The 50,224-nt window shown below is 66.4% G+C and carries 56 protein-coding genes and 1 pseudogene; 36 read left to right on the forward strand and 21 right to left on the reverse strand.

Going from position 1 to position 50,224, the window contains the following annotated elements; translation table 11 throughout:
* Positions 1 to 254: 254 nt before the first annotated feature.
* The 3 genes and pseudogenes from ACFU4Z_RS09895 to ACFU4Z_RS09905 form a co-directional block, all read left to right on the forward strand.
* Complete coding sequence (locus ACFU4Z_RS09895; protein WP_379061072.1) at positions 255 to 491, forward strand: hypothetical protein; 237 nt, start codon at positions 255 to 257, stop codon at positions 489 to 491.
* A gap of 6 nt (positions 492 to 497) precedes the next feature.
* On the forward strand, positions 498 to 998 hold the full coding sequence (locus ACFU4Z_RS09900; RefSeq protein WP_379061073.1) for a hypothetical protein: 501 nt from the start codon (positions 498 to 500) through the stop codon (positions 996 to 998).
* A 46-nt stretch (positions 999 to 1,044) separates the two neighbouring features.
* Positions 1,045 to 2,151: pseudogene (locus tag ACFU4Z_RS09905) on the forward strand (IS3 family transposase); the annotation flags it as partial.
* Positions 2,152 to 2,215: 64 nt separating this feature from the next.
* On the opposite strand, the gene ACFU4Z_RS09910 reads toward ACFU4Z_RS09905, so the two are convergent.
* Positions 2,216 to 3,403 (reverse strand): phage tail tip lysozyme, encoded by a 1,188-nt coding sequence (locus tag ACFU4Z_RS09910; RefSeq protein WP_379061074.1) that lies wholly within the window; start codon positions 3,401 to 3,403, stop codon positions 2,216 to 2,218.
* A 775-nt stretch (positions 3,404 to 4,178) separates the two neighbouring features.
* Between ACFU4Z_RS09910 and ACFU4Z_RS09915 the strand changes: the two genes are divergently transcribed.
* Positions 4,179 to 4,547 carry a hypothetical protein gene (locus ACFU4Z_RS09915; RefSeq protein WP_379061075.1) on the forward strand — a complete coding sequence of 123 codons (369 nt, stop codon included), beginning with the start codon at positions 4,179 to 4,181 and terminating at the stop codon, positions 4,545 to 4,547.
* Between the two features lie 12 nt (positions 4,548 to 4,559).
* Here the strand turns inward: ACFU4Z_RS09915 and ACFU4Z_RS09920 are convergent, their stop codons facing one another.
* Positions 4,560 to 4,685 (reverse strand): hypothetical protein, encoded by a 126-nt coding sequence (locus tag ACFU4Z_RS09920; protein WP_379061076.1) that lies wholly within the window; start codon positions 4,683 to 4,685, stop codon positions 4,560 to 4,562.
* A gap of 386 nt (positions 4,686 to 5,071) precedes the next feature.
* Here ACFU4Z_RS09920 and ACFU4Z_RS09925 point away from each other — a divergent pair, with 386 nt between their 5' ends.
* Together ACFU4Z_RS09925 and ACFU4Z_RS09930 are read left to right on the forward strand one after the other, a co-directional pair.
* The gene (locus tag ACFU4Z_RS09925) at positions 5,072 to 5,926 is read left to right on the forward strand and encodes an NAD(P)H-binding protein (RefSeq protein ID WP_379061077.1); all 855 of its coding nucleotides are present in this window, start codon (positions 5,072 to 5,074) and stop codon (positions 5,924 to 5,926) included.
* A 193-nt stretch (positions 5,927 to 6,119) separates the two neighbouring features.
* The gene (locus ACFU4Z_RS09930; RefSeq protein WP_379061078.1) at positions 6,120 to 6,707 is read left to right on the forward strand and encodes a YdeI family protein; all 588 of its coding nucleotides are present in this window, start codon (positions 6,120 to 6,122) and stop codon (positions 6,705 to 6,707) included.
* A 182-nt stretch (positions 6,708 to 6,889) separates the two neighbouring features.
* On the opposite strand, the gene ACFU4Z_RS09935 is transcribed toward ACFU4Z_RS09930, so the two are convergent.
* Positions 6,890 to 7,750 (reverse strand): SDR family oxidoreductase, encoded by an 861-nt coding sequence (locus ACFU4Z_RS09935; protein ID WP_379061079.1) that lies wholly within the window; start codon positions 7,748 to 7,750, stop codon positions 6,890 to 6,892.
* A gap of 140 nt (positions 7,751 to 7,890) precedes the next feature.
* Here ACFU4Z_RS09935 and ACFU4Z_RS09940 point away from each other — a divergent pair, with 140 nt between their 5' ends.
* Positions 7,891 to 8,838 carry an AraC family transcriptional regulator gene (locus tag ACFU4Z_RS09940; protein ID WP_379061080.1) on the forward strand — a complete coding sequence of 316 codons (948 nt, stop codon included), beginning with the start codon at positions 7,891 to 7,893 and terminating at the stop codon, positions 8,836 to 8,838.
* Positions 8,839 to 8,868: 30 nt separating this feature from the next.
* On the opposite strand, the gene ACFU4Z_RS09945 is transcribed toward ACFU4Z_RS09940, so the two are convergent.
* The 5 genes from ACFU4Z_RS09945 to ACFU4Z_RS09965 all read right to left on the reverse strand — a co-directional run bounded on the left by ACFU4Z_RS09945 (position 8,869) and on the right by ACFU4Z_RS09965 (position 13,022).
* Positions 8,869 to 9,672 (reverse strand): AMP-binding protein, encoded by an 804-nt coding sequence (locus tag ACFU4Z_RS09945; protein WP_379061081.1) that lies wholly within the window; start codon positions 9,670 to 9,672, stop codon positions 8,869 to 8,871.
* A gap of 377 nt (positions 9,673 to 10,049) precedes the next feature.
* Positions 10,050 to 10,238 carry a hypothetical protein gene (locus ACFU4Z_RS09950; RefSeq protein WP_379061082.1) on the reverse strand — a complete coding sequence of 63 codons (189 nt, stop codon included), beginning with the start codon at positions 10,236 to 10,238 and terminating at the stop codon, positions 10,050 to 10,052.
* Positions 10,239 to 10,438: 200 nt separating this feature from the next.
* Positions 10,439 to 11,572 carry an AI-2E family transporter gene (locus ACFU4Z_RS09955; protein ID WP_379061083.1) on the reverse strand — a complete coding sequence of 378 codons (1,134 nt, stop codon included), beginning with the start codon at positions 11,570 to 11,572 and terminating at the stop codon, positions 10,439 to 10,441.
* 73 nt (positions 11,573 to 11,645) lie between these two features.
* Positions 11,646 to 12,431 (reverse strand): alpha/beta fold hydrolase, encoded by a 786-nt coding sequence (locus ACFU4Z_RS09960; protein ID WP_379061084.1) that lies wholly within the window; start codon positions 12,429 to 12,431, stop codon positions 11,646 to 11,648.
* Positions 12,432 to 12,452: 21 nt separating this feature from the next.
* Positions 12,453 to 13,022 carry a TetR/AcrR family transcriptional regulator gene (locus tag ACFU4Z_RS09965; RefSeq protein WP_379061085.1) on the reverse strand — a complete coding sequence of 190 codons (570 nt, stop codon included), beginning with the start codon at positions 13,020 to 13,022 and terminating at the stop codon, positions 12,453 to 12,455.
* An 84-nt stretch (positions 13,023 to 13,106) separates the two neighbouring features.
* Here ACFU4Z_RS09965 and ACFU4Z_RS09970 point away from each other — a divergent pair, with 84 nt between their 5' ends.
* Positions 13,107 to 13,823 carry an SDR family NAD(P)-dependent oxidoreductase gene (locus tag ACFU4Z_RS09970; protein ID WP_379061086.1) on the forward strand — a complete coding sequence of 239 codons (717 nt, stop codon included), beginning with the start codon at positions 13,107 to 13,109 and terminating at the stop codon, positions 13,821 to 13,823.
* A gap of 51 nt (positions 13,824 to 13,874) precedes the next feature.
* Here the strand turns inward: ACFU4Z_RS09970 and ACFU4Z_RS09975 are convergent, their stop codons facing one another.
* Positions 13,875 to 14,156 (reverse strand): hypothetical protein, encoded by a 282-nt coding sequence (locus ACFU4Z_RS09975; RefSeq protein ID WP_379061087.1) that lies wholly within the window; start codon positions 14,154 to 14,156, stop codon positions 13,875 to 13,877.
* A gap of 259 nt (positions 14,157 to 14,415) precedes the next feature.
* Positions 14,416 to 15,306 carry an oxidoreductase gene (locus tag ACFU4Z_RS09980; RefSeq protein ID WP_379061088.1) on the reverse strand — a complete coding sequence of 297 codons (891 nt, stop codon included), beginning with the start codon at positions 15,304 to 15,306 and terminating at the stop codon, positions 14,416 to 14,418.
* An 86-nt stretch (positions 15,307 to 15,392) separates the two neighbouring features.
* On the opposite strand from ACFU4Z_RS09980, the gene ACFU4Z_RS09985 reads away from it, so the two are divergent.
* Entirely contained in the window at positions 15,393 to 15,992 is a 600-nt protein-coding gene (locus tag ACFU4Z_RS09985; RefSeq protein ID WP_379061089.1) for a TetR/AcrR family transcriptional regulator, read from the forward strand.
* Positions 15,993 to 16,037: 45 nt separating this feature from the next.
* On the opposite strand, the gene ACFU4Z_RS09990 is transcribed toward ACFU4Z_RS09985, so the two are convergent.
* Complete coding sequence (locus ACFU4Z_RS09990; RefSeq protein WP_379061091.1) at positions 16,038 to 17,519, reverse strand: PucR family transcriptional regulator; 1,482 nt, start codon at positions 17,517 to 17,519, stop codon at positions 16,038 to 16,040.
* Positions 17,520 to 17,691: 172 nt separating this feature from the next.
* Between ACFU4Z_RS09990 and uraD the strand changes: the two genes are divergently transcribed.
* From uraD to alc, 16 genes are all read left to right on the forward strand, one after another.
* Positions 17,692 to 18,237, forward strand: a complete 546-nt coding sequence (gene uraD / locus ACFU4Z_RS09995; RefSeq protein WP_379061093.1) for a 2-oxo-4-hydroxy-4-carboxy-5-ureidoimidazoline decarboxylase — start codon at positions 17,692 to 17,694, stop codon at positions 18,235 to 18,237.
* Positions 18,234 to 18,533 carry a hydroxyisourate hydrolase gene (gene uraH, locus ACFU4Z_RS10000; RefSeq protein ID WP_379061094.1) on the forward strand — a complete coding sequence of 100 codons (300 nt, stop codon included), beginning with the start codon at positions 18,234 to 18,236 and terminating at the stop codon, positions 18,531 to 18,533. Before uraD ends, uraH begins: the two co-directional genes overlap by 4 nt.
* 3 nt (positions 18,534 to 18,536) lie before the next feature.
* Positions 18,537 to 19,412, forward strand: coding sequence for a factor-independent urate hydroxylase (gene pucL, locus ACFU4Z_RS10005; protein WP_379061095.1), 876 nt, complete (start codon positions 18,537 to 18,539; stop codon positions 19,410 to 19,412).
* A gap of 13 nt (positions 19,413 to 19,425) precedes the next feature.
* Positions 19,426 to 20,295 (forward strand): FAD binding domain-containing protein, encoded by an 870-nt coding sequence (locus tag ACFU4Z_RS10010; RefSeq protein WP_379061096.1) that lies wholly within the window; start codon positions 19,426 to 19,428, stop codon positions 20,293 to 20,295.
* On the forward strand, positions 20,295 to 20,765 hold the full coding sequence (locus ACFU4Z_RS10015; RefSeq protein ID WP_379061097.1) for a (2Fe-2S)-binding protein: 471 nt from the start codon (positions 20,295 to 20,297) through the stop codon (positions 20,763 to 20,765). Before ACFU4Z_RS10010 ends, ACFU4Z_RS10015 begins: the two co-directional genes overlap by 1 nt.
* Positions 20,762 to 22,111 (forward strand): 8-oxoguanine deaminase, encoded by a 1,350-nt coding sequence (locus ACFU4Z_RS10020; RefSeq protein WP_379061098.1) that lies wholly within the window; start codon positions 20,762 to 20,764, stop codon positions 22,109 to 22,111. The genes ACFU4Z_RS10015 and ACFU4Z_RS10020 overlap by 4 nt, the downstream gene beginning before the upstream one ends.
* On the forward strand, positions 22,108 to 24,438 hold the full coding sequence (locus ACFU4Z_RS10025; protein WP_379061099.1) for a xanthine dehydrogenase family protein molybdopterin-binding subunit: 2,331 nt from the start codon (positions 22,108 to 22,110) through the stop codon (positions 24,436 to 24,438). The genes ACFU4Z_RS10020 and ACFU4Z_RS10025 overlap by 4 nt, the downstream gene beginning before the upstream one ends.
* Positions 24,439 to 24,559: 121 nt before the next feature.
* Positions 24,560 to 26,002: an NCS2 family permease gene (locus ACFU4Z_RS10030; protein ID WP_379061100.1), complete on the forward strand. Its 1,443-nt coding sequence runs from the start codon at positions 24,560 to 24,562 to the stop codon at positions 26,000 to 26,002.
* Positions 26,003 to 26,006: 4 nt separating this feature from the next.
* Entirely contained in the window at positions 26,007 to 27,074 is a 1,068-nt protein-coding gene (locus tag ACFU4Z_RS10035) for an XdhC family protein (protein WP_379061101.1), read from the forward strand.
* A 214-nt stretch (positions 27,075 to 27,288) separates the two neighbouring features.
* Positions 27,289 to 27,666, forward strand: a complete 378-nt coding sequence (locus ACFU4Z_RS10040; RefSeq protein ID WP_379061102.1) for a gamma-glutamylcyclotransferase — start codon at positions 27,289 to 27,291, stop codon at positions 27,664 to 27,666.
* Positions 27,667 to 28,467, forward strand: coding sequence for a hydroxypyruvate isomerase family protein (locus ACFU4Z_RS10045; RefSeq protein ID WP_379061103.1), 801 nt, complete (start codon positions 27,667 to 27,669; stop codon positions 28,465 to 28,467).
* 53 nt (positions 28,468 to 28,520) lie between these two features.
* Positions 28,521 to 29,408: an NAD(P)-dependent oxidoreductase gene (locus tag ACFU4Z_RS10050; protein WP_379061104.1), complete on the forward strand. Its 888-nt coding sequence runs from the start codon at positions 28,521 to 28,523 to the stop codon at positions 29,406 to 29,408.
* A 2-nt stretch (positions 29,409 to 29,410) separates the two neighbouring features.
* On the forward strand, positions 29,411 to 31,213 hold the full coding sequence (gene gcl / locus ACFU4Z_RS10055; protein WP_379061105.1) for a glyoxylate carboligase: 1,803 nt from the start codon (positions 29,411 to 29,413) through the stop codon (positions 31,211 to 31,213).
* Positions 31,210 to 32,397 carry a glycerate kinase gene (locus ACFU4Z_RS10060; protein WP_379061106.1) on the forward strand — a complete coding sequence of 396 codons (1,188 nt, stop codon included), beginning with the start codon at positions 31,210 to 31,212 and terminating at the stop codon, positions 32,395 to 32,397. The genes gcl and ACFU4Z_RS10060 overlap by 4 nt, the downstream gene beginning before the upstream one ends.
* Entirely contained in the window at positions 32,390 to 33,697 is a 1,308-nt protein-coding gene (gene allB / locus ACFU4Z_RS10065) for an allantoinase AllB (protein ID WP_379061107.1), read from the forward strand. Before ACFU4Z_RS10060 ends, allB begins: the two co-directional genes overlap by 8 nt.
* A gap of 10 nt (positions 33,698 to 33,707) precedes the next feature.
* Positions 33,708 to 34,739 (forward strand): allantoicase, encoded by a 1,032-nt coding sequence (gene alc / locus ACFU4Z_RS10070; RefSeq protein WP_379061108.1) that lies wholly within the window; start codon positions 33,708 to 33,710, stop codon positions 34,737 to 34,739.
* A gap of 57 nt (positions 34,740 to 34,796) precedes the next feature.
* Here the strand turns inward: alc and trxA are convergent, their stop codons facing one another.
* The gene (gene trxA, locus ACFU4Z_RS10075) at positions 34,797 to 35,141 is read right to left on the reverse strand and encodes a thioredoxin (RefSeq protein WP_379061665.1); all 345 of its coding nucleotides are present in this window, start codon (positions 35,139 to 35,141) and stop codon (positions 34,797 to 34,799) included.
* Complete coding sequence (locus ACFU4Z_RS10080; RefSeq protein WP_379061109.1) at positions 35,141 to 35,551, reverse strand: MerR family transcriptional regulator; 411 nt, start codon at positions 35,549 to 35,551, stop codon at positions 35,141 to 35,143. The genes trxA and ACFU4Z_RS10080 overlap by 1 nt, the downstream gene beginning before the upstream one ends.
* A gap of 124 nt (positions 35,552 to 35,675) precedes the next feature.
* On the opposite strand from ACFU4Z_RS10080, the gene ACFU4Z_RS10085 reads away from it, so the two are divergent.
* The 3 genes from ACFU4Z_RS10085 to ACFU4Z_RS10095 all read left to right on the forward strand — a co-directional run bounded on the left by ACFU4Z_RS10085 (position 35,676) and on the right by ACFU4Z_RS10095 (position 38,942).
* Positions 35,676 to 36,281, forward strand: coding sequence for an SRPBCC family protein (locus tag ACFU4Z_RS10085; RefSeq protein WP_379061111.1), 606 nt, complete (start codon positions 35,676 to 35,678; stop codon positions 36,279 to 36,281).
* Positions 36,282 to 36,520: 239 nt separating this feature from the next.
* Positions 36,521 to 37,828: a glycosyltransferase 87 family protein gene (locus tag ACFU4Z_RS10090; protein WP_379061112.1), complete on the forward strand. Its 1,308-nt coding sequence runs from the start codon at positions 36,521 to 36,523 to the stop codon at positions 37,826 to 37,828.
* 205 nt (positions 37,829 to 38,033) lie between these two features.
* The gene (locus ACFU4Z_RS10095) at positions 38,034 to 38,942 is read left to right on the forward strand and encodes a DMT family transporter (RefSeq protein WP_379061113.1); all 909 of its coding nucleotides are present in this window, start codon (positions 38,034 to 38,036) and stop codon (positions 38,940 to 38,942) included.
* Here ACFU4Z_RS10095 and ACFU4Z_RS10100 read toward each other — a convergent pair.
* Positions 38,939 to 39,136, reverse strand: a complete 198-nt coding sequence (locus ACFU4Z_RS10100; RefSeq protein ID WP_379061114.1) for a hypothetical protein — start codon at positions 39,134 to 39,136, stop codon at positions 38,939 to 38,941. The two genes, ACFU4Z_RS10095 and ACFU4Z_RS10100, sit on opposite strands and share 4 nt — an antisense overlap.
* A gap of 263 nt (positions 39,137 to 39,399) precedes the next feature.
* Here ACFU4Z_RS10100 and ACFU4Z_RS10105 point away from each other — a divergent pair, with 263 nt between their 5' ends.
* Positions 39,400 to 39,726, forward strand: a complete 327-nt coding sequence (locus ACFU4Z_RS10105) for a plasmid stabilization protein (protein WP_379061115.1) — start codon at positions 39,400 to 39,402, stop codon at positions 39,724 to 39,726.
* Here the strand turns inward: ACFU4Z_RS10105 and ACFU4Z_RS10110 are convergent.
* A complete protein-coding gene (locus tag ACFU4Z_RS10110; RefSeq protein ID WP_379061116.1) occupies positions 39,699 to 40,523 on the reverse strand; it encodes a phosphatase PAP2 family protein in 825 nt (274 codons plus the stop codon). The genes ACFU4Z_RS10105 and ACFU4Z_RS10110 overlap by 28 nt on opposite strands.
* 145 nt (positions 40,524 to 40,668) lie before the next feature.
* On the opposite strand from ACFU4Z_RS10110, the gene ACFU4Z_RS10115 reads away from it, so the two are divergent.
* From ACFU4Z_RS10115 to ACFU4Z_RS10130, 4 genes are all read left to right on the forward strand, one after another.
* Positions 40,669 to 41,286: a dihydrofolate reductase family protein gene (locus ACFU4Z_RS10115; protein ID WP_379061117.1), complete on the forward strand. Its 618-nt coding sequence runs from the start codon at positions 40,669 to 40,671 to the stop codon at positions 41,284 to 41,286.
* Between the two features lie 183 nt (positions 41,287 to 41,469).
* Positions 41,470 to 42,381, forward strand: a complete 912-nt coding sequence (locus ACFU4Z_RS10120) for an NADP-dependent oxidoreductase (RefSeq protein WP_379061118.1) — start codon at positions 41,470 to 41,472, stop codon at positions 42,379 to 42,381.
* Positions 42,382 to 42,592: 211 nt separating this feature from the next.
* Positions 42,593 to 43,303, forward strand: coding sequence for an IclR family transcriptional regulator (locus ACFU4Z_RS10125; protein ID WP_379061119.1), 711 nt, complete (start codon positions 42,593 to 42,595; stop codon positions 43,301 to 43,303).
* A gap of 95 nt (positions 43,304 to 43,398) precedes the next feature.
* Complete coding sequence (locus tag ACFU4Z_RS10130) at positions 43,399 to 43,764, forward strand: META domain-containing protein (RefSeq protein ID WP_379061120.1); 366 nt, start codon at positions 43,399 to 43,401, stop codon at positions 43,762 to 43,764.
* Here the strand turns inward: ACFU4Z_RS10130 and ACFU4Z_RS10135 are convergent.
* Both ACFU4Z_RS10135 and ACFU4Z_RS10140 read right to left on the reverse strand, forming a co-directional pair.
* Entirely contained in the window at positions 43,755 to 44,363 is a 609-nt protein-coding gene (locus ACFU4Z_RS10135) for a TetR/AcrR family transcriptional regulator (protein WP_379061121.1), read from the reverse strand. The two genes, ACFU4Z_RS10130 and ACFU4Z_RS10135, sit on opposite strands and share 10 nt — an antisense overlap.
* Entirely contained in the window at positions 44,360 to 45,043 is a 684-nt protein-coding gene (locus ACFU4Z_RS10140; RefSeq protein WP_379061122.1) for an SGNH/GDSL hydrolase family protein, read from the reverse strand. The genes ACFU4Z_RS10135 and ACFU4Z_RS10140 overlap by 4 nt, the downstream gene beginning before the upstream one ends.
* A gap of 197 nt (positions 45,044 to 45,240) precedes the next feature.
* On the opposite strand from ACFU4Z_RS10140, the gene ACFU4Z_RS10145 reads away from it, so the two are divergent.
* Complete coding sequence (locus tag ACFU4Z_RS10145) at positions 45,241 to 45,531, forward strand: hypothetical protein (protein WP_379061123.1); 291 nt, start codon at positions 45,241 to 45,243, stop codon at positions 45,529 to 45,531.
* A 10-nt stretch (positions 45,532 to 45,541) separates the two neighbouring features.
* Here the strand turns inward: ACFU4Z_RS10145 and ACFU4Z_RS10150 are convergent, their stop codons facing one another.
* Entirely contained in the window at positions 45,542 to 46,504 is a 963-nt protein-coding gene (locus tag ACFU4Z_RS10150; RefSeq protein ID WP_379061124.1) for a threonine/serine dehydratase, read from the reverse strand.
* Between the two features lie 70 nt (positions 46,505 to 46,574).
* Positions 46,575 to 47,351, reverse strand: a complete 777-nt coding sequence (locus tag ACFU4Z_RS10155) for a dienelactone hydrolase family protein (protein ID WP_379061125.1) — start codon at positions 47,349 to 47,351, stop codon at positions 46,575 to 46,577.
* A 306-nt stretch (positions 47,352 to 47,657) separates the two neighbouring features.
* Here ACFU4Z_RS10155 and ACFU4Z_RS10160 point away from each other — a divergent pair, with 306 nt between their 5' ends.
* Entirely contained in the window at positions 47,658 to 48,146 is a 489-nt protein-coding gene (locus ACFU4Z_RS10160; RefSeq protein WP_379061126.1) for a hypothetical protein, read from the forward strand.
* 118 nt (positions 48,147 to 48,264) lie between these two features.
* Entirely contained in the window at positions 48,265 to 48,978 is a 714-nt protein-coding gene (locus ACFU4Z_RS10165) for a helix-turn-helix domain-containing protein (protein WP_379061127.1), read from the forward strand.
* Here the strand turns inward: ACFU4Z_RS10165 and ACFU4Z_RS10170 are convergent.
* Both ACFU4Z_RS10170 and ACFU4Z_RS10175 read right to left on the reverse strand, forming a co-directional pair.
* Entirely contained in the window at positions 48,968 to 49,369 is a 402-nt protein-coding gene (locus ACFU4Z_RS10170) for a VOC family protein (protein WP_379061128.1), read from the reverse strand. The genes ACFU4Z_RS10165 and ACFU4Z_RS10170 overlap by 11 nt on opposite strands.
* A 70-nt stretch (positions 49,370 to 49,439) precedes the next feature.
* On the reverse strand, positions 49,440 to 49,853 hold the full coding sequence (locus tag ACFU4Z_RS10175) for an arsenate reductase ArsC (RefSeq protein WP_379061129.1): 414 nt from the start codon (positions 49,851 to 49,853) through the stop codon (positions 49,440 to 49,442).
* Positions 49,854 to 50,224: the final 371 nt, after the last annotated feature.

Here is a 50,224-nt window from a genome sequence, read left to right on the forward strand (position 1 = left end):
TCCATCAAAAATCGCACACACCCCCGCCCCACCCGCCACGGCGCGGCCGCCGCGCGCGTTAAAACGCCCCCCGAACCCCAAACACCATAACACCCCCCCCCCCCCCCCCCCCATTTCTCGTATCTGCTGCACGTAGCCTCGCTGAACAGGTCTTTTCCGAATGTCTTAGGTTCGATTCACGCGACGTGTCCTACTTGCTTTGCCTGTTCGAAAGTCTTTCGCACAGTGGTGTTTTGGCCACTACTCTCCATCGTGTGACAGTCAACGATTCCCAGGCTTGGCAGCCATTCAGCAGCCGCAATGCAGGTCAGCCTATCGACCTGAGCTGGCATGAAGATGTTCCGAAATCGTTGGAGCACCCGCTTCGAGAGTGGCTCGACCGCCAGTATTTGCTCAACCCCGGAATCCGGCAGCAGGTTGCCGCGCGACTCCGGTACGTGCCGACCGAGAAGTACTGGGATCACGACAACATGCGTGGGGTGCCGACGTAGGAGTTGTTGGATTGGATCGACGTAACTTTGCACGTCAGGACTGACGGCCAGCACTTTGACTTCGGAGATTTGCTTGGGGATCAGGTGAAGCTGGTTGATGCTGTCTTGCGCGATGGGCGCTCGGTCTGGAAGGTCAGCGAAGCCGGCAACTCGTTGGAACGCCGCCAAGACCCGGTAGTCACGGGAGCAGTACGCGAGGCATACCAGATCGCCGCGGCTGCCAATCGCAATGCCGCCGCCGCTCACCTGCAGGTTGCGTGGGATGCCGCGTACAGGTTCCATCCTGATCCGTCTACGGCATACCGGGAAGCGATTCTTGCCGTCGAGGCGGCGGCGATCCCTGTTGTTGTACCTACCCAGGCTGGCGCGACCTTGGGACATGTGCTGGGGCAACTCAGTAAGCAGGGTCATTTGTACGCGCATGCCATCCGCGACAAATCCGGTGTCTCAATCCCCGTGACGGCAGTGGCGCTGATGATCGGGCGGGACTGCCCCCAGTTTGGTTGACTCCTGACCTGTGAGGATGCGTCCTCACGGTGGAAGGATCGTCACCATGCCCAAGCCTTATCCCGAGGAGTTCCGTCGCGACGTGGTCGCGGTCGCCCGCAAGGGCGAGATCCCGCTGACCCAGATCGCGAAGGACTTCGGGATCTCGCAGAGTTGCGTGAAGAACTGGGTGAAACAGGCCGATATCTCCGACGGTCATCGCCCCGGCGCCACCGGTGATGAGTCAGCCGAGTTGCGCGAGGCCCGCAAGCGAATCCGGCAGCTGGAACAAGAAGCCGAGGTCATGCGCCGTGCGGTCGCCTACTTCTCGCGCGATGTAAACCCAAAATGATGTACTGTACCCGCTGGTCCTGGACCTGGCCGCTGACAAGATTCCTGTCGCGGTGACCTGCCGGGTGCTCGGATTCTCCCCGCAAGCAGTCTTTAAATGGAAGAAGAACCCTGTCTCGCAACGGGATTGGGACGACGCACATTTGATCAACGCCGCTTACAACATCCACGCCGACGACCCGGCATTCGGCTACCGGTTCATCGCCGATGAGCTGCCCGCCCGCGGCATCCGCGCGGGCGAGAACCGAGTCGCCAGATTGTGTTCCCAGCAGCGGATCTGGAGCGTGTTCGCCAAGAAGCGTGGGTTGAACCGCAAGGCCGGCCCACCGGTCCACGACGACCTCGTGGCCCGCAATTTCACCGCTGCGTCCCGAATGCTGTGTGGCTGACCGATATCACAGAGCATGCCACACGCGAGGGCAAGCTCTATCTGTGTGCGATCAAGGATGTTTTCTCCAACCGGATCGTCGGCTACTCGATCGATTCCCGGATGAAGGCGTCGCTGGCGACCTCGGCGCTGTATCACGCGGTCGCGTTCCGCTCACCGGTCGAGACGGTCGTGCACTCGGACAGAGGTAGTCAGTTCCGGTCTCGGAAGTTCGTGAATGCGTTGTCGGCCAACGGTTTACGAGGTTCGATGGGCCGTGTCGGGGCATGTGGTGACAATGCGGCGATGGAGTCGTTCTTCGCGCTGCTGCAGAAGAATGTTCTCGACCGCAAGCGCTGGGCGACTCGAGCGGAACTGCGGCTGGCGATTGTGCTCTGGATCGAGAAGACCTACCACCGCACCCGCCGGCAACGCCGACTCGGAAGACTCACTCCCTTCGTCGTGGACGGGATCATGGGTGGCTTGCTGGAGCCTGCCCCATACGTCACATACCTCGGCTTCAGACGGCGACATTCCGGTGGGCGTTGTTCCAATCATTCAGGAGATTAACTGCCATGCTTTGCCGTTGGCCGGTCGACTTTCTGTCGCTTTTCTCGTAGTACCAGTCGAAGTCATGAGCCACTTGGCTCGCGTCATTGGGGTTCGCGTCGATACCTCTTCTGGCATCCTCGTATCCCCCGGAACGCAACTCCTGAGCCATGTAATCGATGTGGGTCTTCCAGTCGCCGCGATCCCTGGGCTTGCCCTGCTCGTCCAGCTGGCTCGCGAACCTCCAAAACCCGTCTTGTCGATCGAAACGCCACTGGAACAGGCCTCTGGCCGTTCCATCGTCACCCTCAGCCTTGAGGTCGAAGCCTGCTGACTCGACGTAAGCGTTGGCGACGATTCCCGCTGCTTGCGCCGGAGTGAAGTGGTGTTTATCGATGAGGTATTCCATCATTGCCGTCGCGGTAGGCTTAGCTCCGGTGGGAATGATCTCGGTGCCAATCGAACCCGGGGTGGGGGTCCACGGGGTGTCTCCGCTGTACCCCGAGCTGGGGGATGACACCGGCTGAGTGACGCCACCGTTGGTGCGGGGTGCGGGGTCGGAGCCCGGTTCGTCGCCGACGATTCTCAGCGCCTCGGCGGCTGCTTGATCCGAGACCCCGTTGACCTGTTCGAATGTCGTGTTCAACGTATCCCAGACGCCCTTGAACAGGCCGTTGATGATTTCTGGCGGCAGTTTATCTACTTTGACGACGTTGCCGTTGTCATCGTGCACCGGCTTGCCGTTCTCATACACGGTCTCTTTCCGCACCGCTTTGTGGGAGGCATCGATCTTTGTGTTGAGTTCATCCACCGCGGTGTCGATGGCACCGTAGGCCTTCGTCACAACCTCGCCGATACCGTCGGTTCGCACGACGATGCCATCGTCCTTTCCGTGGTAGCCCGAGGTGACCTTGTCCATCTTGTCTTTGTTCTTGCCGTAGTCGGTGAGCATCGCCGACTGGTCTTCGGGTTTGGCGATTCCCTCTTCGGCCAGCAGCTTCCGTAGATCCGGAGCCTTGGACGGCTTGCCCGATCCGAGCAGCTCGATCTGCCTTTGAATAACGCCCTCGGCCGCCTTGAACAGGGCTATCAGCCCCGCCGGTGCGCAGGCAGGAAGGTCGTGCAGATCGCCAAGCTTCTTGGTGTCGCTGGGGCTCATCAGCGCCTCGCTCTCACCTGGGCAGACAACCTCGACACACGTCGATTATCCGATGTTCCCGAACCTGGGAACGCACGCGCCGCGTACCGAAAGTCTGCGTTGGCCAAATCAATACCGCTCGGTAGCGCAGACGGCGCTTGCGTCGGTACTGCTACAACGTGAAACAGCTGAACCGGAAGGCCGCCTCCCTCTTTCGAGGGAGGCGGCCTTGTTTGCGGTTCCCCGCCCGGGGCTTCATCCGACAGCGCCGCAGGGCCGACGTCGCACCGAACTGATCTTGCTGGTTGCCGCTGGCTTCGGGTGTACCGTCGGTCGTCCCCAGGTCTTGTCCGGCCTGGGTGAGTCCGAGTTCGGTCCGGCGGTCGTAGAACAGCCGGATTTCGCGGCGCGCATCGCTGACATCGCCGTCCGTAGCTCCCTGGAAGTTGGCGTTCCCGCAGGGTGGGGTGTCGGCGAAGTGCTGGTTCCGAGGCCATGAGCCTCGGTCACACAGCGGTCGGCCCGGAGAGCCGTAGGCCATCGCATAATGTGCCATCGTTAGATGGCCCGTTAGATAGACAGCATGACAAATATCGCGTTTGAAGAGGAAGTGTGCTGGTAGATGGCGTTGAAGCGGCCGCGCCGCGGTGTCCACAGAAATGACCCATTGAACGTGCCGTTGTATAGCGGTACATTGAATGGCATGGGCCCGGCTCCGTACCGCGGAGGATATCGACTTCGAGCCCGCCTGGATCGTCGATTGCTTATCAATTCGTACCGAAACGAGGAAGTTCCCATGGGTCGAGAAAACCGCACTGGGCGTACCTGGCCAGTAGTCGCCCGCATCGCAGTGGTGTCCGCGATAGCGCTGATGCCGATTACTGTTGCCGTCGCTCCCGCTGTCGCCGATTCGGCCGTCGCCGATTCGGTGGTGCTCGAGTCCGAGCACGTCGATCTGGTCCACGGCGGTTATGGTCGCGGCGGTTATGGCCACGGCGGTTATGGTCGCGGCGGTTATGGTCACGGTCAATGGAACCAGCCGCGCTACCCCAGCTACCCGCTGTTCCCGAGCTACCCCAGTTACCCGAGCTACCCGAGCTACCCCGGGTATGGCGGCTGGCGTCTGCCCGGCACCGGAAGTGGGTCCGGCAGCGCCTCGTGGTGACGACGACACTGTCTAGTCGTCGTGGTCCTGGCGTGTGGCGGACCCGAGCCAGGTGAGTCGTTGGTGCGGGTCCAGGCCGGGTAGGTCGTCGAAGTCGACCATCTCGTCGGCCTGCACCACCAGAGAATAGAGCGGCACGCTGGGGAATCCGGGTTGATCCGCATGTGGAGGGATTAGCCTTCCACATCAGCCCGGAGCCGGCCGTCGCGAGTCGAGTTCACCTCCCAGTGCGGCGGGATGGTCATCAGGGCGGTGGCAGCGATCCGGCGCAACGGAGGCCGCACCGTTCCCCTTGCGCTTTCGGACCGGCTCCGAGGCGCATAGGGTTTCGGCGCTGGCGTCGGGCCCCGATCGTGGGTACCGCATGGCACGTCCCGTACTACGCCCAGCGGCGAGATGAGCTGTGGGACAAGCTCATTCCGCTGGGACGTTGAGGCACGGGGCTGAAGTCTTTCCTCAATACTCTGGCGATCTTGGGGCGGTTTGGATCAGGGTTGACATCACCGAAGAATGTGGATCAGGGCATGGCATCAACGAAGAGTCAGACGGCAACGCGCACCATTCTCGTGACAGCGGGCACCGTCAAGGTGGGTCCCCGGGTGGTAGATCGATTGGCGGCCAAGGGTTTCCCGGTCCGTATCGGTTCCCGTTCGGCGGAAGTCGCGTTCGATTGGGAGGACCGCAGCACGTGGGCGGCGGCGCTCGAGGATGTGGGGGCGGTGTTGCTCATGTACGCCTCCGGACATCGGGACTCCCGTGCCGGAGACACCCTTCGGGCGTTCAGTGAGCTGGCTGTGGCGAACGGTGTCAGGCGGTTGGTGTTGCTGTCGGCGCGCGGTGAGGATCAGGCTGCTGCGGCGGAGCAGGCGGTGCGCGACAGTGGTGCGGAATGGACTGTGCTGCGGGCGGCGTGGTTCAACCAGAACTTCGACGAGGGTGTGTTCACAGATGCGGAGTTCGCCCGTGGGCCCGCGTTCCCCGCCGATCAGGTGTGGGAGCCCTTCATCGCTTCCGGTGACCTCGCGGATGTCGTGGCCGCCGTGTTGACCGAGGATGGGCACGCGGGCAGGAACTATGAATTGACCGGTCCCCGGCTGCTGACTTTCGGTGACGCGGCCGAGGCGATCGCGACGGAGACCAACCGGGATATCGCCTATGTTCCTGTCACCGATGAGCAGTTCGGTGCGGTGCTGACCTCGGAGTTCGATATGCCGGATGAGAAGGTGGCCGTGATGATCGACATCTTCGACTCGCTCCTGGATAGCCGTAACACGGAGGTGACCGACGACGCCGTCCGTCGTCTGCTCGGTGGCGACCAGGTCGACTTCGCCGATTTCGTATGCGAGGCGGCTGCGTCGGGCGCATGGAAGCAGGACTGACAAACGGGCCGCGGGCCCACTGCGCGGATCACGACTTCAGAGACCTTCGATCGGCGCCGCGGTTCGCAAGCTGATACATCAGTCCCATTCGAAAGGCCCGGTCCACACGGACCGGGCCTTCGTCATTCCGCGTTGAGGATTGTCCGAACAAAATGCTCATTCGGTGAGCACTTTGTGCCGGAGGATGGTTGTCATGAACATCTTCTTCGCGAGCACAATCGGGGACTGGCGTGCCTGGTTGGCCCAGAACAGCCAGTCCGAGAAGGAAATCTGGCTGGTCATCCATCACAAGGACAGCGGCGTGCCGAGTGTGCGGTACCACGAGGCGATCGAACACGCGCTCTGCTACGGCTGGATCGACGGGCTGCACCGCAGACGCGACGCGAACAGCTCGCAGCTGCGGTTCAGCCCGCGCGCCCCACGCAGCACATGGAGCAGGGTGAACAGGGAGCGCGCGGCGAACATGATCGAGCAGGGGCTGATGACCGAGCAGGGTCAAGCGTTGATCGATCTGGCCAAGGCCAAGGGAACGTGGGAAGTGGTGGCCGACGGCGAGCGCTGGGTCGTCCCCGATGACCTGCGCGCGTTGCTCGACCGAAATGACGCTGCTCGCACCAACTTCGACAGCTTCCCGCCGTCCTCGAAGCGGCTGATCCTGGAATGGATAGTCACCGCGAAGCGTGCGGATACGAGGGAGCGCCGGATCAATCGAACGGTCGAACTCGCCGCGGTGAACGTTCGAGCCAATCATCCGGGAGTCCGGATTCAGGCCGCAGGCTGAGATCGCCCGGCGGCTTCCGCCGGATGGCAGTCGTGGCCAGGCCGGCATCCAAGCGATTGCCGCGGGCCTCGTGGTGACACCCGTCGTCATCGACCAGATCAGGGTCGCCCGCCGCCCCTCGACTGTCCCGGCATTCCCGGACGGCGAGCAGCGGTGCTCGGGCGGCAGTGCGCAACAAGCCGTTACGGCCGTTCCGATCGGGGACCGTTCCGCCATGCTGCCGCGTGCTCGGCGGCGTAGGCCGCCAGCGACCGGGCCGGATGGCCGGTGACGCGCTCGACGGTGTCGGTGACGATTGCGTTCACGCCGTCGCGAATCAGGGTGAACAGGCCGAGTTGCCAGGTGATCGAGTTGTCGTCGGCACCGGTGGCGCGCAGCCGGGCCGCGAACTCATCGGCGGTCAGCGGGGTGTACCGGAATTCTCGGCCCGCCGCTGCTCCTAGGATCGCCATAACCTTTGCGTGGCTGAGGGATTCGGGTCCGGTGAGGACGTGGATCTGTCCGGCGTGCCCCGGCTCGGTGAAGGCGGCGGCAGCCACCTCGGCGATGTCGCGGGTGTCGATGAAGCCGAGCGCGGCGTCGGCGGCGGGCAGCTCGAGCGCGCCGTATTCGCGCAGTGGTGTGGCGAACCCTTCGCCGAAGTTCTGCTGGAACCAGTTGGGGCGCAGGATCGTCCACTCCTTGCCCGAGTCGCGGACGTCCGCCTCCCAGCCCGCCATCAACACCACGTCGGGCAGCAGGTCGGCGCCGAGGACCGAGAGCAGGACTACCCGCTGTACCTGCGGCGCGGCGGCCAGCAGCTCGCGGACGAGCACCGCGCCGTTCGGCTCGGCGTAAGGGCCGACCACATACAGTCCGTCGACGTTCGCCAGTGCCTGCTCCCAGGTGGCGCGATCCGCCCAGTCGAATCGGACGGTCTCGATGCCGTCGGTTGCCGGGGCGGGATTCCGGCTGGCCGCAACGACTTTCACGCCGCGCGCGACCAGCGCGTCGACGACGGGTCGTCCGGTCTTGCCGGTCGCTCCTAGTACCAGAACAGTCATTGTCGTTCTCCCTGTTGCACTCGTTGGTTTCCCTACTGAGATCAACTTATGGCCGGTGGCCAGGATGCTCAATGCCGCAAAATCCTGGAAATATGCCTGATCGTCCTGATCATCGGATGGGTGGTCATAGAATGTTGCGTATGGATGTCCTCTCCGACGCCCTCGCCGCGATGCGAACCGGGCAAACCCGTTCGGCGCGCACCGACGTACGCGCACCGTGGGGGTTGCGGTTCCCCGCGGTCACCGGCACCACGTTCCATGTCGTGATGCAGGGCACCTGCTGGCTGCTGTCCGACGGTCCGGCGCCACCACTCGCGCTCGGTCCCGGTGATGTGGTCTTCCTTCGCAACGGCAGCGCGCACGCCCTCGCCGACGATCCGGTGACCGCGCGGGTCGAGTTCGTCCCCGAACGCGCCGACCCGTCCTCGACGATCGGGCAGGTTCGCATCGATGGATCGGGGGCGCGCTCGGTTCTGCTGTGCGGCGCTTACGAACTCGATCGAACCCGGTCGCACCCGTTGATGAACGAGCTCCCTGACCTGGTGCACCTACCGGCGCGGTCGGCCAAGCACAGCGAACTGCGCCATCTCATCGATCTGCTCGCCACCGAGCTCGAGGGTGGGCGACCAGGGGGTGACGGAATCGTGCCCGCGCTGATCGACGCCATGCTGCTGTACATCCTGCGTGCGTGGATCGACGACCGGTCCGTCACCGAGACCGGCGACCGGTCCTCGGGATGGGCACTGGCATTGACCGATCCGGCGATTGGACGTGCCCTGCAGGGCATTCACGCGCAACCCGCGCACCCATGGACCGTGCACGAACTCGCGGCGCGCAGCGGCCTCTCCCGCTCGGTCTTCGCCCAGCGCTTCACCGCATTGGTCGGCGAGCCACCACTGACCTACCTGAGCTGGTGGCGGATGACCACCGCCGGACGACTGCTCCGCGAATCCGACGCCCCGCTCAGCGCGGTGGCCCGACGGGTCGGTTATACCTCCGAGTTCGCGTTCGCCAAAGCCTTCAAACGCGAATACGGCACTCCGCCAGGCCGATACCGGCGTCCGGCCGCGCGCGTGCAGCAGGTCTGACGCGGAGGGCAGCGCCCGATCCGGGACCGGCTATCGATTGGCGGACATCGTGACCAGTCTGCGGGCCAGTCGGTGGGTCCGAATGTCCAACGCGCGGTCGGGCACCACGTCGATCATGACGGGGCGCTCCCGGATGGGTTCGGTCCAGGGCAGTGGCGTCATCGGCACGGTGAACGGTGCGCCGCACGCGGAGGCGGTGGACAGGAACACCGTCATCGAGTCGGAAGTCGCCCGGCGTTCACCCCGGCGGGCGCAGATTCCGGCCACCGCTGCCTGTGTCACCGCTACGGCGTCGACTACCCCTGGCGCGTCGACGGCGAAGGTCACGTAGGCGATGTCCTCGGCACGGATCGGGCGTAGTCGTTCTTCGTGGGACACCTCGTCAGCCGACGACAGGGCGAGTTCGTTCTGGAAATCCTGGTCGTTCAGCATCAGCCACTGGGCCGAGCCGCGCAGGTTGCCCGCACCCGCGGCCAGGCCGATGGCCGGTTTCCAATCGGCCAGCAGTTGCGTGACATGTTCTGCGGCGGTGTTGGTGTCGACCACGATGAATCCCGCGCCGGTTTTCGAGACCGCCCACATGGCCGACACCGACTCGATCGATGATCCGATCGCCAGCGCGACGAGATCGCCGGGGCCGATCTCGCGTTCGATCAACAATCGCGCCAATCGAGAGGACGCGCTATCCAGTTCGCGATAGCTGAGCTCCGATCGCCGGCACGACACCGCAGTGCCGTCGGGATCGGCCTCGACGGCCGCCGCCAGTAGTCGCGGCAGGTTGATTACCCGTGGCCGCCGCGAGCGGACAGGTCGCTTGCGTGTCGGTTGGTTCATCGGCCGCTGCTCAACGCCAGTACTGCCCATCACCTTCGTCTACCCATCCACCGCTACCGCGATCGGTCGTCACTGCTGCTTTGTCGAGCCGTCCTTCGAGAAGTTGCTTCGTTGTTGCCCCACTCTAGGAAGGGCGGCCGCAACTTTCGCTGCAGTGCCTACCGCGTGTTGCTTCGCGCCCTCGGCAGGCCGGTCGGCCCGCGTGCTCCGAGTCCTCGACCAGCGAGACCACCGGGTAGCTGGAGTCGCTGCCTATTCAGGTGTCGGACGGGCGGTTTCCGCATTCGCGGCGATCGGCAATTCCGGTCGCGTGGTGCCAGGTTGCTCGGCTGGGTGAATCGGTCCCACAATGGGGCGTTCGGTCCCGAGCGAGTCCCTCAGTCCCACAATCGGGCACACGGCAGCGGTGGCAGATCGTCGCGCAGCTCGTCGTCGACGGTGACCCTGAACTCCGGAAAACCTTGGGCCAGTTCATCGGCCACGCTCTGGGCCTGTTCGGCCGATGCGCGGTAGTCCAGTGTCAGTGCGCCGGATTCGATGCGGATGTGTCGCGCCGGTGCTGTCATGGCCCGGCTCCTTCCCTGGGCGACCGGGCCGCGGGGTGGGTCGGTCGTGATTGTCGAGCGTGGCTCAGGAGAGGGAACAGCTATCGGCTGTCGAGTGCCGCAAGAGTATCCGTTCGGTGCATATTCGCCGACATCGCCAACCGGCCACTCGAGTTTCTGTTGGGCCGCAGCGGTTCTCGAATCGGTGGGTGGCCCGGTCGCTATTCGGCGGCGGGTTCGAGTTCCTCGCCGGCTTCGGGTGGCGCGGTGGTGGCCGCATCGATCTGTTCGCCGATGTAACGGATCGTCACGGCGACGACCGCTGCGAAGGGCACCGCGAGGAAGGCTCCGACGATGCCGTACAGCGATCCACCTGCGGTGATGGCCAACAGCACGAGGACGGCGTGCAGCTTCATACTCCGGCTCTGGAGCACCGGCTGCAGCACGTTGCCCTCGAGCTGCTGCACGGCGATGATGATGCCGAGCACGATCAGCGCCGTGGTCAAACCATTGGCAACCAACGCGACCAGCACCGCGAGCGCACCGGCGACGAAGGCGCCGACGATGGGGATGAAGCCACCGATGAACGTGATCACGGCCAGGACAAGGGCAAGCGGCACACCGAGTATCACCAACCCGGCACCGATGAACACCGCGTCGATCAAGCTGACAAGCGCTTGGGTGCGGATGAAACCGCCCAGGGTGACCCAGATCCGGCTCAGCACCTCCTCGAGATGGCGGCCGGTGCGGCTGCCGAGCGTGTTGTGCAGCCAAGGCATGAAGCGCGGCCCGTCCTTGATGAAGAAGAACGACAGCGTGAGTACCAGGACCAGCGTGACGATCGCCGACGTCGCGGCGCTCACCCCGCTGAAAACACCGGTCGCGATCCGCTCGGTGCTGGACTGCAGCCGCTGCACGATCGCGTCGACCCCGGAATCGAGTTGTTCCTGGCGGATTCTCAGCGGCGGACCCTGCAGCCAGTCGCGCACTTTATTGATGCCCGCTGTCGACTTGTCGGCGAGCTCGGGGGCCTGATCGACGACCGAGGGCACGATCAGCGCGACAACCCCGGCGAGCAGTCCGAGGAACCCGACCAGGGTGACCGCGGCCGCCGCGGCCGGGCGCAGGCCGTGCTGCGTGAGCCACCGCGTCGGCGGCCACAGCACGGTGGTGACGACGATCGCGAGCAGGACCGGCAGCACCGCCACCCACAGCTTCGCGAGGACGTATCCGATCACCCAGGTGCCCGCCGCGATCGCGACGATGCACACCGCCCACTTGGCCAGCCACAGCACTCCGGTGCCTATGACATCGCCGCGGTCGGGCGTCGTTTTGCCTTCGTTCAGCTCGCTCACGGCCTCAGTCTCGCATGCGTCCGACGCTCGAGCGGTGATTGTTCGGGCCGTCCGGTCTGTGCCGTTGCTGGGTCTACGGGCGAACCGAATTCAGGAAATCCGAGACCAGCGGGCCTGCGGTGGTGCGGAACTCGTCGAAGTACGCGTGTCTGGCACCCGGGATCAGCCGCAGCTGAGCACGGGGGATGCGATCGGCGAGCAATGCCGCGTTCGCCGCCGGATTGAAACGGTCGTCGGTGCCGTGCACGACCAATGTGGGAACGCCGATGTCGGGCAGGGCATCCCACGCGTCGTGCCTGCCGCTGGCGAGGAGATGTCGTCGTCGAGCGTAGGCGGGCATGGTCGGGTCGCCGAGGGTGTTGAACGGTCCGGGTGCGGTGGCCAGATAGGCAGGGGTGTACATCAATTCCAGCAGCGCCTGTCCGGCGGCCGCCGGATCGGGATCGGCCAGCGAGCGACGGACCTCGTTGTCGCGTTCGATGGCGTGCCGTCCTCCCGGTGTGGTGCAGCCGAGCACGAGGGCGCGCACCCGATCCGGATGGCGGGCGGCCAGCCATTGCGCGACGCGGCCGCCCATAGAGGTGCCGTACACGTCGGCGCTGTCGATGCCGAGATCATCGAGGACGGCGATCGCGTCGTCAGCGAATCCTATTGTGCTGTATGGCAAATCGGGCTTGTCGCTGTCACCGGTGCCGCGATAGTCGAAGGTGATCGTCCGGTGGCGGGCGTGGAAGTCGTCACGAACGCCGTCCCACCAATGATGGTTATTGGCCTGTCCGGCAAGCAGAATCAGTGGGACGCCGTCGCCTTGTGTGTGGTAGGCGATGCGAACGCCGTCGGTGGACTTGGCGTGGGGCACGGTGGGTGGTTCCTTCCGGTGTCAGGCCGTTGGCTGCTCGTACGGCTGCCGGAGGCCGTCGAGTACGAAATCCAGGCACCTGCGCCAGGCCGGTGTTCCTGCGGTCTCGCCGAGTAGCGACAACGCCCACAGCAGATTCACGACGTCTTCGTCGCGCGCGTCCGCGCGCATCGCGCCGGATCGGCGGGCCCGGTCGAGCAGTGCCGATAGGTGTGACATTCCGCGATGGCATGCCTGCGTGAGTTGCTCGGCGGCGGGGTGGTCGCCGGTGAAGGCCTCGAGCAACCCGCGGTCGGTAGTGAGCTGGTCGAGCAGGGCCTCGGTGAACACGGTGAACGCTGTCCACGCGTCCGGCTCGCTCGCGGCGCGGGCGGCGAATTCGTCCAACGCGGCCAGCCGTGGCGGCAGCAGCGCGTCGATCAGCGCATCGCGGTGCGGGAAATGGTTGTACAGCGTCCCGATACTGACGCCGGCGCGGCGTGCGATCTCCTCCAGCGAACCGTCGAGCCCCTGCTCGGTGAACACGTCGGTGGCCGCGCGCAACAGCTTCTCGCGATTGCGGGCCGCGTCTCGGCGCAGGGGTCTGGTCACGCCAGCATTCTACAAAATCGAGGGGTGCCTCGGCTTCGTGCTACCTTCAAAGTGAGGAGCCCCTCAATTTTTGGAAGGAATCCCATGCCCACCATGCGAACAGCAGTGATCATCGGCGTCGGGCCCGGTCTCGGCATGTCGATGGCGCGGCGCTTCGGCCGCGAAGGTTTCCGCATCGCGCTTGTCTCACGCAGCGATGCTCGGCACAGCACCTATCTGCGTGATCTGGCGTCCCTCGGGATCGATGCCACCGCGCACACCGCCGACGTCACCGATCGTGACCGGCTGCGATCGGTACTCGCCAAGATCGGCCGGGGCGGAGGTATCGCGCTGGCCTACTACGGACCCGGTCCGACCCAGCAGCCGGTGACCATCACCGAAATAGACATGGCGACAGCGCAATCGGCGTTCGAGTGGGTGTGGCCCGCGGTCGACGTGGTGCGCGAAGTGCTGCCGGGCATGCTCGACCACGGCGACGGCGGGCTGTTCTTCGCGGGCGGTTTGTCCAGCGTGCGCCCCATGCCGATGCTCGGCCAACTCGCGCTGGCCTCGGCGGCGCTGCGGAACTACGCGCTCACCCTCCATGCCGCACTGGACGATCGGGGCGTTTATGCGGGGACGCTCACCATCGGCGGACTGGTGGAACGCGGCGACATCCACGCCATGGTGACCGCGGATCCGGGGCGATTCGGCTCCCCGGACGGCCACACCCTCGACCCCGATCGGCTCGCGGAGACCGCATGGGACATGTACCGAACGCGCGATCGCGCGGAGGAAGTCTTCGACGCGCTCGGCGGATGAGGGTCGAAACAGGTTGCTACAGAGCTGCTTCCCTGCGCGGCCCCTCGGCGGTCAGGCGCCGACGACGGCATTCATGATGGTGCCCGCACTGGTGGCCACCACGCCGCCGATCATGGCTCCCGCGATCATCTTCGGTGATTCGAGCTGGCCGCCGCTCCACTTCTCCCAGGCGAACCTCCCGCCCGCGTAGGTGATGCCGGAGACGCCGGACAGCAGTACGAACCAGTTCAGGTACCGGACCATCTGCAGGAACTTGTCCGAAGTAGGCGGCGCCTCGGGGGACGGGTTGCCGATCTGAGCGAGGACGACGTCATAGGCGGCGGTCAGAATCATGGATGTGCTCGTTCCGTGTCGAGGTGGGCAGCTGATGGCTAGCTCGAGCGAGGTGTCCAGATGATTGCCAGATCTATACCGCACAGTATGTGCGGCTGTCGCCGTTCGCGGGGCGGGATCGCGCGACCTGTCGAAAATGTCCGAAACTGTCTAGGGGGATGAATGTGTAGGACAAGGCCATTCGGGTCAGTCGCACTCGCGCGGGAGGGGATGACTTCCCTGGCACCGGCCTGCCAGGAACGCCCAGCTGGACCTCGGATCAACCGCGGTAGCGCACGTCGGTGAGTTTCTCGGAGACCTCCCACAAGGCGGCTTGACGCACGGGATCGTGGGAGCGGGGGCTGGATTTCACTGGAGCTGGGTAGCCCTGGATCTCGAAAAGGCCTGAGGGCCCGTAGTATTCGCCGCCTCTTGCGTGGGGATCGGTGGCGGCGCGGAGGGTGGGGAGGGCGCCCATGGCGGGGGTGCGGCCGAAGAGGCGGGCGATGGCGAGGTTGGGCAGTCGGAATGCCGCGGGGGAGTATCGGAATACCTCGGTGCTTGCGCCGCCGGGGTGGGCGGCGAGGGCGATCGCCGGCGTGTTCGCCAGGCGGCGGTCGAGCTCGTAGGTGAACAGGAGATTTGCGAGTTTCGATTTGGCGTAGGCGTTTCCGGTGGAGTCGGCTGGGCGGTCGGGGTCGACGCGGCCGAAACGATGCCCGATGCTGCTGACCGTGACAATGCGCGCCGCCGGGGCGGCTGCGATGTGGCCGAGGAGCAGGCCGGTGAGGGCGAAATGACCGAGATGATTGATGCCGAACTGGATCTCGAAGCCGTTCTCGGTGACACCCGAGAGTCCGGTGACCCCGGCGTTGTTGATCAGTAGGTCGATGTGGTCGTGGCGGCTGCGGATCGCATCGGCGGCGCTGCTGATGGAGTCGAGGGAGTTCAGGTCGAGCTGTGCGGTTTCGATAGTGGCGTCCGGTGTGTTCTCGATGATGCGGTTGGCCGCAGCCTCGGCCTTGTCTCGACTTCGGCATGCGAGAACGACAGTCGCACTGTGCTCGGCCAGTGCCCTCGCCGTTTCGAAGCCGATTCCGGTATTCGCGCCGGTGACGACGGCGATGCGGCCGCCGAGGTCGGGGATGTCTAGTTCGGTCCACGTGCGCATATGATGCTCCTAACATGAACTACTGGTTCACTATTAAAGTGAACCAGTAGTTCATGTTCTGTGCAAGGTGGTCGAGAGGATCAGGGATGACTGGACAACCGAGACTGCGCGCGGACGCTCAGCGCAATCGCGAAGCGATCCTCGACGCGGCACGAGAACTCGTGGTCGGCCGCGGTCCCGCCATCGGAATGGACGAGATCGCCGCCGCGGCCGGTGTCGCGGTCGGCACGCTCTACCGGCACTTCCCGACCAAGCAGGACCTCGTCGAGGCGATCGTGGCCGAACTGGCCGTCATGGTCGGCGCATCGCTCGACTCGGCGCTGTCCAGGGTGGGAAGCGGCGCGACATCAGCGATCGATGAGATCGTCGCGTTGCTGCATGGCGTCGTGATCGACATGCGGCAGGAACGCTTGCTGAGGTTCGCCGTGACCGGATTGGCCGAGGATTCGTTGCAGGACCTGCGGCAGCGTGGCCGCGCCGCAGTCGAGCAGTTGGTTGCGGCGGCACACCGGGACGGATCGCTCTACCCAGACGTCGCGGTCGACGATGTAATCCTGCTCCTGGCGACTTCGCCGTCCGACGCCGTGCCCGCGCCCGAACAGCAGCGGTGGCTGACATTGGCGCGTCGAGCACTCTGCCCAGTTTCCGAACTCGAAGCCGGGAATCGACGCCGACCACGCGCCTAGCGTTGTGCGCGCGCGTCCTGCGGTGCGGGCAACAGTCCCCGAGGATCAGCGCAGGGCGAGGGCGAGGAAGAAATCGACGCGGTCTTCCAGGCGGGAGAGGTCTCGGCCGGTCAGTTCTTCGATGCGTTGGATGCGGTAGCGCAGGGTGTTGACGTGCACGTGGAGCAGGTCGGCGGACTTGGTCCAGGAGCCCGAGGCCTGGAGGAAGGTTTCCAGGGTGTGGACCAGGTCGGAGCGGTTGTCCTGGTCGTAGTTGGTGAGGGGGTCGAGCAGGCGCAGCCGGAACATCCGGCGGACCTCGTCGGGGACGCTGGCGAGCAGCAGCATGTGGGTCGCCAGCTCATCGTGTCCGACGACGCTGGTGGGCTGGTGGCGATCGGCCGCCAGGCGGCGGGCGTAGCGGGCCTCCTCCACGGCGCCGCGCAGACCTTCGCCGTCGACCACGCCGCTGACGCCGACCGATAGCTGGCTGCCGCGTAGGCCCGGCTCCAGAGCTGCCACGGCTCGGTGGATTTCGTCGATGACCGAGCTGTCGGTGCCGGCGGGTATCAGTGCGATCGCCTCACCATCGACAACACCTGCGGCGGGCCGTCTGCCGTAGAGGATTTCGCGCAGGAGCACGCGTAATTCGCCGGGGCGCAAGGTATCTGCCTGCGCTGCGGCCACCACCGCGATATAGGACTCGGCGGACCCGAGGCCGGTCAGTTCGAGGCGGGAGATGATCTCGGCGGGCTTGGCGTCGGAGACGATCAGTTCGATGAGTTCCTGGGCAAGGCGGCCTTCAGCGCTCTGCCGGTCGTCCTGGCGGGCGCGTTCGAGGGATACGACGGCCGCGAGCTCACCGGTCAGGGCGCGGCGTTCCTCGGGCCAGTCGCCGCAGTCGCCCTCGAACACCAGAAACCAGTCGGCCGCCCGTGACGTGCGGTGCTCGTCCACGGCGAACAGCGAATAGCGCGCGTTCTCGTGGGTCAGCACATGGGGCAGGCGGCGGGCGTTGAGGAAGGCCGCTGTCACCTCGGCGGGCGGCGGGGGCGGGCCCGCGACCACCCGGCCGGTCGAGGACATGACCCAGCAGCGCATGCCGAGGTCGCGTTCGATGAGTTCGAGCACCGAGCCGAGGCCCGAGCCCGCGACCAGTTGGCGATGCCGATCGAGGACGGCGGTCAGATCGGCGGCGCGGCCGGTGGAGAGGTTTCTAGTAATTTGCTCGGTGACCGTCGCGAACGCAATGTTCTCCGGAACTCGGAACAGCGGGATGCCGTGTTTGTTGCATGCCTCGACGATGTCCGGCGGTGCGCCGCCGTACTTGGCGTCACCAGCGGCCAGGCCCGCCACGCCTGCTCGGGCCAGTGCTTGGACGAAAATCTCACTGTCGGCGGGCTCGGTGCGCCATTGCAGGCCGGTCAGCACCAGCTCCCCGCCGGAGAGGTAGCGGCTGGGATCGAGCATGTCCGTGGTTACCACCCAGCGAACGAAGCGGTCGAGCTGGTTCTCGCCGGTCACGAGCTCCAGCCCCAGGTCCGTCATGGTGAGTAGGGAACGTAGGCGCACGTTGTGGACGCTAACAGCCGAGGGGCTTGGACATACCTACAAAGAATCCGGTGTGAACTGGCACACAGTTCGGATTTCTCGTTTCTAGCTGCGCTGATTCCCAGCGGGTGTACTTACCGGACACGTTGAGACCCCGATGGGAGACCGGATGTCAGGTGAGATTGGATGGCTCAACTCACTGCCTCTCGACCACGCGGAGGCGGAGCTGCTGACCTGTTGCGCGTCCCGGAACTGGGCGCGAAAGGTGGTGGCGCGCAGACCATATGAGAACAGCGAAAGCCTGATAGCGGCCGCGGTGACCGGAGTGTGCGAATTGAGTTGGCCGGATGTCGAGGAGGCGCTGTCGGCGCACCCGCGCATCGGTGAAAGAGCCAAAGTTGCCGCAGCGGTGGAAGTTTCGTCCGCAAGTGCGGAAAAGGCACGGCGCGAGGCGAATTGGTCGCGCAGTGAGCAGTCCGGCGCCGCGACCGCCGACCCCGCGGTGCTGCGCGAACTGGCCGCAGGAAATTTTGCTTACGAAAAACGGTTCGGGCATGTCTTCCTGATTCGCGCGACCGGCCGCAGCGCCGAGGAAATGCTCACTGAGCTGCGCAAACGCCTGGACAACGCGGTCGAAGACGAGCGCGTGGTCATTGCGGCGGAGCTCGCCGAGATCACCAGACTCCGGGTGCGCAAGCTGCTGGAGCAGCGATGAGCCTGTCGACCCACGTGCTCAATGCGGCCACCGGCCGCCCCGCGGCCGGACTGCTGGTCCGGCTGGCGACGGTCGAGGGCACGGTGCTCGCCGAGCATCGCACCGACGCCGACGGCCGGATCAAGGACCTGCCCGCCCGCGTGGCCGGTGTGCACCGCCTGACCTTCGAGACCGGCGACATCAGCCCGTTCTATCCGTCGGTCTCCATCGACTTCACCATCGCAGACCCCGCCGAGCACCACCACGTGCCGCTGCTGCTCAGCCCGTATTCCTACTCCACCTATCGAGGTAGCTGAACAATGTCGATCAAGCTAGGCCCCAATAGATACGGCAAGTCCGAGAACCGTGTCGTCAGGGTGACGAAAACCGGTGGCATCCATGAGATCCGAGATCTCAACGTCAGTGTGGCGTTGTCCGGAGACATGGACGACACCCACCTCACCGGCGGCAATGCCGCGGTGCTTCCCACCGACACCCAGAAGAACACCGTCTTCGCCTTCGCGAAGGAGCACGGTATCGCCTCGCCCGAAGAATTCGGCCTGCTGCTCGCCCGGCATTTCGTCGATTCCCAGCCGACCATCGACCACGCCAGGGTCTCCCTCGAGGAGTACGCCTGGGAACGCATCGTCGTCGGTCCTGGCGATCAGCAGCACTCCTTCGTCCGCTCCAACCAGGAGATCCGGACGGCCCGCGTCCACGACAACGGCGACGACGCCTGGGTGGTGACCGGACTGAAGAACCTGGTGGTCCTCAACTCCACCGGCTCGGAGTTCCACGGCTACATCAAGGACAAGTACACGACGCTGCGAGAAGCCTACGACCGCATCCTCGCGACCGAGGTCAATGCGGAGTGGCGGCACAACACCATCCCGGACGACTGGGACAAGTCCTACCTGACCGCGCGGCGCTGCCTGCTCGAGGCATTCGCCGAGACCTACAGCCTGTCGCTGCAGCAGACTCTGTACGCCATGGGCAACCGGGTGCTCGACACCTGCCCGGAGATCTGCGAGGTGCGGTTGTCGCTGCCCAATAAGCACCATTTCGTGGTGGATCTCACCCCGTTCGGGCTGGAGAACGACAACGAGGTGTTCTGGGCGGCAGACCGGCCCTACGGCCTCATCGAAGGTTCGGTCCTGGCCGAGGACGCCCCCGACGCCGGGCCCGCCTGGGACTGAATCGGGAATGACGATGGACTTTCTGCAACCTGCCAGCTGGGCCGAAGCCCTCGAGCTGAAGGCCGAGCGACCGGACGCCACTCCGATCCAGGGCGGTACCGACATCATGGTCGAGCTCAACTTCGACAAGGGCCGCCCGGCCGCATTGCTCGACCTCAACCGCTGCCGCGATCTCTTCCAGTACGAGGAGAGCGGCAGCAAGCTCCGGATCGGCGCCGGGGTTCCCTACGTGCGGATCATCAACAGGCTCGGCGACCGGCTGCCCGGGCTCGCCCAGGCCTCCCGCACGGTCGGCTCCCCGCAGATCCGCAACCGCGGCACGGTCGGCGGCAACCTCGGCGGCGCGTCACCGGCAGGCGATGCCCATCCCGCGCTGCTCGCGGGCGACGCGGTGGTCGAGGTGGAGTCGGCGGCGCGCGGCAGCCGCATGATCCCGATCGACGACTTCTACGTGTGGGTGAAGAAGAACGCGCTCGAAGCCGACGAGCTGATCCGAGCGGTGTGGCTGGAGCCCGCGCAGGGGCCGCAATACTTCGCCAAGGTCGGCACCCGCAATGCCATGGTGATCGCGGTGTGCTCGTTCGCCGTCGCGCTGTACCCGGGCACCCGTTCGGCGCGCACGGGCATCGGCTCGGCGGGCCCGACGCCGTTGCGTGCGACACCGGCCGAGGAATTCCTCGCCACCCAACTGGTCTGGGACGACCCCGCCCCGCTCACCGAACCGGTGCTGCGCGAGTTCGGCGCGCTCGTCGCCGCCGCCGCGAAGCCGATCGACGATGTCCGCGGGACCGCGGACTACCGCAAACATGCCCTGTCGGTGCTGGCGCGCCGCACCCTGACCTGGGCCTGGAACGACCATCTAGCAGAGAGGAGGGCGGCCTGATGCGCGTGACCTTCGATGTGAACGGCTCGACGGAATCCGTCGACGACGTCTGGGAGGGGGAGAGCCTCCTCTATATGCTCCGTGAGCGAATGGGCCTCCCCGGCTCGAAGAACGCGTGCGAGCAGGGCGAATGTGGTTCGTGCACAGTCTATTTGGATGGCACACCAGTGTGTTCCTGTCTTGTTGCGGCAGGCCAGGCGCAGGGCCGTTCGGTCCGGACCGTCGAGGGCCTCGCCAAGGGCGACAAGCTCGACCCGATGCAGCAGGCGTTCGTCGAGGCCGGTGCGGTCCAATGTGGTTTCTGCACACCGGGGCTCATCGTCCAGGCACACGACTTGGTCGAGCACAACCCCGACCCGTCTGATGTGGAGATCCGCGAGGCGCTGGCCGGAAACCTGTGCCGCTGCACCGGATACGAGAAGATCCTCGACGCGGTACGGCTCGCGGCACGACGTAAGGCGGCCAAATGACCAGGGTCGTAATCGAGAACGCGTACATCGCGCCGGTCGTCGGTCCGGAGATCGCGTCCGGATATCTCGTCGTCGACGAGGGCAGGATCGAGTCGCTCGGTGCGGGTCCAGCGCCGCTGCTGAGTGATGCCCAGCGCATCGACGGCACCGGCTGCCTGGTCACCCCCGGCTTGGTCAACACCCACCATCACCTCTACCAGTGGGCGAGCCAAGGCCTGTTCCAGGACTCGACGCTCTTCGAATGGCTGACCGGGCTGTACCGCACCTGGGCCCGTATGGACGCCGAGGTGGTCTACGGCGCCGCCTCCGCGGGCCTCGGCTGGCTGGCGCTGACCGGTTGCACCACCAGCAGCGACCACCACTACATCTTCCCCAAGGGTCGCGGCGATCTGTTCGAGGCCGAGGTGCGCGCCGCACGGGAGATCGGTCTGCGCTTCCACCCGTGCCGCGGCTCGATGGACCGCGGGCAGGCCGACGGCGGCCTGCCGCCGGACGAGGTGGTCGAGGATCGCGACGAAATCCTTTCCCACACCACCGAAGTCATCGACACCTACCACGATCCGTCGTTCGATTCGATGCTGCGGGTCGCCGTCGCGCCGTGCTCGCCGTTCTCGGTCAGCGAGGGCCTGATGCTCGACGCGGCCACGCTGGCGCGGGCCAAAGGCGTTCGGCTACATACCCATCTCGCCGAAACGCTCGACGAGCAGGAGCACTGCATCGAGCAGATGGGTTGCACCCCTGTCGAATACATGGAGAAGCTCGGCTGGCTCGGCGACGACGTCTGGTTCGCCCACGCGGTGCACCTGCACGATGCCGATATCCGCCGGTTCGCCGAAACCGGCAGCGGCTCCGCGCATTGCCCGAGCTCCAACGCCAGGCTCGGCGCAGGTATCGCCCGCGTTACCGATCTGCTCGCCGCGGGCGCGCCCGTCGGCCTCGGCGTCGATGGTGCGGCATCGAGCGAGCTCACCTCACTCGCCGGAGAGATGCGCCAGGCCATGCTGTTTCAGCGGGCGGTGCACGGCCCGACGGCGTTCACCGCGCGCCAAGCGCTCCAGATAGGAACCATGGGCGGCGCACGCAATCTCGGTCGCCACCACGAGATCGGCAGCCTCGAGCCGGGCAAGCTCGCCGACATCGCCATGTGGCGAGTCGACGGCTTTCGCGCCGCGGTCGAGGACCCGGTGTGTGCCCTGGTCTTCGGCCCGACACCGCCACTGGCGCGGCTACTCGTCGGCGGCAGGACCGTCGTGGAGAACGACGAGCTGCGCACCGTCTCGCACGACGCAGTCGGCAGGGCAGGCGCAGCGGCGCGGAAACGGCTGATGGGAGAGGAGTCCCGATGACTGCGGCACGTACCGTCCGATTCCCCGGCGAGGTCGTCGCGCCCGGCAAGGGCGGCATCGGCGAGAGCCCGCTGCGCCCCGACGGCACCCTCAAGGTGAAGGGCGAATTCGCCTACTCCTCCGACCTGTGGATGGACGGCATGCTGTGGGGCGCGACCCTGCGCAGCCCGCACCCGCGCGCCCTTATCCGGAGCATCAATATCGCTCCCGCGCTGGCCATCACCGGTGTACACGCGGTGCTCACCGAGGAGGATGTGCCCGGCCGAAAGATGTACGGCCTCGACCACACCTGGGATCAGCCGGTCCTCGCCATCGGTGAGGTGCGCCACCACGGTGAACCCATCGCCCTGGTCGCCGCCGACCATCCCGAGATCGCCCGCCGCGCCCTTGCCGCCATCGACATCGTTTGGGAGGTACTGGAACCCATCACCGACCCGATGGCGGTGGTCTCGGCTCCGAAGCGTCTGAAGGTGCAGGAGCGCGGCGGTATCGCCCGTCACCAGCCGGTGCGCGTCGGCGATATCACTGTGGGCCGCGCCCTGGCCACCGTGGTGGTGACCGAGGAGTTCGAGGTCGGCATTCAAGACCAGGCATTCCTCGGTCCCGAATCAGGCATGGTCATTCCGGCCGAGGATGGTGGCCTCGACTTCTATGTCGCCACCCAGTGGCTGCACAACGATCTCTCCCAGATCGGCCCGTGCCTCGGCCTGGCCGACGACCAGATCCGCATGACCATGGCCGGCGTCGGCGGAGCCTTCGGCGGCCGCGAGGACCTGTCCATGCAGATCCACGCGGGCATGCTGGCCTTGCGCACCGGCAAGCCCATCAAGATGGTGTACAACCGCGAGGAGTCGTTCTTCGGGCACGTACACCGGCACCCGGCGAAGATGGTCTACGAATACGGCGCCAATGCCGTCGGAAAGCTCACCTACGCGAAGGTTGTCATCGTCCTCGACGGTGGCGCGTACACCTCGGCGACGCTGAATGTCACCGGTAACGCGTCCTCGCTCGCGGTGGGGCCGTATGAGATTCCGCATATCGAGATCGACGCGTACGGTGTCTACACCAACAATCCGCCGTGCGGTGCTATGCGCGGATTCGGCGCTGTCCAAGCGTGTTTCGCGCACGAGTCGATGATGGACAAGCTCGCGGAGGCATTGGAACTCGACCCGGTGCATGTGCGCCAGATCAACGCCGTCTCGCAGGGCTCGAAGCTGGCGACCGGACAGGTGGTGCACGCGCCCGCACCGCTGGCGGAGATGCTCGATCAGGTGCGCACGATCCCGCTGCCCGCGGCATTGGATGCCTCCGACATCAGGAACCTGCCGGGCGGGGCTTCACAGACCACCCACGGCGAGGGCGTGGTGCGCGGTATCGGCTACGGCGTCGGCATCAAGAACATCTGCTTCTCCGAAGGGTTCGACGACCTGTCGACGGCCCGAGTGCGTCTGGAAGTCATTGCCGGAGAACCGGTTGCACTCGTACATACCGCGGCAGCCGAAGTCGGCCAGGGACTGGTCACCGTCGAGGCGCAGATCGCACGCACCGAACTCGGGATCGAAAGGGTCACCATCCATCCCGCCGACAACCAGGTAGGTGATTCCGGGTCGTCGTCCGCTTCCCGGCAGACCTACATGACCGGCGGTGCGGTCAAGACCGCCTGTGAGGCGGTGCGGGCGCGACTGCTCGAGCTCGCCATCGCGCAGGGCCACGGTCGCGCCGCACAGCTGATCGGCGGCAAGGTGGTTTCGGAGACGGGGGAGGTGCTCGCTGCGATCGTCGATGTCCTGAATGAGGGGGTCATCGAAGAGACCCGCGAGTACCACCACCGCCCTACCACCGGAATGGATCCGGTGACCGGCCAGGGGAGCAGCCACACCCAGCTGGCCCTGTGCGTGCACCGCGCGGTCGTCGACGTCGATATCGAACTCGGCCTCGTCAAGGTCGTCGCCCTCGACGCGGTGCAAGACGTAGGAAAGATCATGAACCGCCTGTCCCTGGAGGGTCAGATCCATGGCGGCTCCGCACAGGGCCTCGGCCTGGCAGTTATGGAGGAAATTCAGGTCAAGAACGGAAAAGTGCTCAACCCGTCCTTCACGGACTATCTGATTCCCACCATCCTCGATATGCCTCCGCAGAAGCTGGAGATTCTCGAGAACGCCGATCCGCACGCCCCATACGGGCTGCGCGGCGCCGGAGAGCCACCCACGCTCTCTTCGACCCCTGCCATCGCCTCGGCCATTCGTGACGCGTGCCGATCGCAGGGTGGAAACGTGCACATCAATCGTGTGCCGGTGCGACCGGAAGACATCATCCGGAGCAGTTGATCAACAGGGGCAGCCTGCCTATCTAGGACAGACCCCACAACAGCAGTACCCGAACCGAGCGGTCCGCTCGAGTCCGCAAGGACCGGACCGTAGGTCGGCTACGCCCCGAGGAGGGCACGCCATGACCCAAATTCAGACCAAGCCCAGCGCACCAGAGCCGGTTGCCGCAAGGTCTGCGCTGGACCGGTTCTTCCGGCTCAGTGAACGCAAGACCACGATTTCCCGGGAAATCCGTGGCGGCATCACTACTTTCGTCGCGATGGCCTACGTCATCCTTCTGGTCCCGCTCATTCTCGGCGGTGTCGCGGATGTCAACGGTGACAAGTTGAGCATCGCTCAACTCACCACGGCCACAGCGTTTTCCGCAGGACTGAGCACTGTCCTGATGGGCCTTGTCGGCAATGTGCCGCTAGCGCTCGCCGCCGGACTCGGCGTGGTACCGGTGGTCGCCTTTCAGGCCGCGCCACACATGACCTGGCCCCAGACCATGGGCTTGGTATTCCTGATGGGCGTGATCATCGTGGTGCTCGCCGCGACCGGCCTGCGAACGATGATCATCAACGCCATTCCGCTCAGTCTCAAGAACGCCATCGGCGTCGGGATCGGCATGTTCATCGCAATGATCGGCCTTGTCTCGGCCGGTGTCGTCGGCCACGGTTCGCAGACGGGTCCGCCGGTCACGCTCGGGGCCGGTGGTCACCTCTCGGGTTGGCCGGTGGTGATATTCGCGGTCGGACTGCTTGTGATGCTCGCGCTGTTCATCCGCAAGGTGCCCGGTGCGATTCTGATCAGCATCGTCATCGCGACGGTGCTCGCCGTCGCGGTCAATTCGCTGGCGAAGATCGACCCGGCGACGTGGGGCCCTGTCGTGCCGGAGTCACCGAAAGGCTTCTTCTCCGCACCCGATTTCGGCCTGATGTTCGATATCGACTTCTTCGGGGGATTCGCCGAAGCGGGCGGACTCGTCGCGGGAGTCGTGCTGTTCACCCTGGTGCTGACCGGCTTCTTCGATGCCATGGGCACGGTTTTCGGGGTCTGTGACGAGGCAGGGCTGCTCGACGAGAAGGGCACCATGCCTGGTATCGGCAAGGTGCTCACGATCGATGGCGTCGCGCAGATTATCGGTGGTGCCAGCGGCGGCGCGGGAAACACGGTCTATGTCGAGTCCGCGACGGGTGTCGGTGAGGGCGCCCGTACCGGATTGACCAGTGTGGTGACCGGTGGGCTCTTCTGCCTCGCCGTCTTTTTCACCCCGCTGGCCGCGGTGGTGCCGATACAAGCGGCCGCTCCGGCATTGGTGCTCGTCGGCGCGCTGATGATGACCCAGGCCCGCAAGATCGACTGGGCCGATCTCGAGGTGGCGGTGCCCGCCTTCCTGACGATCGTGCTGATGCCGTTCACCTACTCGATCACCAACGGTGTCGGTGCGGGTCTGATCGCCTACGTGGTGATCAAGTCGGCGCGCGGCAAGTTCCGGGAAATCCATTGGCTGGTTTGGGTTGTCGCGCTGGTCTTCGCGGGCTACTTCGGCATCTCGGCCATCGAACTCCTGCTAGGCGGATAAGACGATGCGTGACCTCGCGACAGAACTCCTGCAATGGCACACGGCGGGCAAGTCCTACGCCGTCGCCACCGTCATCGGTGTCACCGGCAGCGCGCCCCGGCCGCCCGGCGCCGCCCTTGCCGTCGATGCCGAAGGCGCTGTCATCGGAAGCATTTCCGGTGGTTGTGTCGAAGGTGCGGTGTACGAGCTCTGTCGCGAGGTACTGCGCACCGGACAGTCGATGCGCGAAACCTTCGGGTACAGCGACGAGGACGCCTTCGCCGTCGGCCTGACCTGCGGGGGTGAGCTCGAAGTGTTCATTCAGGCGATTACGCCCGATGAGCACGGGACCATTCAGGCGATCCTGCAGTCCACCGAAGCGGTCGCGCTGGTACGGGATCTGAACACCGGGACGGCGATGGCGCTCGGCACCTGGTGGAGCCTCGGTGCGAGTTTCGATGAGGTGATCGTCGCGCAGGCGCGGGCCATGCTCGACACCGGATCGACCGGCCTGCGGGTCATCGGCTGCGGGGCCAGGGAGCGCACGATCTTTGTGGAGTCCTACGTGCCTGCGCCGCGCATGATCGTCTTCGGCGCAATAGATTTCGCCGCCGCCGTCACCCGGATCGGGCGTTTCCTCGGCTACCACGTCACGGTCTGCGATGCGCGACCGGTGTTCGCCACCCGCGCCCGGTTCCCGGATGCCGACGAGATCGTCGTGGAATGGCCCGACCGCTATCTCGCACGCACCCCGGTGGATTCGCGCACCGTCCTGTGTGTGCTCACCCACGACGCCAAGTTCGACATCCCACTGCTCGAGGTGGCGCTGCGGCTGCCGGTCGCCTATGTGGGCGCGATGGGTTCCCGTCGCACGCACGAGGATCGCAATGCCAGGCTGCGCGCGGCCGGCGTATCCGAATCCGAACTCGCCCAACTGCATTCGCCGATCGGCTTGGACCTCGGCGGGCGCACGGCCGAGGAGACCGCGGTGGCTGTCGCCGCCGAGATCGTGGCGGTCCGCCGCGGCGGTTCGACAGAGCCGCTCACCACCAGTGACGGCCCGATCCACCGGGACCTGGTCCCGGCCTGGTGAGGGCTTCTTACCGCACACCCCGTGCCTCAGCCGTACACCCATCGCACGGGGTGTGCGGTATGCCCACGGCAAGCCGATCAATGACACACGCCCTTCTGGAGCATCGTACGAAATGAGCTCCGAAACCGGCGGTGAGCTCGGTGTTAATCGCTTCTATTCCGAGCGAACCGGTTGCCCACATACTTGACGAAATTTCGAACAAAGGACCCGAACAATGCCGTTGATATTTCTGAACGGTTCCGCGATGCGTGGCGGGCCGCTGAACCACCTGCTGGACGGCGCGCCCTTCGCGGGCGAGGTGAAAACCGCGCCGCGCTACCGATTCTTCTCTGTCGGAGACCGGTTTCCCGGCCTGGAGCCGGCCGCGGACGGCGGCGACTCGATCGCCGGAGAGCTCTTCGATGTGCCGCTCGACGTGCTACGCAGCAGGTTGCTGCCCGCCGAGCCACCCGAACTCGAGCTCGGCGCGATCGAACTGGAGGACGGCCGTTCGGTCCTGTCCATGGTGTTGCGCAGGCCGCCGACGTCGTATCCGGAGCTGATCGATATCACCACGATCGGCAGCTGGCAGAAATACCGCCGAAGGAGCTGAATGAATAATTACGCAGGGAGTTCGAAACTCCCGAAATTCGATGTCAACTGCTCGATACTCTTCACCGACATCCCGCTGCTGGAACGGCCGGCCGCCGCGAAGCAGGCCGGATTCGACGCGGTCGAATTCTGGTGGCCGTTCGGGGAGAATCCGGCACCGGGCGATAAAGAGATCGACGAATTCATCCGCGCGATCAATGATTCCGGTGTCGAGCTGATCGGCCTGAACTTCATCGATCTGATCCCGGCGGGGCGCGGCCTGGTCTCGGTCCCCAGCGCAGTCACGAAGTTCCGGGACAACATCGATGTGGCGATAGGGATCGCCGACAGTACCGGCTGTCGCGCCCTGAATGCCCTCTACGGCAATCGGATCGCGGGCGAGTCTCCGGAGAAGCAGGACGAGCTCGCGTTGGAGAACCTGCGCGTCGCCGCTCAGGCGGCAGCTCGCATCGGCGCCACCGTGCTGGTGGAGGCACTCAATTCCTTCGAATCGCCGGAGTATCCGATCGTGAGCGCCGAGCACGCGGTGCGTGTCATCGAGCAGACCGGCGAGCCCAACGTGCGGTTCCTCTGCGATCTCTATCACCTGGCCAGGATGGACGAGAACCTCATCGAGGTGATCGAGACTTACGCGCCGCACATCGGCCATGTGCAGATCGCCGACGATCCCGGCCGCGGCCGGCCAGGCACCGGCGAGCTCGACTTTCCCCGGCTCTTCGACACTCTCGCCGCGAGTGGCTACGACGGCTGGATCGGCCTCGAATACAAGGACCCCGAGTTGGATTGGAACTGGATCAAATGAGCGAGCGCAGCGAGCGAATCATCGACACAGCGCCCTCTGGGAATGACGGAGTCATGAGCAAGATCGGATTTGTCGGACTCGGCATCATGGGCAGCCCGATGGCGGGCCACCTCGTCGCGGCCGGGTACGACGTCACCGGTTACGACGTCGGCCCGATCGGACTCGACAAGCTGAAGGCGGCGGGCGGCGCGGCCGCGGCCAGCGCCGCGGAAGCGGTGCGCGACAAGGACATCGTCATCACGATGCTGCCCCAGGACGAGCACGTCGAGCAGGTCTTCGGTGATGTCCTCGAGCACGCGAACCCCGGGACGCTGTACATCGACTTCTCTACGATCACCCCGCAGACGGCCCGGTGGACCGCGGAAGAGGGCAAGAAGAAGGGCCTGCGTGTCCTCGACGCCCCGGTGAGTGGAGGGGAGACCGGGGCCGTCAATGCCGCTCTGTCGATCATGGTCGGCGGCGCGGAAGCCGACTTCGAAGCCGCCCGACCGATTTTCGGCGCGGTCGGCAAGACCGTCGCGCTGGTCGGCGGCAATGGTGCGGGACAATGCGTCAAGGCTGCCAATCAGCTGGTCGTCGGCGGCACGTATGCCCTTGTCGCCGAGGCGATCCTGCTGATGGAGAACCTGGGCGCGGACGCGGCGAAGGGTCTCGATGTGCTGGCAGGCGGACTCGCGGGCAGCAAGATCCTCGAGCTCAAGCGCGAGTCCATGCTGGCGCGCAGTTTCGTGCCCGGATTCCGAATCGACCTGCACCACAAGGACATGGGCATCATCCTGCAGGCCGCCCGTCAGGCCGGGGTGTCGATCCCGATGGGTGCGATGACCGCGCAGTTGATCGCCGCGGCGCGGGCCATGGGCTACGGCTCGCTGGACCATTCGGCGCTGTTGCTCGTCGCGGACGCGCTGTCCGGCCGGACCGAGACAGACGGGGCGAGCTGACCATGGCACGCATGCGCACCGTCGACGCGGCCGTCCTGATCCTGGAAAAGGAAGGGGCGACACAGGCTTTCGGGCTGCCCGGCGCGGCCATCAATCCCTTCTACAGCGCGATGAAGGCGCACGGCGGGATCCGGCACGTCCTTGCCCGTCACGTAGAGGCCGCATCCCATATGGCCGAGGGATACACCCGCGCCGTACCGGGCAATATCGGCGTCTGCATCGGCACCTCCGGCCCGGCGGGCACGGACATGATCACCGGGTTGTATTCGGCGAGTGCGGATTCCATTCCGATCCTGTGCATCACCGGGCAGGCTCCGGTGGCCAAGCTGCACAAGGAGGACTTCCAGGCGGTCGACATCGCCTCGATCGCCGCGCCGGTCAGCAAGTGGGCGGTCACCGTTCTCGAACCGGCGCAGGTGCCAGGCACGTTCCAGAAGGCATTCCACCTCATGCGCGACGGCAGGCCGGGGCCGGTCCTCATCGACCTGCCGATCGATGTGCAGCTCGCCGAAATCGAGTTCGACATCGAGACGTACGCGCCGCTGGAGGTGCATCGTCCGGCCGCGACGCGGGCACAGGCCGAGAAGGCCATCCGCATGTTGAACGCGGCGCAGCGGCCGCTGATCGTCGCGGGCGGCGGCATCGTCAACGCCGACGCCGCCGAGTTGCTTGTCGAATTCGCGGAGCTGACCGGTGTTCCGGTGGTGCCGACCCTGATGGGCTGGGGCACGATCCCCGACGATCACGCCCTGCACGCGGGGATGGTCGGTCTGCAGACCTCGCACCGCTACGGCAACGCGACCCTGTTGGAATCGGACTTCGTCCTCGGCATCGGGAACCGGTGGGCCAACCGGCACACCGGTGGCGTCGAAACCTACACCCAGGACCGCACTTTCGTGCACGTCGATATCGAGCCGACCCAGATCGGGCGGGTGTTCGCGCCCGACTTCGGCATCACCTCCGACGCGGGCGCCGCGCTCGCGGTGTTCGTGGCGGTCGCCCGGGAGCTCGCGGCGGCGGGGGAACTGGCCGACCGCGGCGATTGGGCGGGCCAGGTGCGGGCACGCAAACAGCTGGGGCAGCGCAAAACGCACTTCGACAATGTTCCGATCAAACCGCAGCGGGTCTACGAGGAGATGAACCGGGCGTTCGGACCCGACATCCGCTACGTGAGCACCATCGGTCTGTCGCAGATCCAGGCGGCGCAACTGCTGCACGTGTACCGGCCGAGGCATTGGATCAATGCCGGTCAGGCCGGGCCGCTGGGCTGGACGGTGCCCGCGGCGCTCGGTGTCGCGACCGCCGACCCCGAGGCCACCGTGGTCGCGCTGTCGGGAGACTACGACTTCCAGTTCCTCATCGAGGAATTGGCCGTCGGCGCACAGTTCAACATCCCCTACATCCATGTGCTGGTGAACAACTCGTATCTGGGCCTGATCCGCCAGGCGCAGCGGAACTTCTCGATGGACTACTACGTCCAGCTCGACTTCGAGAACATCAACAGCCCGGAGCTGAACGGCTATGGCGTCGACCACGTCAAGGTGGTGGAAGGCCTGGGCTGCAAGGCGATCCGGGTCAACGACCCCGCGTGGATCGGGCCCGCGCTGGAAGACGCGAAGAAGCTGATGGCCGAATTCCGGGTGCCGGTGGTCGTCGAGGTCATTCTCGAGCGCGTGACGAACGTGTCGATGGGACTGGAGATCGACAACATCAACGAGTTCGAGGAGCTGGCAGTTTCTGCCGCGGACGCGCCGACCGCGATCGCCCCGATCGAGGAACCGGAACCCGTCGGAGGCGGCAATTGAGCCGGCCGGGCGCGGCCAGGAAATTGTGGCGGGGCGGGCATTGTGTCATCGCGCCCGACAAGTTCAAGGGGTCGCTGACGGCTCCCCAGGTCGCCGCGCACCTGGCGGCGGGGCTTCGGCAGGTCCGGCCGGACATCCCGGTGGTGACCATGCCGGTGGCCGACGGTGGGGACGGCACCGTCGACGCCGTGGTGGAGTCGGGTTTCTCGCGGTTCTCGACGACCGTCACGGGGCCGCTGGGGGATCGGGTCGTCGCTTCGTTCGCGCTCCGCGACCACACCGCCGTCGTCGAGCTCGCCGAGGCATCGGGGTTGCGCAGGCTGCGGGGCGATCCCGATGCCACGGTGGCACTGACCGCGAGCAGTCTCGGCGCCGGTGAGCTGATCAAGGCGGCCGTCGAGCGCGGTGCCGGACGGGTCGTCCTCGGCCTCGGCGGCAGTGCGTGCACGGACGGGGGCGTCGGCATGCTGACCGCGCTCGGCGTCCGCTTCCTCGATGAGCGGGGAGACCGGCTGGCACCGGGCGGCGGGTCGCTGCGCAGACTGGCGCGCATCGACACCAGCGCCATGATCAGGGTTCCGGTGACCGTCGCCTCCGATGTCGACAACCCGCTGCTCGGGGTGCGCGGCGCGGCGAACGTCTACGCCCGGCAGAAGGGCGCCGAGACCGCCGATGTCGACGAACTCGAGAGGGGGCTGGCGCATTTCGCGTCGATCGTGCGTCGCGATCTGCACATCGACGTCGTCGACCGGCCGGGTGCGGGGGCCGCGGGCGGGGTCGGTTATGCCGCCCTCGCTTTTCTCGGTGCGGAGGTTCGGCCGGGCATCGAGCTGATCCTCGAGCAGCTCGGTTTCGCCGAACAGGTCGAAGGCGCTCGGCTGGTGATCACCGGTGAGGGTTCGCTGGATCGGCAGACGCTGCACGGCAAGGCGCCGGTCGGGGTGGCACGGGCAGCGGCGGCCGTCGGTGCTCCGGTCATCGCGGTCGCCGGGCGGCGGGCGCTCACCGACGAGCAGCTGCGGCGCGCCCACATCGAGCAGGCGTACGCGCTGACCGACATCGAGCCGGATCCCGAGGTCTGTATGACAAAGGCGGGGCCGTTGCTGGAAGCGCTCGCTCAGGACATCGCCGAGAACTGGCTGGGAGACAAGGCAATCCGCAACGAGGCAGGTGCTCATGCATGATCTGGTCATCCGATCCCGGCGCGTCGCGCTGCCGGACGGGATCCGGCCCGCCGCAATAGCCGTGCAGGACGGGCGAATCGCGGCGCTGACCGACTACGACACCGTGTTGCCCGCGACCGCGATCACCGATCTCGCCGACCTGGTCGTGCTGCCGGGACTTGTCGACTCGCACGTCCACGTCAACGAACCGGGGCGCACCGAGTGGGAGGGTTTCGCCACGGCGACCAAGGCTGCTGCGGCAGGCGGGGTGACCACCATCGTCGACATGCCGTTGAATTCGCTGCCGCCGACGGTCACCGTTGCCGACCTGGCGACCAAGCGGGCGGCGGCGGACGGACAGTGTTATGTCGACGTGGCCTTCTGGGGCGGTGCGATTCCCGGCAACCTGGACTCGCTGCGACCGCTGCACGAGGCGGGCGTCGTCGGCTTCAAGTGCTTCCTGTCGCCGTCCGGGGTCGAGGAGTTCCCGCCGCTGACACTCGACGAGATCGACAAGGTGATGCGGGAGCTGGCGTCCTTCGACGGGCTGCTCATCGTGCACGCCGAGGATCCCGTGCGGTTGGGCGAACCGGTCGACGGCTCCTATGGCGCGTTCCTGAATTCTCGACCGGGGGCGGCCGAAAGCTCTGCGGTGCAACAGATCATCACCCTCGCCGAGGCGACGGGCGCTCGCACCCACATCCTGCACGTCTCGTCGGCGGACTGCCTGGCACCGCTCGCCGCCGCACAGGCGCGCGGCGTGCGCATCACCGCGGAGACCTGTCCGCACTATCTCACGCTGTCGGCCGCGGAGGCATCCACGACGGCGTTCAAATGCTGTCCGCCCATTCGCGACGCCGCCAACCAGGACGCGCTGTGGCAGGGGCTGGCCGACGGTGTGCTGTCGTGCGTGGTCTCCGACCATTCGCCGTGCCCGCCCGCCATGAAGGAGGGTGACTTCGCCAGCGCGTGGGGCGGCATCTCCTCGCTACAGATCGGGCTGCCCGCGGTTTGGACCGCCGCGCGGGCACGGGGATTCGGGCTCACCGATGTCGTGGGCTGGATGGCGGCCGCGCCCGCGGAGCTGGCCGGGCTACGCCGCAAGGGGCGGATCGAGGTCGGCTGCGATGCCGATCTCGTCGCCTTCGATCCAACGGCGTCGTTCACCGTGCAGCCGATCGCCCTGGCGCACAAGAACCCCATCACGCCCTACGGCGGCCGCGAGCTGTTCGGCGTTGTCCATTCCACCTGGCTCGGCGGCCGGGTCGCGTGGCACGGCCACCCGCCCGCGGGTCGCCATTTGGTTACCGACAACCGTTGAGAGAGAACACATGTCAGACTTCACCAGCCTGCCCGACCTGGCGCTGCGCAGTAATCGCGCGAGCGTGATCGCCGCGAGCGACGAATCTTTCGAAGAGCGCGAGAATCTCATCAACCCGTGGGAGCCGCGCTTCCAGGAGCACACGTTCGGTCCCAAGGGACAGGAGTACGACGGCTGGGAAACCCGCAGGCACCGCGGCCCCGGCGACGACTGGGCCATCGTCCGCCTCGGTATGCCCGGTGTGATCCGCGGCGTCGTCGTGGACACGGCCTGGTTCAAAGGCAACTACCCACCCCATATTTCGGTCGAGGCGTGCCGGGCGCCGGACTATCCCTCGGTGGCGCGGCTGAGCAGCGCGGAATGGGTGGATATCGTGCCGCGCAGCGCGATCGGCGGCGATGCGAAGCACGAGTTCCCGGTGTCGGACGAACGCGTCTTCACCCATGTCCGCCTGAATATGTACCCGGACGGCGGCGTGGCCCGCCTGCGCGTGCACGGCGAGGTGGTCCCGGATCCGGCTCTGCTCGCCGGTCTCACCGTGGACCTCGCGGCGCTGGCCAACGGGGCACGCGCGGTGGCGTGCTCCAATATGTTCTATTCCGCCCCGGACAACATGCTCGCCCCCGGCCTGGCGCGCAACCAAGCGGAGGGGTGGGAGACCGCGCGGCGTCGGGACGGCGGAAACGACTGGGCGACAATCCGTCTCGCTGCCCAAGGTTTTCCGGAGCTGATCGAGCTGGACACCACGAACTTACTGTTCAACGCCCCTGGCTCGGCCCGCCTGCTCGGTATCGATCACCACGGCGACGAACCGTTGCCCCCGTCGGACGACCCGGCCTGGTTCGAGCTGCTGCCCGAAACGCCCCTGCAGCCCGACACCCCGCATCGATTCCGGTTGCCGCGTGCTCCGCGCAGGCCCGCCACCCATGTGCGCGTCGACATCTACCCGGACGGCGGCCTCGCCCGCCTCGGCGTCTTCGGGGCCCTCACCCCGGCCGCGGAGCGAAAGCTGAACTCCCGCTGGCTTTCCTCCGCCGAGTAGCCACACGCCGCGAACCGGGGTCGCGGTGGCGCGGTCGATGTCGTCGACAGAGTGTCCTCAGGCGTCGAGGGCGGCATCGATCTCCGCGAGCAGCCGGGCTTTCGAGCGCGCTCCGACGAGCGTCTTGATCGGTTGACCGGCACGGAACAGGATCAGCGTCGGCAGCGACATCACCTGGTAGTCGCGCATCGCGGCCGGGTTCTCGTCGGTGTCGACGGCGCGAATCGTGAGCGATCCGGCGCGCTCGTCGGCGATCTGCGCGAGTACCGGGGCGATCATGCGGCACGGTGGGCACCATGCCGCCCAGAAGTCCACCAGAACGGGTTTGTCGTGCTCGAGGACATCGCGCACGAAGCTTTCGTCGGTGACGGCGGCGATGTCGGCGGTGTGGGTGGACGACATCATGCCTCCGGGATTTCGTTCATCTCGATGGTCTCCGCTCCGCAGCACGCATGCGCAGGACGGGTCAGCGCGCGGGTCAGCTTGTCCCGCAGCCCCGCTCGCACCGCGTCGAGCCGCGCGATGCATTCCTCGACCTCGGCGAGTTTGCGCTGGTAGACCTCGATCGAGTCGGCGCAGGAATCTCCGGTCTCGTGACCGGCGCGCAGGCACTCGACGAACGGCTTGGTGTCATCGAGGCTCAAGCCGACGGCCTGTAAGGTCCGGATCTCGTCGACCAGCCGAAAGTCCGCCTCGTCGTACTCGCGATACCCGTTGGCCGAGCGTCGCGCATCGAGCAGCCCCTGTGACTCATAGAAGCGCAGCGCCCGCGTTGTCGTTCCGGCTCGCCGGGCGAGTTCACCAATTCGCATGTGATCGACGGTAAACCTTGCCCCGAACGTCAAGGCAACACTTCTTGTCGATCGGGCGATGTTCGCCACGTGAGGTTGTGCTTGACCCGGTTTGTTGTGGAACGTACCCTCTAATTGTTCTAGAATGAACGTTCTAAATAAAGGTGGCGAGATGGCGGTACTCAATATCCACACGCGGCGGCTGCCGGTGTCGGAGTCCGAGGTTGGGGCGCTGATCGACGGCATCGCGAGCGATGGCGACCGGTTGTGGCCGCGAGACAAGTGGCCCGCGGTGCGGTTCGACCGCCCTGTGGGATTCGGGGCTGTCGGCGGGCACGGCCCCGTTCACTACATTGTCGAGGCGTATGAGCCAGGTCGCTGGATTCGGTTCCGCTTCACCGCGCCTCGCGGGTTCCACGGGTTTCACGAGTATTCGGTGCGGCGCGCGGGCGACGGCGCCATCCTGCTCAGTCATGTGCTGGCGATCAAGCTGCGTGGCCGCGCACGGTTGTCGTGGCCGCTGTTCTATCGCTGGATGCACGACGCGTTGCTGGAAGACAGCCTCGACTGTGCGGAGCGTGCGTTGACCGGGGCGATTCGGACTCCCGCCGAGTGGAGTCGATACGTCGTGCTGCTGCGTGATCTCGGCGAGCGGGCGCGCAAGCGGAAGGCGAGTCGACAGGCGGTGACGGCGGTGACCGGCGGTGCCTTGCTCGATGCCGAACCAGCCCGTGACCGGTCCGCGCGGTAACTCACGTCGGTTCCGCCGGTCGAATCAGGGGCGTGTTCGGTGATACCGCGCGGGCGGTGCCGACCATGGATGCGCACAGCGCGCACTCGCTTTTCGCGTTCGATGCGCGGGCCGGACAGCCCGAAATGCTCGGACCGCGGCGGTAGGCGCGATCTGGGCGGCAGACCAGGGCCGGTACCTCCCAGGTGCGGTGGCCGCCGATTCGGCGGGGCTGCCGCCTGTCGGTATAGTGGCCGCGGATGAGCAGCGTGACCACCCGGGACGAACCGAGGACACCGAACCGTCGATTCGGGCGCTTGGTGTGGTTGGTGCCGCCGCTATTGGCGGGATTCGCCGCACTGTGTCTGATGTTGCCGCTGTGGCCCTTCCATCGAATCACCGGTGGTTTCATCGATCTGCAGGTGTATCGGCTCGGGATCGAGGCGCTGCGTGACGGCGCGGATATGTACGGACAGCTGCCGCAGACCACCATCGGTATCGGCCTGCCGTTCATCTATCCGCCGTTCGCCGCGGTGGTGTTGAGCCCGTTCGCACTGCTCCCGTGGGACGCCGCGGCCTTCACCTTCTTCCTCACCTCCACCGTCGCGCTGGCGGTCACGCTGTATCTGGTCGCACGGCGGCGCTGGCCGGCGGAGTCCGGGCGCAGGACCGCACTGCTGGCCGCCTCCTGCGCGGCGCCGCTGGCCATGCTGCTGGAGCCGATTCGCTCGACGCTGGACTTCGGTCAGGTCAACCTGCTGCTGATGGTCCTCGTCGCCGCCGACTGCCTGACGGAGAAGCCGAAATGGCGTCGCGGCATGCTGATCGGCATCGCCGCGGCGGTCAAGCTGACTCCCGCGGCGTTCGTGCTGTACTTCCTGGTCCGCCGTGACTATCGCGCGGCGGCGACCGCCGCGATCACCGGCGCCGCCGCGACCGCGATCAGCTTCGCGGTGCTGCCGCACGAATCCGTCCAGTACTGGTTCGGCGGGCTCGGCAACGTTTCCGGGCTCAGTGGCTCGTCGTTTCACACCAACCAGTCGATCCAGGCCGTGCTCGCCAGGTTCGGCGTGGAGAAGCCACTGTTCACCCTGCTGTGGTTGGTGCTGAGCGCCGCTTTGCTGGCGCTGGTCGTCGTCGCTATGCGGCGCGCGGCCTCGGCGCCCGCGCTGGCGTTGGCGATCAACGCGGTCTTCACGTTGTTGGTGTCGCCGATCTCGTGGTCGCATCACTGGGTGTGGGTGGCGCCGGCGCTGCTCGCGATGGTCGGGTACGCGACCCGGTTGCCGGTGCGGCAAGCGATGGGCTGGTATGTCGCGATCACCGTCACCGCGGCGGCGTTCGTCTACGGGCCACAGAACTGGATGCCCGGCGACAAACAACGCGAATTGTCGTGGACACCGTGGCAGCACCTGGTCGGGAACACCTATGTCTGGCTCAGTGTCTTGCTCGTTGTGGTGTTCGTCGTCACGAGCAGGCGTTCGCCCGCCGTCGCGCCGGTGCGCCCGCCTGCCGACGATGCCGCACCGGCGCCCGCGGCTCTCACCGGCTCGCAACCGATGGCCTGACCGAGCAAGCAGCCTCGGAAGACCCGCAAGCAAGTATGCGTGATGTTCCCGCCACCGATCTGGAACCTGGTTCGCCGCGCCTGGCCGCATTGCTCGCGGGCATCGCCGCGACTGCCGGTGCGAGGTAGTGACTTTTCGACACGTGTCGGTGTGGGTTGGCATGGTGGGGGCCTGGGCAATTGGCGTTGGAAACGGAGGATGGCACGTGGTGGCGATCGATCTCGAACGGAGTCCGAAATCGGCGTGGCCGCTGCCCGCCGTGCGGGCGATGGCGCAACGTGGGCTCGGGGGCGTCCCGCCGACCACGCTCGTGCTTGCCGGGATCGTCAGCGTGCAGATCGGCGCGGCGCTGGCCAAGCAGCTGTTCGCCGCGACCGGCGCCGCGGGCGCGGTCAGCCTGCGGCTGTTCTTCGCCGGGATCGTGCTACTGATCTTCTGGCGGTCGGCACTGCGCATCGATCGGCGCGCGCTGCCCGTCGTGCTCGGCTACGGCGCTGTGCTCGCGTTGATGAATCTGTCGTTCTACGAGTCGATCGACCGTATTCCGCTCGGCATGGCGGTGACGATCGAATTCCTCGGGCCGCTCGCGGTCGCGCTCGCGGGCTCGCGCCGCTGGATCGACCCGCTGTGGGCATTGCTGGCCGGGGCGGGGGTGGTGCTGTTGACCCAGGCCGCGGGGCAGGTGATGTGGTCGGGAGTGCTGTTCGCGTTGGCCGCCGCGGTGTGCTGGGCGGGCTACATTCTGCTCGGCGCCGCGCTCGGAGAGCGGACCAGCGGTGGCGGCGGCCTCGCGCTGGCGATGGCGTTCGGCGGCTTGTTGATGGCGCCCGTCGGCATCGCGGACGCCGGTGCCGCGCTGCTCGAACCGTCCGTGCTCGCAGCGGGATTCGGAGTGGCGATGTTGTCGTCGGTCTTGCCCTACTCGGCGGAACTCGAGGCGCTGCGGCGCATTCCGGCTCGGGTGTTCGGCGTGCTGATGAGCCTGGAACCCGCCGCGGCCGCCTTGGCCGGTCTCGTCGTCCTCGGCCAGATCATGAATCTTGCGCAGTGGGCGGGTGTTACGTGTGTGGTCGCCGCCTCGATCGGGGCCACTCGGATGTCGAAGCGGAGCTAGCGGTTCGGCGGCAGGATTCTGAGGGTCAACACCAGCCCCGCCACGATGCAGACGGTGGAAACTGCTGCGGTAGTGAAGGATCGGGTGATCGCGGCGATGCCGGCGGTGAACGTGAAGCAGGTTGCCAGAGCCAGCAGTGCGGTTCCCCACTCCACACCGGCGATCCGGTGAGTTCGGTTTCTCGTCACTGTCATGTTGTTGTGATACCCAGCCGCCGGGGTTATCAAACTGTTATCGACGTGGCGTGAAAGACATCTCCGCCGCCGAACGCGCTGCCGAACCTTCCGTCCCTGGTCACGCCTCTCGGTGGCGCATCAGCGGCAGCCCGAAAGTCCATGGTCGAGTTGTGAGGTGACGAGCACGCCATCGCGGCGTGACTATTCCCGGCCCGCGGTGCCCGGTCGGCCGACCTGTTCAGCCGAAGCTGTCTGGGTACTCGGTGCCAAGGAGGTGTGACATGCCGAAGGAATGGAGCGAGAAGGACGAGCGGCAGTACAACCACATCAAGGACTCCGCGAAGGACCGGGGCGCGAGCACGGATCGGGCCGAAGAGATCGCCGCCCGCACCGTCAACAAGAACCGCGCCCGATCCGGCAGGACCAAGACAGCGAGTCGGTCCTCGACGAACGATCTGTCGCCGCAGCGGCGTGGTGGCCTGCGATCCGGGACCAAGGGACCGAAGGGGCTCACCCGCGATCAGCTCTACAACGAGGCCAGGCAGCGCAATATCGAGGGCCGCTCGAAGATGACGAAGAGTCAGCTGGCCCGCGCGCTGGGCAAGTGACTCCGTCCGGCGGACACCGCGGCCTCGGAACCGCCGATGAATGTTCGCCGCTGCTCGAGTGCGTACAGCACGGTGGCCCCGATGACCGCGTAGGCGGTGCCGAGGAGGGCGCCGGCGATGACGTCGGTGAGCCAGTGCACGCCGAGGTAAAGCCTGCTCGCCGCCACCATGGTGATGAGCAGGGCCGCGACCGCGCTGAGTAGCGCAAGGAACCGGCGGCCGTGCCCGAGAACCAGGATGGCGACGGTGATGCCGACCAGCGCCGAGGTACTGGTGGCGTGTCCCGACGGGAACGAGTAGTCCGTGGTGATGACCTGCTGTGTCTCGATCGGCGGGCGCGCCCGTCCCACCACCAGCTTCAGGGTGGTGCTTGTTGCCGAGGCGGCGGCTCCCGTCGCGACTATCACGATGATCGGCAGCGCGGATCGTGCGCGCCACGAGAGCCACGCGCCGATGAGCGCGGCGAGCGTTATGGCTACCCCCGGACTCCCGAGTGTGGTGATCACGCGTGCGGCGGTATCCATCCATGGTGTGCGATGGGCGACGAACCAGCTGCGCGTCGGCGTGTCGCCGCCGGTCAGCCAGCCATTGTCGGACACCTGGATCGCGAATATCGCGAACGCGATGAGCAACCCACCGACGCACAACGCCGCCGAGAGGTATCGGCGACCGGTCTGGAGCATCCCCGCGGCGACCAGAATCCCCGCCACGGCCAACTCGGCCAGCGCGACATCCTTCGCGGCGGGTTCGGTGACAGCGTCGACGATGGCGCCGTGCAAGAGTCCGAGGGGATGCATCGTATGAGTATTGCGAGGGTGTGCTGTGCAGAAGCTGAGAGGTGTGCCTGCGACCGATCAGGCCGGGTCGCCGCGCGAGCGATGAATTCTCGAGGTGTGCTTCGTCTGATCTGATGACGAAGCAACCACCACCAGGAGACGTCCCATGAGGAAGATCACCGCAGGTCTGTTCATCTCGCTCGATGGCGTGACCGAAGACCCGCAGGACTGGCATTTCCCGTACTTCAGCGACGAGATGGGCGCGGCGGTCGATGCGCAGCTCGGGTCCGCCGACACACTGCTGCTCGGGCGCAAGACCTACGACAGCTTTGCGGGGGCGTGGCCGGATCGGGAGCTGGCGGGCGAGGAGGACGCTGCGATGGGCAAGGCGCTCGGCGATGCCCGCAAGATCGTCGTGTCCAACCAGGACCTGCAGTTCACCTGGCGCAATTCCGAACTGTTGAAAGGCGAGCTCATCGAGGCTGTCACCGCGCTGAAGAACGAGCCGGGCGCGACAGACATCGCCATCAGCGGGTCGGTGTCGGTTGTCCGGCAGTTGCTCGAGGCCGGACTGCTCGACGAATTGCACCTGCTCGTCCATCCGATCGCCGTCCGCACGGGCGCGCGGTTGTTCGAGGAGGCCGACACTCCGCTACCGCTGCGCCTGGTCTCTTCGACCACCTTCGAATCGGGGGTCGTGCACCAGGTCTACGCACTCGCGGAGACGCCGCCCACCGGTACCTACGAGGATGCGAAAGTGCACCTGCCCCAGGGTGATCAGTAATCGAAGATGCGCATCAGCAGCGCCCCGCTGCCCGATGCTCATGACGACCGCGGCGTTCCCGGGCCCGCTGTTCTCGGTGGTAGGAGGTAGTGGCCGCCGCGGTTGTGGATCGGGATCCGAGGCGGGGCATGAATCTCGGCTTAGGGTGGTTGTTCACGAGCAACCAGGAGAGAGGCAGACGAGATGCGGGCGATCGCGTTCGACGAGTTCGGTGGGCCTGACGTGCTGAAGATCGTGGATGTTCCGATACCCGAGCCCGGCGAGGGAGAGGTCCGTGTCGCTGTGCGGGCGGCAGGGGTCAATCCGGCGGACTGGAAGGTGCGCTCGGGCGCTTTGACCTTCGGTGAACCGGTGTTTCCGCAGTATCCCGGCGCCGAGATCGCTGGCGTTGTCGACGCGGTCGGCCCGTCGGTCACCGAGGTGGCCGTCGGTGACGAGGTGTTCGGTTGGGCGCGCCGCGGTGGCTACGCCGAGTACGCGCTGAGCGCCGCCGTCGTCCCCAAGCCCGCCGGGCTCGACTGGGCGGACGCCGTCGCGCTTCCCGTCGCCGTGTCTACCGCGGACCATGTGCTGAAGCTGTTGCGGCCGCAGCCCGGCGAGACGCTGCTGATCAACGGTGCGGCGGGGGCCGTCGGCTCGATGGCGGTGCAGCTGGCGGTGGCGGGCGGCGTCAACGTCATCGGCACTGCTTCGCAGGCTAATCAGGACGTCGTGCGCGCCCTCGGCGCCACTGCGACCACCTACGGCGACGGTCTCGCCGAACGCGTGCGCGCGCTGACGCCCAAGGGTGTCGACGCCGTATTCGACGCGGCGGGCCATGGTGCCCTGCCCGCCGCCATCGATCTGCGCGGTGGCACCGACCGGATCGTGACCATCGCCGATCCCGCCGCCGCCGAGCTCGGTGTGAGCTTCACCAGCGCGGGTGGCGCGCCGCGTCCGACCGAACTGGCCGAGCAGGTCGCCGAACGGCTCGCCGCGGGCGAATACCGGCTCCCCGGCTCCGCTCGAACCTTCCCCCTCGACCAGGCCTCCGCCGCCCAGCAGGAAAGCGAAACCGGGCGTGGTCCAGGCAAAGTCGTGTTACTGGTGAGCTGACCCGTGGTGGCGCACTCGAATCGACCGCTGCGGAGGGCTCCAGTCACAGACGGACACAGTCGAATTGGCCCCGCGCTGCGTGATGTAGGTGGCGATGGGCCGTTTCTCGCGGGATCGGGGTAGTCCGGGCGTATTCTTTGGGAGGCCGCGGGGCCGCTGGGGAGCGCGCCCCGAACCTGCGGTGCGCTGAGCGAGGAGGGCTGGCGCGGTGGTGGCAGAGGCACAGACCGAGACTGCGGGACGTGGCGTGCTAGAAGCCGGGTTCCAAGTGCTGCAGGCGATTTCGGCCGTCCCGGAAGGGTGCGGTCTTTCGCAGCTCGCGCGCGCCACCGGGCTGGCGAAGGCGACGGCGTACCGGCTCGCCGAGCAGTTGGTCGCCCTCGGCGCGGTGCAGCGGGTGGAGCAACGGTATTTCGTGGGTGCTCGTATGGCGGAGCTGGGAAGGCAGTGGCAGGCCGCGCCATTGCTGCGCCAGGCCGTGCAACGGCCGGGACGGACGCTGGCCGCCATGACCAAAGGGACTGTCGCAGTGTGTGTTCTCGACGGCGACGAAGTGCATCTGATCGCCAGCTTCAAGGGTGCGGAGGTATTCGTCACGGCCGAGACGGAAGCCGATCTCGCCTTCCGGACCGCGATGGTGCAGGTGCTGCACGCCGCACGGGCCCACAATGCGCCACCGCCGCCGACCTATTCGGCGGGTGAATGGCGGCGCATCGAAACCGCCATTGCCGATGACGGCATGATCGCCGTCGATCGCTACGACCTGGTGTCCGGAATCTGTTGTGCGGCAGCGGCCATCAAATCGAACCGATCCGATGGTCCCGCCGCGATCGCCTGTATGTCCCTTGCGCAGCGCTTTCCGCCGAATCTCCCGAGCCTGGTCACGCATGCGGCCCGCGAGATCGAGAAGAATCTTCGCTGATCGGTTCGCTCAGTGGACCGACCCGTTCCGGGTTCGTCGTGCACACTTCACGATAGTTGGTTGTTCAACTATCGCGAGTGAGGGCTGATCCGCCGATGACCGACTCCAATCTTTGGGGCCACCGCTACGTTTCGTTGTCCATCACCGAGGACGGACAACGCCGCCGTCTCGTCCCCGGCACCAGGATCACGCTGTGGTTCGTGGCCGAGACCCGCAGGCTCTCTGCGCACGCGGGATGCAACACGGTCATGTTCGACGCCGATATCGACGACGGAATCGTCAAAGCCAGGTCACCGTTTTCCACCGTACTCACGTGCTCGGCGGAGCTGATGCAGCAGGACCGCTGGCTGAGCGAATTCCTGCTGCTCACCCCGGCCTGGGCGGTCGTCGACGACGCTCTGGTGCTGACCGGCGACCACGCCGAAATTGTGCTGCAGCGAACGCGTGCCAATCACGACTGAGCCGACGGCGCCACCAGGAAGCCCTCGACGACGCGGCGTACCTTGTGCACCACGCCGGTATCGCCGAGGCGCAGTGCGCTATTCGCGGCGCCGAGCACGGCGTCGATCTGGAATGCGGCGAGATCGGTGTCAAGGTCCGCGATTTCGCCCGCGGTGACGGCGTGCCGCAGTTCGCCGGCGATGGCGTCGATCCAGTCCTTTTGGTCGCGGACAAGGGCGTCGCGGACCGGGCCGGGGTGGCTGTCGAAATCCGCGATATTCGCCATCCGCAGGCAACCGCCCGCAAACAGCGGCGTCGCGGCGTAGACGATCCAGTGCTCGATCAGCGCGCGCAGGCGTGCCGTCCCGTGGGAGTGGGTGCGGGCCGGGCGGATCACGGCGTCGATGAACATCTCGCGGGCATGGTCGACGGCGGCTACCTGCAGAATCTCCTTCGTTTTGAAGAGGGTCTGCACGCCCGCCTTGCTCAGTCCGGTGTCGGTGGCCAGTTTGCCGAAGCTCAGGCCCTCTAGCCCATCGAGCGATGCGGTGTCGACGGCCTGCCGCAGCACGATCTGACGGGACCTGGCCCCGCGCAACAGGCGTTTGTCGGAGGTCACGCCCGCACCGGCTTCCCGAGCTGATGGGCAAGTCGTTTGACGACTTCGGCGGCCAGCACGGCTTGGCCCGATGCGGAGAAGTGAATACCGTCCGCGCTCAACAGGTTCGCGCGGTGGTTGATCGGGTGATCCCACATGTCGACGACGTGCGCGCGGTATTCGGCGGCCAGGCTGCGGGTGATGTCGTTGACCGTGCGCACCCGCTGGTCCCAGTCGGGAAAGACCGGCACGACATACGCCTTGCCGAGGGTGAAAGTGATCAGCTGCGCCCCGGTGCCACTCGCGAGACGGTACATCTCGCGCAGGGTGTGCTCGATATCGTCGAAATCGGGGGTGCGCCTGACGATGTCGTTGGCGCCCGAGGGCACGTGGAGCAGGTCGGGGGCGAACGCGCGGATTTGTGCGGACTGGTGTTGCAGCGCTTGGTCTGTAGTCGCGCCAGGCTGCGCGGTGTTGAGATACGCCAGATCCGGATGGACCCGGCGCAGTGTGTCCGCTACTCGGTCGGCCCAGCCCAAGGTCGCATAACCGGGGCTCGGGTCGCCCATGCCCGCCGAGAGGCTGTCGCCGAGCACCGCGAATCGCCGCCATGGTGCGTCGAAAAGCAGTGCTGCCGCATCGAGGGGGTGCAGGCAGTACGGATCGGTTTCTTCGGCCGAGGGGAGGGTCGTGGTGGTCATAAACAAAGAATACGTCCGATCGTATGTTTAAACAAGAGTGCGCGGGCGACGGGCCGTGTGCGCGCGTCCCGCCCGGCGCGTCTTCGGGCGATGGTGCGAATCAGGTTGCTGCGCAATCTTTCTCAGAATGACCGGCTATCATCTGGCTAGGCGTTCGACGGCGTCACCGGCATTCGAAGAGGGGTACGACTGTGAGCATGATTCTCGCTGCGGCACACGACATGTACGGAACAGTCCTCGCCCAGATCGGGAACCCGACCCCGGAGGCGCCGCCGATCTCGGACAAGATTTTGCAGATGGTTCGCTACCTGACCTGGTTCGTCCTGCTGTCGGGCATCGGCGCGATCACCTACGCGGGCGGCCGCTTCGCGTGGGAGAAATGGTCCGGCGGCGGTCTGCAGTCGCCGAAGATGGTGGCGGGAGCCATGATCGGCGGTGTCGTCGCGACCAGCGCGGGCACCATCATGAATGCCGTGATCGGCAGCTAGCGAGCCGCGGCTAGCCCAGATCGGAGGGATCGGTGTTCGCGCCGCACAATACGACGCAGACCCGCTCGTCCGGATCCGGCAGGTACGCCCGGCCGGGGCGCTGATCGTCGCTGGTCAGGACGGCGAGCGCCGTTGCGGCGGCGTGCTCGACGGCAAGGCGGCGATCGTGCCACAGCGCGCGACGGGCGGCGACGATCTCATTGTCGGAGACCAGCATCGATGCGACGTCATACTGCTGGGCCGCGTGCAGCGCCAGCTCGGTGACGCGCCTGGCGCCGAGGGAATCGGCGGCGACGGAATCGACGGGTCCGTCGACGACGTGCCCGGCTTCGATCGCGGCGCGGAGCGCACGGCAATGCTCCGGCTCCACCGCAACCGTTCGAATGCCGTAATGATCTGCGGCCGTGGCTATCCCGGCGAAAAGGCCACCGCCGCCGACTGCGACGACGATGGTGTCGAGCTGGGGGAGTTGCCGGTGGATCTCCTCCATCAGGGTTCCCGCGCCCGCGGCGATGAGCGGGTTGTCGTAGGCGTGCGACAGCAGTGCTCCGGTGGTGTCGGCGTGATCCAGGCACGCGGCGAGCGCGTGCGCGTATTCATCGCCCACCATCCGCACCTGCGCGCCGTAGCCGCGTAGTTTGCCGACCTTCACCGCGGGCGCCGTCGTCGGCAGGAACACCGTCGCCGTCACGCCCTGCTGCTGCGCCGCCCAAGCGCACGCGAGGCCGGCGTTGCCGCCGGAGGCAATGGTCACCCCGGCCGCGGGTAATGTGCCCTCGTCCCGATGCGCCTGGATGAAGTTCTGTGCGCCCCGCGCCTTGAATGTGCCGGTGTGCTGCATGAATTCGAGTGCGAACCACAGCTCGCCCGAGCCGGATCCGGCGCGGCGGTCCCCGGGCGCGAGGGCGACCGGCCGCACCCGGCCCGCGACGCGATCGGTGGCTGCCTTGATGTCGCGGTAGGTCAATTCCATTGCGCTCCTCGTGCCGGTCCGGTCGATCGATGAGTCTTCCTCGCCATAGGGGGCCCGCCTGCCGCCGGGTCTATGCGGTGCTGTCCGCGAACGTGCGATTCAGCAACGCCAGCAGGGCGTGCAGGTGGCGTTCGTAGGCAGCCTCGTTGAATGCTGGAGTGTCACGCATGGTGAAGCCGTGCTGCGCATCTCGGTACACCGCCGAGGTGAATCGAACTCCCGCGGCGTCGAGCGCCGAGTCGAGCAGGGTGATCTGGTCCGCGGGCATGGAGAGGTCCCGATCGGCGTGGGCGATCAGTAGTTCCGCGGTGATGCCGTTCGCGGCGTGGTGCGGGCTGTCGGGCGCATCCTCGACGGCGAGGCGTCCGCCGTGGAAACTGGCCGCGGCGGCGATCCGGCTCGCATAGGCGCCCGCGGTGCGCAGCGCGAGCCGTCCGCCCATGCAATAGCCCGTCACGGCGAGAGCGCCCGGCGCGACGAACTCGCAAGCGCTGAGCCAGTCCAGGTAGGTTTTCGCGTCCGCCAAGGTGTTGTCCGGCGTGAGCTGCTGCCGCACCGGGGCCAATGCCGCGAAGAAATGGGCCTGGCCGTCCGGCTCGGTAGGGTCGGGTATCGGCAGCAGCGGTGCGCGCCCCGAGCGATAGAAGATATTCGGCGCCAGCACGGTGAAGCCGTGCGTGGCAATGGTTTCCATCATCTCGCGCAGCCAGGGGCGCAGGCCGTAGGCATCCATGAGGAACAGCAGGCCGGGATGGGCTCCTCCGTCATCGGGCCGGACCAGAAAGGAATCGGCGTCGCCGTCGGCCGCGGCGATGTCGAAAGTGTCGAATACGACGGGCAACGTCATCGGCGTCCTCCGAACCAGGTGATCACTTCGGTCACCGCGATCCTAACGGTCGATGCGCAGTCGAACCGAACATGTTCGGTAGGCGCGAATTGTCTTCGACGGCATACGGATACACGGAACAATTCTCGGCGACGGTGTGCGGAGTTTTCCCCTTGCGCTCGAACTCGGCCGCGCGCACGCTATTTGCGGATCAATTGCCAACTTTGACGCCATGTAGTCTGCATTCACCTGAGAAGTCGTCATACTCTGTTCGATCGCTGATCCGTACCGACGCCTGGTTAGTGGGCGCGAAGAGAGGTTCGAGCTGTGAAACTGATCTGGATTACGGCGTCCGCGCTGGTGGCCGTCGCAGCTGCCGGATGCTCCGATGACAAGCCGTCGAGTTCCGCCGCGACGTCGGCCGTTGCCTCGTCGGTGAGTGCGGTGACCGCCGCGCCGGAACCGGGCGACACTGCCGAGCCCGGCGGCGGTGTGCGGATAACCCTCGGGGAAACCGAAAAAGTGCTCGTACCCGCCGATGCCGTCATGGATATCAAAGTTCTCGCGAAGTGGGGCGCGGCGGTAGCGGGCTTGCGCTGCACGGTAACTGACAGCACCGGACGAAACGAAGACCTCCGCTCCTCGGATGTGAAGAAACAGGAATCGATCGCAGGCGAAGACTGGACCACCATCTGGACTTTTTCGTCACCGCCCGCGGCGGAAGTCAGCGTCGGATGCAAGGATCCCGACGCCAGAATCACGGCTACCGACATCGACTACATCCGCGTTGCACCCCGCGGTCTCAACCCGCGCTGAGCTGTGGGCGGGTCGGGTATCGCGCCGGCGTCGGGGCCGGAGTCCAGCCCCCCGTCCCGGTTGTCTACGGCGTAGACAATCTCGATGGAGTCGCCGACGACCGAGGTAGCCTCGAATCGTGGCGCAGGCAACGGCGGAGCTCGGATATCGCGAGCGGCCGTCACGGTTCGACGGTGCTGTGGTGTGGACGCGCACCGTTACTCGCGATGATCTCGGCCTGCCGGTTTTGCCCGATGGATGCATGGATCTGTTGTGGTCGGGCGGGACGCTGTCGGTCGCGGGTCCGGATACCGGTGCCTACCGTCCAGCCGTGCCGGTGGGAACCCGCTTTGCGGGGATTCGTTTCTTTCCCGGTAGTGCGCCTGCCCTGCTCGGGGTGCCCGCGCACGAATTGCGCGATCGACGCGTCGAACTCGCGGATCTGTGGCCGTCGGCGACGGTCCGGCAGTTGACCGCGCGGATCGACGCCGCCGACGACGCGATCGCCGCGCTCGAGGCGATGGTGCTGCGGCGGGCGGCCGACACCGAACCGCCGGATCCGATCCTGCGCCGGATCGCGGTCGCGTTGGATGCGGGGTGGTCGGTGGCGCAGACCGCCGAAGCGGCCGGGCTCGGTGCGCGGCTATTGCACCGCAGATCCCTCGCGGCCTTCGGATACGGGCCGAAAACGCTCGCCCGGGTATTGCGGCTGCAGCGGGCCCTCGCGGTGGCGCGCAGCGGAGTGGCGCTCGCGGACACCGCCGCACGCACCGGCTACGCCGACCAGGCCCATCTGGCTCGCGAGGTGCGAGACCTGGCGGGAATGTCGTTGCGTGAGCTGCTCAGTCGGTAGCGGGCAACGGGGCGTACAGGTCGACGCCGTTGCCGTCGGGATCCGCGAGCGAGGCGTAGCGCTGACCCCAGATCGCGTCCCATGGCTTCAGTTCGCCGTGGTATCCGGCGTCGACGAGTTCGGCGAACACCCGATCGACCTCGGCGGGATCGGCGCACCGGAAGGCGAGGCCGGTCCGGCCCGCAGAGCTGGGCGGCTGCCACTCCGGATGAAATGACCTGATCACCGCCTCGGTATCGAAGGCGATGCGCATCCCGCCCGCGATCGCGGCCTCGACATGCGGCTGGTTCTCGGAGCCCTCCGGAAAATCCAGCCCGAGGCGTCGGTAGAAGTCGAGGGTGGCGGCCATATCGGTGACCACGATGCCGATGAAGTCGAGTTGTGGAGTCATGATCCGCAGCCTAAGCGGGCTCGGTGCGGCCGGTCTTGAACAAATCGGACACCGCGGACGAGGGCGGCGCTCAGCTGGCGGTAGCCGGAATGAGTTCGGCGATCAGGTTCTCCACGAGAATGCGGATCCGGTCGCGGATCGAGCGCACGATGGCGATGTCCTCGTCCGACGGGTCGGGCAGCACCCAGTCCCGGTAGCTGATTCCTGGGAAGAACGGACAGGCGTCGCCGCAACCCATGGTGATCACGACGTCGGACATGGCGACCGCGTCGATGGTCAGGATCTTCGGCGCGCGAGCGGAGATGTCGATGCCCGCCTCGGCCATGACGGTGACCACGGCCGGGTTGAGCGCGCCGGCCGGTGCGCTGCCCGCGGAGCGGACCTCGATGCGATCACCGGCGAGCGCACCGAGAAATCCGGCGGCCATCTGCGATCTGCCCGCATTGTGGACGCAGACGAACAGCACGCTGGGCTTGTGAGCCATGTGCGGGAATACCTTTCAACTGGGTGAATCGAGCGATGCTGGACGCGAGGTCGGGCGATGCGGGGTGGTTCGAGCCGGTCGGGGCGCCCGAACGGCGCCGTAGTGTGAGTGATACGTATACCAGCACGCGCGCGGGCCGGATGCACGCTCACCGGGTCGCGGCGCACGCGGCGCCGCCGAATTCGATGAGCAACACATCCGAGAGTTGTTGCAGCGCTTCAGGTATGTCTCGATACTAGACACCCGAAAAGAGCCCGGGGGGGGGGGGCGCCGCCCCCCCCCCCCGGGGGGGGGGGGTCGCCACACACAGCGCGGGCGGGCGCTCTGAGTTGGGGTCGGGGGGGGGGGGGGGCGCGCGCGCGCGCGCGGGC

It is taken from the genome of Nocardia sp. NPDC057440 (assembly GCF_042802915.1).
GTDB lineage: Bacteria > Actinomycetota > Actinomycetes > Mycobacteriales > Mycobacteriaceae > Nocardia.

Bases quoted from the DNA above. Each gene is read 5' to 3' on its own strand.
- ACFU4Z_RS10010 (WP_379061096.1), top strand. From the start codon at position 19,426: ATGGACTTTCTGCAACCTGCCAGCTGGGCCGAAGCCCTCGAGCTGAAG.
- ACFU4Z_RS09970 (WP_379061086.1), top strand. From the start codon at position 13,107: ATGCCCACCATGCGAACAGCAGTGATCATCGGCGTCGGGCCCGGTCTC.
- ACFU4Z_RS10175 (WP_379061129.1), bottom strand. From the start codon at position 49,853: ATGGCTCACAAGCCCAGCGTGCTGTTCGTCTGCGTCCACAATGCGGGC.
- ACFU4Z_RS10105 (WP_379061115.1), top strand. From the start codon at position 39,400: ATGCCGAAGGAATGGAGCGAGAAGGACGAGCGGCAGTACAACCACATC.
- ACFU4Z_RS10170 (WP_379061128.1), bottom strand. From the start codon at position 49,369: ATGACTCCACAACTCGACTTCATCGGCATCGTGGTCACCGATATGGCC.
- ACFU4Z_RS10015 (WP_379061097.1), top strand. From the start codon at position 20,295: ATGCGCGTGACCTTCGATGTGAACGGCTCGACGGAATCCGTCGACGAC.
- ACFU4Z_RS09915 (WP_379061075.1), top strand. From the start codon at position 4,179: ATGGGTCGAGAAAACCGCACTGGGCGTACCTGGCCAGTAGTCGCCCGC.
- ACFU4Z_RS10035 (WP_379061101.1), top strand. From the start codon at position 26,007: ATGCGTGACCTCGCGACAGAACTCCTGCAATGGCACACGGCGGGCAAG.
- ACFU4Z_RS10150 (WP_379061124.1), bottom strand. From the start codon at position 46,504: ATGGAATTGACCTACCGCGACATCAAGGCAGCCACCGATCGCGTCGCG.
- ACFU4Z_RS09940 (WP_379061080.1), top strand. From the start codon at position 7,891: ATGGATGTCCTCTCCGACGCCCTCGCCGCGATGCGAACCGGGCAAACC.
- ACFU4Z_RS09950 (WP_379061082.1), bottom strand. From the start codon at position 10,238: ATGACAGCACCGGCGCGACACATCCGCATCGAATCCGGCGCACTGACA.
- ACFU4Z_RS10045 (WP_379061103.1), top strand. From the start codon at position 27,667: ATGAATAATTACGCAGGGAGTTCGAAACTCCCGAAATTCGATGTCAAC.
- pucL (WP_379061095.1), top strand. From the start codon at position 18,537: ATGTCGATCAAGCTAGGCCCCAATAGATACGGCAAGTCCGAGAACCGT.
- alc (WP_379061108.1), top strand. From the start codon at position 33,708: ATGTCAGACTTCACCAGCCTGCCCGACCTGGCGCTGCGCAGTAATCGC.
- ACFU4Z_RS10080 (WP_379061109.1), bottom strand. From the start codon at position 35,551: ATGCGAATTGGTGAACTCGCCCGGCGAGCCGGAACGACAACGCGGGCG.
- uraD (WP_379061093.1), top strand. From the start codon at position 17,692: ATGTCAGGTGAGATTGGATGGCTCAACTCACTGCCTCTCGACCACGCG.
- ACFU4Z_RS10025 (WP_379061099.1), top strand. From the start codon at position 22,108: ATGACTGCGGCACGTACCGTCCGATTCCCCGGCGAGGTCGTCGCGCCC.
- ACFU4Z_RS09990 (WP_379061091.1), bottom strand. From the start codon at position 17,519: ATGACGGACCTGGGGCTGGAGCTCGTGACCGGCGAGAACCAGCTCGAC.
- uraH (WP_379061094.1), top strand. From the start codon at position 18,234: ATGAGCCTGTCGACCCACGTGCTCAATGCGGCCACCGGCCGCCCCGCG.
- ACFU4Z_RS09985 (WP_379061089.1), top strand. From the start codon at position 15,393: ATGACTGGACAACCGAGACTGCGCGCGGACGCTCAGCGCAATCGCGAA.
- ACFU4Z_RS10030 (WP_379061100.1), top strand. From the start codon at position 24,560: ATGACCCAAATTCAGACCAAGCCCAGCGCACCAGAGCCGGTTGCCGCA.
- ACFU4Z_RS10050 (WP_379061104.1), top strand. From the start codon at position 28,521: ATGAGCAAGATCGGATTTGTCGGACTCGGCATCATGGGCAGCCCGATG.
- ACFU4Z_RS10100 (WP_379061114.1), bottom strand. From the start codon at position 39,136: ATGACAGTGACGAGAAACCGAACTCACCGGATCGCCGGTGTGGAGTGG.
- ACFU4Z_RS09910 (WP_379061074.1), bottom strand. From the start codon at position 3,403: ATGAGCCCCAGCGACACCAAGAAGCTTGGCGATCTGCACGACCTTCCT.
- ACFU4Z_RS09975 (WP_379061087.1), bottom strand. From the start codon at position 14,156: ATGATTCTGACCGCCGCCTATGACGTCGTCCTCGCTCAGATCGGCAAC.
- ACFU4Z_RS09930 (WP_379061078.1), top strand. From the start codon at position 6,120: ATGAACATCTTCTTCGCGAGCACAATCGGGGACTGGCGTGCCTGGTTG.
- ACFU4Z_RS10155 (WP_379061125.1), bottom strand. From the start codon at position 47,351: ATGACGTTGCCCGTCGTATTCGACACTTTCGACATCGCCGCGGCCGAC.
- ACFU4Z_RS10040 (WP_379061102.1), top strand. From the start codon at position 27,289: ATGCCGTTGATATTTCTGAACGGTTCCGCGATGCGTGGCGGGCCGCTG.
- ACFU4Z_RS10130 (WP_379061120.1), top strand. From the start codon at position 43,399: ATGACCGACTCCAATCTTTGGGGCCACCGCTACGTTTCGTTGTCCATC.
- ACFU4Z_RS10085 (WP_379061111.1), top strand. From the start codon at position 35,676: ATGAACGTTCTAAATAAAGGTGGCGAGATGGCGGTACTCAATATCCAC.
- ACFU4Z_RS09980 (WP_379061088.1), bottom strand. From the start codon at position 15,306: ATGCGCACGTGGACCGAACTAGACATCCCCGACCTCGGCGGCCGCATC.
- ACFU4Z_RS10110 (WP_379061116.1), bottom strand. From the start codon at position 40,523: ATGCATCCCCTCGGACTCTTGCACGGCGCCATCGTCGACGCTGTCACC.
- ACFU4Z_RS09935 (WP_379061079.1), bottom strand. From the start codon at position 7,750: ATGACTGTTCTGGTACTAGGAGCGACCGGCAAGACCGGACGACCCGTC.
- ACFU4Z_RS09925 (WP_379061077.1), top strand. From the start codon at position 5,072: ATGGCATCAACGAAGAGTCAGACGGCAACGCGCACCATTCTCGTGACA.
- gcl (WP_379061105.1), top strand. From the start codon at position 29,411: ATGGCACGCATGCGCACCGTCGACGCGGCCGTCCTGATCCTGGAAAAG.
- ACFU4Z_RS10145 (WP_379061123.1), top strand. From the start codon at position 45,241: ATGATTCTCGCTGCGGCACACGACATGTACGGAACAGTCCTCGCCCAG.
- trxA (WP_379061665.1), bottom strand. From the start codon at position 35,141: ATGTCGTCCACCCACACCGCCGACATCGCCGCCGTCACCGACGAAAGC.
- ACFU4Z_RS09945 (WP_379061081.1), bottom strand. From the start codon at position 9,672: ATGAACCAACCGACACGCAAGCGACCTGTCCGCTCGCGGCGGCCACGG.
- allB (WP_379061107.1), top strand. From the start codon at position 32,390: ATGCATGATCTGGTCATCCGATCCCGGCGCGTCGCGCTGCCGGACGGG.
- ACFU4Z_RS10090 (WP_379061112.1), top strand. From the start codon at position 36,521: ATGAGCAGCGTGACCACCCGGGACGAACCGAGGACACCGAACCGTCGA.
- ACFU4Z_RS10140 (WP_379061122.1), bottom strand. From the start codon at position 45,043: ATGACCACCACGACCCTCCCCTCGGCCGAAGAAACCGATCCGTACTGC.
- ACFU4Z_RS10020 (WP_379061098.1), top strand. From the start codon at position 20,762: ATGACCAGGGTCGTAATCGAGAACGCGTACATCGCGCCGGTCGTCGGT.
- ACFU4Z_RS10115 (WP_379061117.1), top strand. From the start codon at position 40,669: ATGAGGAAGATCACCGCAGGTCTGTTCATCTCGCTCGATGGCGTGACC.
- ACFU4Z_RS10120 (WP_379061118.1), top strand. From the start codon at position 41,470: ATGCGGGCGATCGCGTTCGACGAGTTCGGTGGGCCTGACGTGCTGAAG.